The following is a 50,148-nucleotide window of genomic DNA, read 5'->3' on the forward strand; positions in this document are numbered from 1 at the left end:
TCCCGAAACGTGTCCTCAGTGTAGATCGTACAATGTAGCTAGTTTCTATAGGCCGGAGTTTGAAACAGAATCGGGTTACATAAAGGCTTGTCAAAAGTGCGGATGGAATGATGAGCCAGATACTATTATAGACGGCAGTAATGACTGAAAAGTTTTATATGATATTATAGATTGGAAAATATCTCAGTCTTTTTGCTTTACCCCTCAAACGCCGGGCGCGGGCCATCCGGCCCGCTTGGCTTCGCCGCATAAGCGGCGGCGCGCGTTCGCGCTTGCGGGTGTCGCTGACGCGCCCCGGACTTTCGCCAGAGTTTGCGGTTGGCAACATGACGCTTGGTGCCAGTTGGCAGGGTCGGACTGGAACGGGGCACCGAAGGTGACTCCCGCAAGGCCGACCGGCCGCCCGAGCTTATGCGAGGAAGCCAAGGCGGGCGGATGCCCGCCGCCCGGCGTTTGAGGGGCCCAAACAAAAAATCCGGCGCCATTCACCGCCCTCTCACGGGCCGCAAGGCCCGCGCTCAAGCCGCGGAGCCAAAACAAACCACTCATTTTATTTTCCTACACCCCGCCCACCATGCTCATCCTCACGGATGACCAAAACCGCAAAAACCCCGCCCGAACCCGAATATATCCCCGTCGCGCGCCGTGGGCCGCATTGGGACCCGCAGAAAATGGCCGATTTCTTGCGCATGCTTGCCGCCACCCATTCCGTGTCCGAAGCGGCGCGGTCGGTGGGGATGAGCAGGCAGAGCGCCTATCGCCTGCGCTCCCGATTAAAGGGCACGCCGTTCGATATCGCGTGGGAAACCGCCTTTCGGCAAGGCTTTGACAATCTGGCCCATGCCGCGCTCGAACGCGCGATGAACGGGGTAGAGGTGCCGCATTACCATAAGGGCGAGCTGATCGGCACCTCGCGCCGCTATGACGAGCGGTTGACCGTGGCGCTGCTCAATATGCGCAACCGCTACGGCGCGCCCGCGCTGGGGCGCTATGGGCCGATGGCCGAATATATGTCCGAACGCTGGGATACGCTGCTGGAACGGGTGGAATATGGCCCGCTCGATTGGGACCAGCCCGAATTCCCGCCCGACCCCGCGCAAGAGGTTCAGAACCTGATCGCCCGCTTCACGGTGGAGGAGCCTGCGCCGCGCGGCAACCGGCGGCGCCCCTGATGTCACCTGTGCCGCCCTGCCGGAAACGACGGGAAACCGGCGCTTTGCGCGGGGGCGGGGCGGGTGACAGCCTGTCACCTTTGTCACCCGTGGCCCTGCAAATGCCGCGCGGCTTCCCGCTGTTGGGCCCTATCCCTCGAACTGCGTTTCCAGCGTGATTTCGCAGTTCAGAACCTTGGAAATCGGGCAACCCGCCTTGGCTTCGGCGGCCAGCGCCTCAAAATCCGGTTGCGCCATGCCGGGGATATGCGCCTTCATGGTCAGCGCGCTTTTCGTCACGGCAAATCCGTCGCCGTCCTTGTCCAGCGTCACTTCGCAGCTGGTGTCCAGCGTACCTTCGGTATGGCCCGCCCGCGCAAGGGCAAAGCTGGTGGCCATGGTAAAGCAGCTGGCATGGGCGGCGGCGATCATTTCCTCGGGGTTGGTGCCGGGGCCGGATTCGAAACGGCTTTTAAAGCCATAGGGCGCGTCGACCGCTCCCGATCTGGTGGCGACATGGCCCACGCCATCCTTGCCAAAGCCTTCATAGCGGGCGGTTGCGCTGTTCACGGTCATTGCTCGGGTCCTTTCGGCATATGCGTCCCTGCGGCCAAAGCGATTCAGGCCGCGATGCGTTCCTGCTTGCGCGGCGCGGGGCGGCGCGGGATAATCCGGCGGTCGCTCCGGTCCCCGTCACCGCCGCGCCATCGCATCGCTCTGTGCAGAGGAATTGCGCCAGATGTCGAAAAATCCCTTGGTAATGAACCCGTTCGCCGCTGCCTCCTTTGCCTTCGAATGCTGGCGTCTGTGGTACGAATCGTCGCAGGTGATCGCCATGCGCTCGCTGCGGATGATGCAGGGCGGCGCACTGGCCCAGCGCGAGGCGGTGCGCATGGTATCGGAAAAATGGGAAACGGCGGCGCTGCTGACGATGCGGGCCTCTACCGGCCACGCGGGCCGCACGCCCGACGCGTTCATGCGCCACGCGGTGCGCAATTACCGCACCCGCGTATCGCACAACCGGCGGCGCCTGATGCGATAGGGGCCGTTACGACTGGCGGGGGCGCGTCAGGAGGGATGGTGATGGCCGTGGCGGTGGGTCAGAATATCCAGCACCCGCAATTCGCCTTTCCCCGATTTCTCGTTCCAGGCACGTTCGTGGAAAAAGAACACGACCGCATTCACGCAAGGCTCGACCAGCGCAATCCCGCCCGCCAGCGCAAAGCTGCCGGTGAATGCAAAGGCAACGGCGAACCCGACCATAAGGTGAAGGCCTAGGAAGCTGAAGGTTTTAACTAGATCGCGGGGCATTGCGGTGTCCTTGATGGGGTAGCGGCCTATTTATTGCGAGTGGATCGCAGTTGCCAACGCGGAAAGCTGCTGAGTGTGATCGCTTCGGGCGATGAAAGCGGCGGAAATCCGCAGAAAAACCGCTGAGGGACGGGGCGGCAGGGGGTCGGAACGGGGCGCGCAACTCGCCGCTTGGTGCGTTCGGCTGGCCGATTTCGCCTCATCAAGACGGAACGGTGCCGAGAATGTGGCCGTTTTATGATCATGATGACGAAACGACCCATAAACGCCTGTGTACAGGCCCGCCCTGCCGCCACGGCGATTGCCGCCGTGCTGGCATTGTCCTCCACCATGCCGCTTGCCGCACAGGAAGTGCCGACCGGTTCGCCGCTGGCCATGCCCGCGCAAACAGCCGCGCCGCAGGACCTGATGCCGCTGCAAACCCAAACTGCGCCCGAGGCGACAGTGCCCCCTGCGCCGCAGACGACGAATGTGTCGCAGCCGATGGTTCAGCAGGTTCCGAAGACGATTGTCGTCCCCGACATCGATGTGCCCAGGGTTGAGCCCGAACCCGAACCCGAACCCGCAGCCAGCGTTGCGTCCGCCACCACCCGACCCGCGCCGGTTCGGGACTCGGCGAGCTCGACGACAGTATCGGCAGCCGATCCCGCCGTACTGCCTGCAGCTATGAAACCGGCAATCATACCTGTTATGAGCGATCCCGCTGCTTCGGCACCTGTCGGACAGACCCGTGTTACGCAGGAAACGACAACCACGAATGCCGACTGGATGTACATTGCCGGTGCCGGTGCCGCCGGTCTGGCGTTAGTCGTTCTGCTGCTTGGCGTGGGAGCGCGTCGCAGGCGCGGTAATCGGGCGATACGCCAGCAGGCCACTGCAGGGCGACGGGAAGCCGCCGTGCGGATCGATCCGGTCGAACCTGCGCCCGCTGAGCCGAAGCCACTCCACCGCAACCTCGATGGAGACGGCAATGTCACCACGCGCGGCGCCGCTGCGCGTCAGCCGATCGCTGCGGCCCCTTCGGCGGCAGCCACCCGCTCGGTCAGCTTTGGCGCCGGTCCGGAGCATATAGTCACGCCGCATTTGCCGCGCGATCCAATGGTCAACCGTTCGGTGCCCGTTTCGGCCAGTGCGGCGCAGGCTGACACGGCAGAAGGCCGCCATGAGTTGATCGATCGCATGGTCGCCGCAGAGCCGGACCGGGCGATCCCGTTCCATTCGTTGAAGGCCCGCCGCCGCCGTGCGCGACTCATCGTGCAGACGCTGGTGCAGCGCATGAAAGACAATCCGAACCTCGATTTCGGGCGGTTCTATCGTAATTTTGGCAGCCGCTACGGTGAACAAACCGCCGCTTTTGCCTGATTTGCCAGCGCCGCAATGCCGATTTGCGGTTAATTTTCCCCTCTGTTGGGGATTACGACCGGCGGCCCCCTTTCCGGGGCCGCCGCTTCGTGCTTGGCCTAGGGGCTCGGAACGCAGGCGGACCGGGGGTCGTTATCCGGACAGGAACCGCCGCGAAAGGAATTCGATGCTTGAACATGTCCCCGAATGGCTGGGTGCCGCCCTGCACAATGTCCGCGCCGGACATAGCAAGCTGGCCGCGCTGAAACTGGGAAGCGAGAGCGTGGTAGGCGCGGGCGGCATGGTGCTGACCTCTGCCGCGTTCGAGAATGGCGAGGAACTGGACCCCAGCTTTACCGCTGATGAGGAAGACGCCGTCGCGCCGCCGCTGGAATGGAACCATATTCCGGCAGGGGCACAGGAACTGATGCTGATTGTCGAGGATCCCGACGCGCCTTCGCCCGAACCGTTCTGCCACTGGCTGGTGTGGGGCCTTGCCCCCCAGCGCGGCAAGCTGATGGAGGGGGAAGTTCCGCCCAAGGTAGGGAAGAATTCCTATCAGAATTCGGAATGGCTGCTGCCCGATCCGCCCACCGGTCACGGCCCGCATGATTATGTGTTCCAGCTGTTCGCGCTGGACACGATGATCGATCTGAAGCCCGGCGCGGGCCGCGGCGCGTTGATGAAGGCGATGGAGGGGCACGTCCTTTCGCTCGCCATCCTGACCGCGACTTATGAACGCGGCGGCACCGACATCGACGATTGGGACGACATCGACCTGGACGACGATGACGATTGACCGGTTTCAAACCAATCCGGCTGCCCGCACAGGGGGCCGAAACTCTCCTATAGAAAGGAAGTAAGTAATGGCTGCCAAGAATAACGCGATCAACAAGCCCGTTCCCGTTTCGGCCGATCTGGAAGAGATCGTCGGCAAGGGTCCGATGGCTCGCGGCGAAGTGACCGCCAAGGTTTGGGAATACATCAAGAAGCACGATCTTCAGGCCGCTGACGACAAGCGCATGATCGAGCCCGACGCCAAGCTGGGCAAGGTGATCGGCACCGAGAAGATCTCGATGTTCAAGATGACCGCGGCGATTTCCAAGCACCTCGGCTGATCGGTTTTTCCGGTATGAACAGGCTGGGCGGTCCGTTGAGGGCCGCCCTGTTTGTTTGAAGGGCCGAGCTTGCCGCTATTTGTGCCGGATATCGATATGCCCCAGCATGCGCACGAAATAGGCCGTCGACCAGCCCAGCATGATCACGCCGGCAATGCTTTCCAGCGCGGCGACATTGCGCCACGCGGTCAGGATCAGCGCATCGTTGAAGCCGACGGTCGAATAGCTGATGGTCGAGAAATATAGCGCCGACGACAGATCGGGCAGCGCCCCGACATAGAGATAGAAAAAAGCGTAAAGCCAGATTTCCATCCCGTGGATGATGAACAGGCTCAGCACGATCACGATTGTCATGCTGATGCCGTGGACGGTAACCGGCGGCAGATGGGTAACGCGGCGCGGGTCTTCGGCAGGGCGGATGAAACGGGTGATCATGGCGAGGCCGAGCCCGTGAATAATCACGCAGGACGCGCCCAGCAGGCTGGCAGCACCCAGTTCGATGGCCAGCTGGTGGAATGGCGCATTCGTCAGTGCTGTCTGCAATTTTCGCCCCGCAACCGGTTTCGACCGGCCATATCATAGGGCGCAAGCAGCACGATTTGAAAGACCTGCGGCTTTCAGCCCTTATGTTCGGGCAGGCCCTTGCGACTGGTTGAGGCGAATTCTTCCAGTTCGGCCTCGCTCATGCTGTCGTACATGCCCTTTGAGGCGCCTTGCAGATCCGATCGTTTCGCATCGCCCCGCTTGGCCGCCAATGCCGCCCCTGCGGCCTTTTGCTGGGCTTTCGATTTTGCAGGCATCAGTCGGCCTTTTCCAGTTCGGAGCCGAGTTTCAGCACCTTGTCCCCGTCCTCCTGTTCGATCAGATAGGCCGGATTGTCGCTGCTGCCGTGGCGGGTGATCGTAGACCCCTTGATCGTGCGTTCGACATCGCCTTCGAAACGCTCGCGGATCTGGCCTTTCCCGGTGCCGTTGCCCCAGCTCCACTGGACGTGCTGGTTCACGCGAAAGCTTTTGTCCCGATCCGCCATCGTTTTTACTCGGCTGCGGGCGCGTTGTCGGCATTCCCGGCTTCGAAGGTGAAGTCTTCGGCCATTTCTGTCGCCGGTTGCTCATCGGTCGTCGCCGGTGCGGTGCGGGTGGCGACTTCCTTTACCTCGCCCGCCTGATCCGATGTCAGCGCGCCGGTCACCCACACGATAGTCATGGCGGCGGCGGCCAGAAACAGGCTGATCAGCAGCACATAGCGGACGATATTCGGGGTCGATCCACCACGCGCCTCGTCGGTGGTCAGGTCGACTTCGTCTCCATGGCGTTGCATCGTCAAATCCTTCCAAGCTCCTGTCGTGCGATCCCTGGACCCGCGTCCGGTGCCGGAAGCAGGCGGTTCATTTCGGGAAACGCAGCCCCGGAGCATAAGGTTCCGGAGGAGGCGGGAGGAATGACGCGCGAGGGCGGCCCTGAATCAGGGGCGCAGCAGCTCGTTGATGCCGGTCTTCGAACGGGTCTGTGCGTCCACGGTCTTGACGATTACCGCGCAATAAAGCGACGGGCCGGGCGTGCCGTCGGGCAGGGGCTTGCCAGGCATCGAACCGGGCACGACCACGGCGAACGGCGGAACGCGCCCCACATGGACTTCGCCGGTGTTGCGATCGATGATCTTGGTCGATGCGCCGATGAATACGCCCATCGAAAGCACCGCACCTTCGCCGATGATGACCCCTTCGGCCACTTCGCTACGCGCGCCGATAAAGGCGCCGTCCTCGATGATGACGGGGCCGGCCTGCAGCGGTTCCAGCACGCCGCCAATGCCCGCACCGCCCGAGATATGGACGTTCTTGCCGATCTGCGCGCAGGAACCGACGGTTGCCCATGTATCGACCATCGTGCCCTCGTCGACGAAGGCGCCGATATTGACGAAGCTGGGCATCAGCACCACGCCCTTGCCGATAAAGCTGCCGCGCCGCGCCACCGCGCCCGGCACCACGCGAAAGCCGTTCCGGGCAAAGCGGTCATCGGTCCAGCCCGCGAATTTCGAAGGCACCTTGTCATAGGCGCTTTCGCCCGCCGAACCATAGGGCACGATTTCATTGTCGTTCAGGCGGAACGACAGCAGCACAGCCTTTTTCAGCCATTGGTTGACCACCCATTCGCCGTCCCGCTTTTCGGCCACGCGTGCCTCGCCCGAATCGAGCAGGGCCAGAGCTTCCTCGACATCCTTGCGCACTTCGGTGCTTTCGGGCGTGACATTGGCGCGATCTTCGAAGGCGGCATCGATGCGGGCGATCAGCTCTGATTGGGTGGTCATGGCGCGCGGTTCTTTCTTGGCACGGATGGTAACTGCCGCCGTGGAGGGGCGGTCGGGAAAGGCGCACCGCCTATCGCCTCAACCCCGTCGGGGCAACTGTTACAGGCGAAATCACTTGTGCCGTGGCGGGGCATGGGGGGCCGGACCATACAATTGCCCCTCGATTTTTCATGGCAATCGGGGCACTTATCGAAAGATGAATGGGGTTTGCGCGGACCGGAATGCGGATCGGTACGCGCCAGTGATGGGGGATTTGGTGATTTCGGGTCGTTCGGACCATCAGCGTTGGACGGGGCCGAAACGGGTCCGCAGGGCACGGTTGATGCTGGGCCTGCCTGTCCTTGCGCTGCTTGCGGCCTGCGGCGGCGGCGGATCGGGGGGAGGGCCGATTTCCACGCCTTCGCCTGTGCCCAGCCCGACGCCGACCCCGACGCCCGTGATCAACTTCAACACGGCGGAATATCGCCAGTCCGACGGGCCCGAATTGCACGATGCCGTTACCGCATGGCAGCAGGGCGCCACGGGCGAGGGCGTGGGTATCGCGATCATCGACACGGGGATCGACAGCGATAATCCGGAATTCGCGGGGCGGATTTCCAGTGCTTCGGCCGATGTGGCGGGCAATCGCGGGATCGAATCGCCCGATGGGCACGGCACGCAGGTCGCGCTGGTCGCGGCGGCGGCACGCGATGGAGCGGGGGTGATGGGAATCGCCTTTGACGCGACGATTATGGCATTCCGCGCCGATCTGCCCGGCACGTGCGAGGGGTTCGACCCGCTGAATCCCACGACCGGTTGCAGCTTCAGCGATTCCGATATTGCACAGGGCGTCAATCTTGCGGTGTCGGCGGGGGCGAAGGTCATCAATATCTCGCTGGGCGGATCGACGCCGACCCGCACGCTCGGCAATGCGCTGGCATCGGCGGCGGCGGCAGGCGTGGTGATCGTGATTTCGGGCGGCAATGACGGCGAAAGCACCGATCCGCTGGTCGATCCGTCGAATCCCGATCCCTTTGCCATCGGCGCGCTGGCCGCGGCGCGGTCGAATGTGATCATCGCCGGATCGGTCGACAGCGCATCGCAGATTTCCGCCTTCAGCAACAAGGCAGGCTCGTCAGCAGCATCGTTCCTGACCGCTCAGGGCGAAGATATCTGCTGCGTCTATGAAGATGGCGAGATCTATACCGAGGTCCAGAATGGATCCGAATATGTCTATGTCGTCAATGGCACCAGCTTTGCCGCGCCGCAGATCGCGGGGGCGGCGGCCTTGCTGGCGCAGGCTTTTCCCAATTTGAGCGGATCGGAAATCGTCAGCCTGCTGCTGAACAGCGCGCGCGATGCGGGGGCGGCGGGGACCGATGCGATCTATGGCCGCGGCGTGCTGGATATCGGTGCGGCGTTCGAACCTGCGGGCACGACGACACTGGCGGGCAGCAGCACGGCGCTTTCGCTGGCCAGCGCGGCGGGTACGACCAGCCCGGCAATGGGCGATGCGGGGGTACAGGGCACTGCCGGAGCGGTGGTGCTCGACGGATACGGGCGTGCCTATGCCGTCGATCTGGGCGCGCGGATGCAACGCGCCGCACCGCGCCGCGACCTTGCCCGCGCGCTGATCGGCAATGCGCAGGGCGCCAGCCTGCAGGCCGGTGCGCTGGGGGCCAGCTTTTCGGTTACCGATCCGCTGAACGGACGCGGCAGCGGCGGCGCGCTGAACCTGCGCAATGACGAGATTGCGGGCGCGCGGCTTCTGGCTGCGCAGGTCACCGCACGGATCGCGCCGGGCACCGAGGTCGCCTTCGGTTTCCGTCAGGGGGCAGGCGGGCTGGAAGCGGGTCTGCGCGGCGCCGAACGGCCTGCCTTTATGGTCGCGCAGGACGCGGGCGCGGATTTCGGTTTCGCCGCCATGCGCGAGGGATCAATGGCAGTGCGCCGCGATATGGGCGGCTGGGGCCTGACACTGTCGGGCGAAACCGGCCTGGTATGGAGCGAGCGGCTGGACGACCCGTTGGCGATCCTGCCCGCGCGGCGTGACCGGATTGCACGCTATGGCTTGGCGGCGGACAGCAGGACGGGCGATGTGACCGCCATGGTCGGCGCTTCGTGGCTGGCCGAGGGTGCGACCGTGCTGGGCGGCAGTTTTCAGCAATCGCTGGTGGGCGCGGGCGGGGCCGACAGCCTGTTCGTCGATGCGATGCTGGGCTGGGACGCGGCGCGCGACTGGCGCTTTGGCGCGGCGATGCGGCAGGGATTTACCCGCCCCGTCACCGGCGGGCTGATGGCGGGCAACAGCCTGCTGCGAAGCATGGGGTGGAGCGTGGATGCCGTGCATTCGGGCCTGTTCGGCAGGGACGACCGGCTGGCGCTGCGCATTTCGCAACCATTGCGCGTCGAATCGGGTGCGCTCGCGCTCGATCTGCCGCTCGCCTATGACTACGAAAGCGAAGAAGCGAGCTGGGGCATATCGCGCCTCTCGCTCTCTCCCAGCGGGCGCGAGATCGCGAGCGAGATTTCGTGGCAGGGCCCGCTATGGGGCGGAAACATGTCGGCCAGCCTGTTCCACCGGCGCGAACCGGGCCACATCGCTGCGGCCGGGGACGATATAGGCGCGGGCCTGCGCTGGAGCCGCGCGTTCTAACGATCAGGTCGGCGAACTGTCGCCCGTCAATTGCCTGACAAAGGAGACGAGGCCCGTCTGGCGTTCCCGGCGCAGCCGTTCGGCGTCCAGAATGCGGCGTACCTGCTCATAGCAGCGGTCGATATCGTCGTTGACGACGACGTAATCGTAATCCGACCAGTGGCTGATCTCGGCACGGGCGCGGTCCATGCGCGCCTCGATCACTGCGGCATCGTCGGTGCCCCGCGCGGTCAGGCGGCGGCGCAATTCGTCGATGCTGGGGGGCAGGATGAACACGGGAACGACATCTTCGCGCGCGCGCTGAGACAATTGCTGCGTGCCTTGCCAGTCGATGTCGAACAGGAAATCGGTGCCGGCCTTCAGCCCTGCCCAGATTTGCGCCTTGGGCGTGCCATAGCTGTTGCCGAACACATGCGCCCATTCAAGGAATTCGTGATCTTCTGCCATGCGGTCGAACGTCGGCTTGTCGACGAAATGATAATCGCGCCCGTCCTGTTCGCCCGGACGGATCGGGCGCGTGGTGGCCGAAACCGACATGGCAAGCCCCGCGTCCGACTGCAGCAGCTTTTTCGCAATCGTCGTCTTTCCCGCACCCGACGGCGAGGAGAGAATGAACATCAGCCCGCGGCGCGCCAAAGGGGTTTCCGGCGCGCCATGGGGGGCGGTATCGGTGCTGTCGTGATCGGCCATGCGCGCTGATGGCCGCGAGGGGGGAGGTGCGTCAAGCGCGTAAAGCGCCCTCTTGCACCGCTGTCACCCGTTGCCGCTGTCGCTCATGCGTTTGTGCAATGCCTTTTGCCCCTCGGCCCGGGCCTTGCGGCTGCGGCTGCGGTCGTACAGCGCCTTGGCCAGCAATCCGCCGCCGATCACCACCGCACCCGGCACCGAACGGGTGGCGACGCGGGCAAGTCCCGCTGCCATCAGCGTTTCGGAGATCGACCGGTTGTCGATCGCCTTGCGCGCATCCTCGCGGCTGTAGCGCTTGCTGAGCATTTTCTTTTCCGCCATCTGCCGCGCAAAGCGCGATACGCCGCGCAAGGCGATGTCGGTCAGGATCAGATTGGTGATCGGATTGGGGCTGAAATCCGGCAGGCCGTTTTCGTCAGTAACGGGCGTGGTGCCCTTTTTCGGTTTCTTGCGGCTTTTGCGGAAAATGCCCATTGCTTGCCCCCGTTCGCTAACAGCGCGCCTGCACTGCCGCATGACAGATGCGGGCGCTGCCTATTTCTTTTTGCCGAAATCCACCGTGACGACATTCGAACCGTCGTCGGGTGCATCCCTGTCGTCAACGCCGACATGGGCAGCCTGTTCCGAATCGTTTTCGGCATCGCCGTGGGGCTCGCCCTCGTCCACCTCTGCCACGGCCTGGAATTGCAGGCCGAATTCGACGGCCGGATCGACGAAAGCGGTAATGGCGGAAAACGGAACAGTCAGCTTGGCCGGAATCTGGTTAAAGCTGAGCCCGACCGAGAAATGATCCTCCGCGACGGTCAGATCCCAGAACTTGTTCTGCAGAACGATCGTCATCTCGTCCGGAAAACGGGCGCGCAGATCGGCGGGGATGTCCACGCCTGCCGCGCCGGTCTTGAACGTGATATAGAAATGATGGCTGCCCGGCGGCATGCCGCCCGCGGCCTCGACCTCGCCCAAAACGCGGCCGACCACGGCGCGCAGGGCTTCCTGCACGATCTCGTCATAAGGGATCAGGCTGTCGGGCGTGGTATCGTTCATGGGCACGAATTGTCAGGCGGTTACGCGCCGGTCAAGCATGAATGGACCAAGCTTGCGGACAATATCGCGGCCGTCGAACAATTGTTGCGGGTATGCACGGTTGCGCTTGATGCGAATTTCCGATGCTTGTCGCGTCGCGCAACCCCTTGCACACGGCGGCGCGGGGCCTATAGCGCAGGATCATGCAGACCAGCCAAGCCTCTCGGACCGGTTCCATCCGGCGCAAGACCCATGAAACCGACATCGATGTCGCCATCGATCTCGACGGAACGGGCCAATATGACATCGCCACCGGCATCGGTTTTCTTGACCATATGGTCGAACAGTTTTCGCGCCATTCGCTGATCGATGTGAAGCTGCATGTCGACGGCGACCTGCATGTCGACCAGCACCATACGGTGGAAGACAGCGCCATCGCGCTGGGCGAGGCGATTCTGCAGGCCCTTGGCGAAAAGCGCGGCATCACCCGCTATGGCCAGGCTTATTCCCCGATGGACGAGACTTTGGCTCGCGTTGCGCTCGATATCTCGGGCCGGCCCTATCTGGTGTGGAAGGCCGGATTCTCGCAGCCGCGGCTGGGCGAGATGGATACCGAATTGTTCGAACACTGGTTCCATTCGATATCGCAGGCGGCGGGTATCACGCTGCATATCGAACTGCTCTATGGCCAGAACAACCATCACATCGTCGAGGCGATCTACAAGGGCTTTGCCCGTGCCATGCGCGCGGCGGTGGAAATCGACCCGCGCAAGGGCGATGCCGTGCCGTCGACAAAGGGCATGCTGGGCGCCGGGACGCTGGAGATTTAGGGTAACATGTTCATTCTCGACATAACCTATACCGCCCCGATCGAGGTAATCGACGGCCTGCTGGCCGACCATATCGCCTGGCTGGAACAGGGGCGCGCCGACGGCATGTTCATGGCATGGGGCCGCAAGGTGCCGCGCGACGGCGGGCTGGTCTATGCCACCGGCACGCGCGAAACGGTCGAGGCGGCGGCGCAGCGCGATCCGTTCGTGGCGAATGGCGCGGCCAGCGTGCGCGTGATCGAATTCGTACCGAGCTATGCGGACGCGGGGCTCGAAGGGCTTTCCCGATGAAAGACGGGCTCGCCCTCATCGATTTCGGTGCGGGCAATCTGCATTCGGTTGAAAACGCGCTGAAAGCGGCAGGCGCGGGGCGGATCATCGTGACCAGCGATCCCGACGATGTGCGCCGCGCCGAACGCGTGGTGTTGCCGGGCGTGGGCGCGTTCGGTTCCTGCGCCAGCGCCTTGCGCGCCATTCCCGGCATGGTCGATGCGATGGAGGAAGCCGTGCTGGACGGCGGGGCGCCGTTTCTGGGCATTTGCGTGGGCATGCAGCTTCTGGCGACGCGCGGGATCGAATTCGGCACGCATAAGGGGCTGGACTGGATACCCGGCGAAGTGCGCGCGATCGAGATTACCGATCCGGCGATCAAGGTGCCGCATATGGGCTGGAACGATGTGCGCCCGATGCCGCATCACGACGGCGCGGGGCTGATCGATCACGGCGAGGCCTATTTCCTGCACTCGTTTCATTATGTCGCCGACAGCGGGCGCGATATTGCCGCGATCACCGATCATGGCGGCGCGATCACCGCCGCCGTCGCGCGCGACAATCTGCTGGGCGTGCAGTTTCACCCCGAAAAGAGCCAGCGCTATGGCATTGCGCTTCTCGAACGTTTTCTGGACTGGAAGCCATGATCGTATTTCCCGCCATCGACCTCAAGGCCGGACAGGTCGTGCGCCTTGCCGAGGGCGATATGGACCGTGCCACCGTCTATGGCGACGATCCCGCCGCGCAGGCCGCGATATTTGCCGAGGCAGGGGCCATGCATCTGCATGTCGTCGATCTGGACGGATCGTTCGCGGGCAGGGCCGAGAATCGCGACGCGGTCGAGGGCATATTGAAAACCTTCCCCGGCCATATCCAGCTGGGCGGGGGCATCCGCACGCGCGAAGCGGTGGAGGGCTGGTTTAACCTTGGCGTTTCGCGCATCGTGATGGGCACCGCGGCGCTGAAAGACCCGCAATTCGTAAAGGACATGGCCAAAGAGTTTCCCGGCGGCATCGTCGTTGCCGTGGACGCGCGCGACGGAATGGTAGCGACCGAGGGCTGGGCGGAATTGTCCGACGTGCCCGTCGTCGATCTGGCCCGCCGGTTCGAGGATGCAGGCGTTGCCAGCCTGCTGTTCACCGATATCGGCCGAGACGGCATGCTGAAAGGCTGCAACATCGACGCCACCGTCGATCTTGCCCGTGCGACCGACATGCCCGTGATCGCCAGCGGCGGGGTAAAGGGGCTGGACGATATCCATATCCTGTCAATGCATGCGAATGACGGGATAGAGGGCGTGATTACGGGCCGCGCGATTTATGACGGGCGGCTCGATCTTGCCGCTGCGCTCGCCATGGCTGCGCGGGCGGAGGGTTGATCGCATGACCGTCCGCATCCGCGTCATCCCCTGCCTCGACGTGGCCGAGGGCCGCGTGGTCAAGGGCGTGAATTTCGTCGATCTGGTCGACGCGGGCGATCCGGTCGAACAGGCGCGTGCCTATGATGCGGCGGGTGCCGACGAACTGTGTTTCCTCGACATTTCCGCTACCCACGAAGGGCGCGGCACTCTGGTCGATATCGTCCGGCATACGGCAGAGGTGTGCTTCATGCCGTTAACTGTGGGTGGCGGGGTGCGTTCGGTGGACGATGCCCGCACGTTGCTGCTGGCAGGCGCGGACAAGGTCGCGGTCAATTCCGCCGCCGTGGCGCGGCCCGAAGTGGTGGCCGACATCGCCGATCGTTTCGGCGCGCAATGCGTGGTCGCCTCGATCGATGCGCGGCGCGTTGCCGGAGAGGACCGCTGGGAAATTTTCACCCATGGTGGGCGCAAGCCGACCGGCATCGATGCGGTCGAGCATGCGGTCAGGCTGGCAGGCCTTGGCGCGGGCGAGTTGCTCGTCACATCGATGGATGGCGACGGGACCAAGGCAGGCTATGATCTTGCGCTTACCCGCGCCATTGCCGATGCGGTTTCGGTGCCTGTCGTCGCCAGCGGGGGTGTCGGCACGCTTGACCATCTTGTCGAAGGCGTCACGAAAGGCCATGCCAGTGCCGTGCTCGCCGCGTCGATCTTTCATTTCGGCACGTATTCGATTGCCGAGGCCCATGCCGCCTTGCGCGCCGCGGGACTGCCCGCCCGAGCATGACGGGCATCGTGACTGATACGGGGGCATAGGCACCATGGGTGAGAGCGCAAGCGCAGGACTGCTGATCGAAGGCTTCGTCCTGCTCGGCGCGGCGCTGGTGTTCGTTCTGCTGTTCCGGCGGCTGGGGCTGGGCGCGACGCTGGGCTATCTGGTCGCGGGCGTGGTCGTCGGCCCGCAAGTGCTGGGCCTTGCCGGAGATGCCGAGGACAAGCTGCATTTCGCCGAGCTTGGCATCACCTTTCTGCTGTTCATCGTCGGCCTCGAACTGGCCCCACAGCGCCTGTGGCGCATGCGGCGCGAGATTTTCGGACTGGGATTTGCGCAGGTCGTGCTGTGCGCCGTGGCGATTGTCGCGCTGATCTGGCTGACCACCGGCTTCACCTTTGCCGCCGTGCTGGCGCTGGGTCTGCCGCTTGCTCTGTCCTCGACCGCGCAGGTCTTGCCGATGCTGCAATCGGCGGGACGCCTGCGGACGCCGTTCGGCGAACGCGCCTTTGCGGTCCTGCTGTTTCAGGACCTGTCGATCATCCCGCTCCTCACCATCGTCGCCGCGCTCAGCCGCAATCCGGCGGATCAGGCGGGGCCGCCCGGATGGCAGCTGGCGCTGATGACGATTGCCGCAGTCGTCGGGCTGATGCTGGTGGGCGCCTATCTTCTGCGCCCGCTCTTGCGGCTGATCGGCAATCTGGGCGAGCGGGAGATGTTCGTGGTCGCCGGCCTGTTCGCGGTGGTCGGTTCGGCGGCGCTGATGGCATGGCTGGGCCTGTCGACCGCGCTGGGCGCATTCGTCGCGGGCGTGATGCTGGCCAGCTCTCCCTTCCGGCACGAGCTTGAGGCAGATGTCGAGCCGTTCCGGTCGATCCTGCTGGGGCTGTTCTTCCTTGCGGTGGGCATGATCCTCGATCTGCAGGCCATTGCCGAACGTCCCGTGTTCGTGATCCTTGGTGCGATCCTGCTCATCGGCGCGAAAACCGGCGTGATCTTTCTGCTGGGGCTGGTTGCCAAAATGCAATGGCGCAGCGCGCTGGCACTGGGTCTGCTGCTCAGCCAGGGGGGCGAGTTCGGCTTTGTGCTGTTCGCTGCCGCCGAACAGGGGCTGCTGATCAGCGGAGAGGCATCGAGCCTGTTCACCGCGATCATCACGATTTCGATGGCGTCCACCCCGTTCCTGATGAAGTTCACGTCCAGCATCCGCAAGCCAGCCAATGGCGATAGCGAGGAGCGCGAGGGCCCCGTCAACGAAGGTGCGAGCGCGCTGGTCGTCGGCTATGGCCGCTTTGGCCAGACGGTCGCGCAGGCCCTGTCGGCGGGCGAGATCGGGCTGACCGTGATCGACCACGATGTCGAACAGATCGACGTGGCACAGGAATTCGGGGCGACCGTCTATTTCGGCGATGGCACGCGCATGGACCTGTTGCGACAGGCCGGCGCGTCCGAGGCGGAGGCGATCCTGTTCTGCATCGACGGCGACCAGATCGACAGCCATTTGCTGCGCGAGGTGCACGAGGCTTTTCCCAAGGCGCTGGTCTATATCCGCGCCTATGACCGCCGTTCGATCTTGAAAATGGACCCCGGCGACAAGGATGTGGTGGTGCGCGAGGTTTACGAATCCGCCATCACCATGGCGCGCGAGGCATTGCGCGGGCTGGGAACCAGCGAGCAGCATATCGACGGCGCGATCGAGGATTATCGCAAGGTGGATGAAGAGCGGCTGAAGCTGCAACGCGAGGCAGGTGACCTGCGCGCGGGGCGCGACCGCATGTTCGTTCCCGATCCGCGCCACTGATGCGCGCCACAACAGCGAATAAGGGCATCATGACCGACACCACCGACATACTCACCCGCCTTGCCGCGACGATCGAGACCCGCAAGGGCGGTAATCCCGACGAAAGCTATGTCGCCAAGCTGTTCGACCGCGGCCCCGATTATGCCGCGCGCAAGCTGGGCGAGGAAGCGGTCGAGACCGTCGTCGCCGCGCTGGCGGGCAGCGACGGGGAACTGGTGGGCGAGGCGGCGGATGTGATCTTCCACCTGTCGGTCCTGCTTGCCGCGCGCGACCTGTCGATCCTTGACGTGCTGGGCGAACTGGCCCGCCGCGAAGGGCTGTCGGGGATCGACGAAAAGAACGCACGCAGCGCAAAGGGAGCGAAGTAATGCAGCCTGTCGACCCCATGCAGCCCTATGATCCCGACAATATCTTCGCCAAAATCCTGCGCGGCGAAATCCCTTCGACCCGCGTGTACGAGGATGAATGGGCGATCGCCTTTCACGATATCGCGCCGGTCGCGCCCGTACATGTGCTGGTGATCCCGCGCGGCGCCTATGTCAGCTGGGACGATTTTTCCGACCGTGCACCGGCCGAGGAAGTGGCCGGTTTCGTCAAGGCGGTGGGCAACGTCGCGCAGCAATTGGGGCTGGTCGAACAGGGCTATCGCCTGATCAACAATATCGGGCCGGACGGCGGGCAGATCGTGCCGCATCTGCATGTCCATTTGCTGGGCGGGCGCGTAATGGGGCCAATGCTGACACCGCAATAGCGCGGTTCGACCCCTGTGTTGCCACCATTCGTGGCATCGCCGCGATCAGTGGTTAACAAGTCCCGCTCCCGCGCTTGTGTGACGAATCGCAGCGCGGCTATGAGCGCAATGTCTATGCGCTCCGACGATGATCCCGATATTTCGCATCATGGCGAGGCGCTTCCCGTTCCGGCGGGAGGATCGATCCTGCGCGGCGCGCATTATTATGCGGTGCGCGTATTCTTCGAAGATACCGATCTGTCGGGCGTGGTCTATCACGCCAACTATCTGCGCTGGTTCGAACGCGCGCGCTCGGACCTGTTGCGCATGCTGGATATCGACCAGCGCCACGCGCATGAAGGGGGTGAGGGCGCCTATGCCGTCAGCGATCTCGCCATCCGCTATGCGGCGCCCGCGCGGCTGGATGACGATGTGCTGATCGAAACCCGCGCCATGCAAATCGGTCGGGCGTCGTGCCGGTTGAAACAGCGTGCATTTCGCGACGTTCAATTGCTGGCCGAAATGGATGTGCGCGTCGGTTTCGTCGCCCCCAATGGCCGTCCGCGCCGGCAGCCCGAAAAATGGCTGGCCGCCTTCGATAATTTCATGAACCGTTCACCTGACGCGGGCAATTCCGCGCCTCAGGGGGTTCTCCCCGATCATTCTCCAGACCTGAAAGACTGATGTCGATGACCGCAACCGCCCTTGTTCTGGCTGCCGCGATTCCCCCTGCCACCGTGGCCGCGCCCACCCATCTCGATCCGCTGCAACTGTTCCTCGATGCCGGTATCGTGGTGAAACTGGTCATGGCGGGCCTGCTGCTTGCATCGGTTTGGGTATGGGCGATCATCGTGTCCTTTTCGATGAAGGTCGGACGGCTGGAGGCGAAGAACCGTCATTTCGAAAAGAGCTTCTGGCGCAGCGACAATCCCGATGCGCTGATTGCCAACCGCGAAGGCAATCTCCCCTCGCGCTCGGTGGCAGAGGCGGGGCTGGCCGAATGGCGCGCCTCGACCGAAAGGGGCGTCCGCGACCGCGAGGGTACGCGCGCCCGTCTGACGCAGGCGATGGATGCGGCGGTCACGACCGAAAGCGACAAGCTTGCCGCGCAGCTCAATTTCCTTGCCACCGTGGGGTCGGTCGCACCCTTCGTGGGGCTGTTCGGCACGGTCTGGGGCATCATGGAAAGCTTTTTCCAGATCGGTGCGCAGTCCAATACCTCGCTCGCCGTGGTCGCGCCCGGTATTTCCGAGGCCTTGTTCGCAACCGCCATCGGCCTGTTCGCGGCCATCCCTGCGGTGATCGCCTATAACCGTTTCTCGCACCGCGTCGGCACGTATGAAACGCGCCTCTACCGCTTTGCCGACAAGCTGCACGCCTCGCTCAGCCGCGAACTGGAGGCGATGTAAATGGGCGCAAGGCTCGCATCATCAGGCGGCGGCGGGCGCGGCAGGCGCGGACGCCATGGCCGTGCGCCCATGGCCGAGATCAATGTCACGCCGATGGTCGACGTGATGCTGGTGCTGCTGATCATCTTTATGGTCGCGGCCCCGCTGCTGGTCGCGGGCGTGCCGGTCGATCTGCCCGACAGCCAGGCCGACGCCCTGAATAACGAGGACCGGCAGATCAGCGTCTCTCTCGACGAACAGGGCCTCATCTATATCGACGAGGATCGCGTGCCCGCGGGCGATTTTGCCGACAGGCTGGCCGCCATTTCGCCGCCCGATGCGGTGAACGCGCCGCCGGTCGTGCTGCGTGCCGACCGTTCGCTGGATTATGGCCGGGTGGTGGCAGTGATGGGGGCCTTGAATGCCGCCGGATTCCGCCAGATATCGCTGGTCACACACGGTTCATCTGAAAGCCCATAGCCGATGGCGAATATGCGTTCCGCCTTTGCCCTTTACGATGCGCCCGAATCGCCCGCTTTCGGGCAGGAGGAGCGCGTTGGGCTGGGCATTGCCATCGTGGCTCATGCCATTCTGTTCGCAGGGCTGGCATGGTGGGATTCCTCGCCCGAGCCGGTGGACCTGCCCGAACGAATTTCGGTAACCGTTTCGGACGAAATCGCGCTGGAATCGATCTCGCCCAATCCGATGGCCGATCCGGCCCCCTCGGTCGCGCCCGAGATCGGAGAGATCCGGCCCGCTGCCGAATCGGTTCCCGAACCCGTGCCGGTCACTGCCGCGCCGGTTGAAACACCGCGTCCCGCACCGACCCCGCGTCCGAACCCGACGCCAGCGCCCCAGCCCAAAGCGCGCCAGCCCGAACCGAAACCCACGCCGCCGCAGCCCAAACAGCAACCGCGCGAGAAACAGCAGGCGCAGGGCAGCCGGATCGGTTCGGACTTCCTGTCGGGCACCGGCGGCAGCGGTTCCGACCGCGAGCAACCGGCGGAACGAGCAGGACCGGCAACCGCCGCCTCGCTCTCCTCGGCCATTGCGCGCGCGTTGAAACCGCACTGGACCGCGCCGCAAGGGGCAGATGCCGAAAAGCTCGTCACCGTGCTCGCATGGCGCATGAACCGCGATGGCAGCCTTGCGGGCCGCCCCGAAGTCGTGTCGCAGTCGGGCATTACCGAAGCCAACCGGGCGCAGGCCGACCGCCACGCCGAACTCGCCATCAGGGCGGTGCAGCTGGCTGCGCCGTTCGACCTTCCGTCTGAATATTACGATAGCTGGAAACGCGTGGATGCGTTCCGTTTCGACCGGAGACTCTAAGGATGCTCAAAGCTCACCGGCCTCATATTTTCGCCCTGTTCGCGGCTGCCATCGCCGCAACGTCCATGCCTGCTGCCGCACAGGAATCGGGAGGGCTGACCGGCTCCGTCTCCGACGAAAGCGAATGGCAGGATCTGGGCATCGCCATCCCCGCCTTTCCAACCGACCGCGACCAGCCGACCCCTGCCGCCCCGCAAACCACGTCGAAGCTGGGCGTGGAACTGGCGCGGGTGATCACGGCCGATTTGCAGAACAACGGCCTGTTCAAGCCGGTCGGCCCCGACCGCCTGCCCAAGATCGCCTTTAGCGAGGCGACCAATCCGCAATTCGACCGCTGGCGTCCGCTGGGCACCGACATGCTGGTGCACGGCTATGTGACCGCCGCTGCCAATAACCAGCTGACGGTGGGCTGCTATCTCTATGACGTGCAGCTGGGCAGCGAACTGGTGCGCGAAGGCTATGTCGTGGCGCCTGCCGACTGGCGCCGCGCCGCGCATAAATGCGCCGATATGATCTATTCGCGCCTGTCGGGCGAGGAACCGTTTTTCGACAGCCGCATCGCCTATATCGCGGAGACCGGCCCCAAGGGAAACCGGCGCAAGCGTCTGGCCATCATGGATTCGGATGGCGCGAATCATCGTTTCATCACCAGCGGATCGTCGAGCGCGCTGACCCCGCGCTATTCGCCCGATTATTCCAAGATCGCCTATCTGTCCTATTCCGACGGCAATCCGCGCATCTATGTCTATGATATCCAGAGCGGGCGTCAGACACTGGTTACGCAGGCCAGCGGCCCGACCTTTGCGCCGCGCTGGTCACCCGATGGCCGCTATATTCTCTATTCCATGGCGATTGCCGGCAATACCGACATTTACCGTGTTTCGGCCAGCGGCGGCGGCACGCCCGTCAAGCTGACCGACAGCCCCGGCATCGACATCGGCGGGTCCTATTCGCCCGATGGCAAGCGGATCGTGTTTGAATCCGACCGTTCGGGCAGCCAGCAAATCTATGTGATGGATGCCGACGGATCGAACCAGCGCCGGATCAGCTTTTTCGGCGGCCGCGCGGCGACGCCGGAATGGAGCCCGCGCGGCGACCAGATCGCCTTTACCCATATCGCCGGCGATCTGCGGGTCGCGGTAATGAGCCCGTCGGGCGGCGGCATGCGCCATCTGACCAATGCGTGGCAGGACGAGGCCCCGACGTGGAGCCCCAATGGCCGCATCATCCAGTTCTTCCGCACGACGAAGAACACTGGCCAAACTTCGCTGTGGCAGGTCGACCTGACCGGTCGCCACCTGCGCAAGCTGGATACGCCCGAAGACGCTTCCGACCCCGCATGGGGACCGGTTCTGCCCTAACTGCGTTATCCCTTTAATGCCGCGCGTCCGATGGGTCCGGACGTACGGAATCGATTGACCCGACCGCCTGATGCGAGGCATTCCGTTATGGGCCCGCAATATAAGAATAAGGAGCTTTGAAATGTCGCTCTTGAACCGCCAGTCTGCCGTTCTCCTCATCGCTGCCAGCACGCTTGCGCTTGGCGCGTGTAAGTCGACGCCCGACGAACTGCCGCCCGAACCGACCCCGATGCCGACGCCCGCTCCCGCGCCCGCACCCAGCGGTCCGGTGCCCGGCAGCCAGGAAGATTTCGTCGCCTCGGTCTCGTCGGATCGCATCTTCTTCGACACCGACCGTTACAATGTCGACAGCGCCGACATGGCCACGCTGCAAAGCCAGGCCCAGTGGCTGGCCCGCTATCCCAACGTGCGTGTCACGATCGAGGGGCATGCCGACGAACGCGGCACCCGCGAATACAACCTCGCGCTGGGTGAACGCCGCGCCAATGCCGCGAAAAACTATCTCGTCGGACTTGGCATCCAGGCTGGCCGCATCAATGTGGTGAGCTATGGCAAGGAACGTCCGGTCGCCCTTGGCTCTGACGAGCAGAGCTGGGCGCAGAACCGCCGTGCGGTGACCGTCACGGTTCAGTAAATCCTCGGGTGGGCGGTCCGTCGATGCTTTTCGGCGGATCGCCCCTCGACCCCCGGCGATCCAGCCTGTAACGGTTTTTCCATGGCACGTTCGGGTCGATCGATGGACTGGGGTTTTCCCCGCTGGCGCGGCTATGAAGCCGGACGCGAGGCACAGACGGTACGCCTGTGCGACCGCCACGGATGCGAGGAGCCGGGCAATTGCCCCGCACCCAAATCTCCCAACAGCCCCGACCGCTGGTATTTCTGCGAAAAGCACGCCGCCGAATATAATCGCGGTTGGGACTATTTCGCGGGTCTCGATGCCGAGGAAGCCGCCGCCCGTGCCGCGGGAGAGCGTTCGGAGAATGCCGGATATCAGCAGGCTTCGCACTACGGCTGGGGCGGATCGGGAGACGGTTCGCGCAGTCGGGACGAGATCAACGCGCTCGACGCGCTGGATCTGGAATATGACGTCGACTTCGCCACCATCAAGAAAGCATGGCGGGCCAAGGCGAAGGAAGTGCACCCCGATGTGAAACCGGGTGATGACGCGGCTGCCAAGGAATTTCACAAGCTGCAACTGGCCTATGAAGTGCTGCGCGCTGCCGAAGAGCGCCGCAGCTGGCATGGCCATCCCGAAGGATAGATCGCGCCAATAGCGGCGCGAACGCCACGCCCCCGCGCACCCAGTCCAGTGTGAAACGCAAAAGGCGCAAGCGGTATACCGCTTGCGCCTTTGCTATCGCCGTATTGACGCGACCGTTTATTTTGGGGCCAGCACCATCAGCATCTGGCGGCCTTCCATGCGCGGATAGGCTTCGACCTTGGCGATCTCTTCCACGTCTTCCTGCACGCGCTTGAGCAGGTTCATGCCCAGCTCCTGGTGCGAAAGCTCGCGCCCGCGGAACCGCAGGGTCAGCTTCACCTTGTCGCCGTTTTCGATGAACTTGTTCACATTACGCATTTTCACGTCGTAATCGTGGTCATCGATATTGGGACGCATCTTGATCTCTTTGAGTTCCTGCGTCTTTTGCGTCTTGCGGGCGGCATTGGCCTTTTTCTGGGCTTCGTACCGGTATTTGCCGACGTCGAGGAACTTGCAGACCGGCGGGTCGGCATTGGGCGAAACCTCGACCAGATCGAGCCCGACTTCGGCCGCGCGTTCGATCGCCTCACGCGTGTACATCACCCCGAGATTCTCGCCTTCGTCATCGATGACGCGAACCTTGTCGACCTGAATGAAATTATTATATCGCGGCCCGCTCTTGACCGGCGGTTGCAAACTGCGACGGGGTGGACGTGCTATGGGGCCTTCTCCTTCGGTTGCCTCGAACCATTCACTCAAACACACGGCTGACGCGGGCCATAAAGGCAGTGATCGGTCAGTCGCAAAAATCGCCGCCCGCCATTGGCTGGATGCCGATGGTCAGGGCAGGCCGAAACCTTTAGCGGGCGCTCTTATCCCTAAACGGGCCCAAGTTAAAGAGAGAACAGGACGCCGGAACGACGCCTTTTGCGCAAGGTGTGGACGATAAATAGGGGTTTGCCCCCGCGAATCCAACCCCGCGCCGGTTTCAGGCGGCCTTTCCGCCGGTTTTCGTGCTTGCAGGCCAAAGCGGGAATCGCAGCAATTTGCCTGCCGCCGGAACCGCCGCCTCGATCGTGCGGGCGGGTTGCAGCGCCGCGACGATGGCGGGATCGTCCGCGTTCATGCCGCCCGTCAGCGCGCCGCATGCGGGCAGCACCATGCGTCCGCCTCGATTGCCCGACCCATGGGCCACAACGGCGCATGGCCGCACGATTCGCCGTCCGCGCAGCGACAATTGCAGGCGGGGATGGAAATGGCCCGACAGTTCGGGCCGCATCTCGTCGGCACGGGCGATATGGCGCAGCACGATGCCCGCGATCTCCATCTCGGTCACTTGCGTACCGCCGGGCGCTGCGGCCTCGCCGTGTTTCTCGTCGTGATTGCCGGTGATCCACACCCAGTCCAGCGCGCGGGTCAGCGCGTCGAGCATGCCGCGCGCATGCGGCTCCATCCGCTCCGGTCCGGCGGCATCGTGGAAATTATCGCCCAGCGTGAACACCCGCCGCGCACCGGTCGCCCGCACTGCCTGCGCCACACGTTCCAATGTCTCGCGGCTGTCATAGGGGGGCAGCATCTGGCCGGTTTGCGCATAAAAGCTGGCCTTTTCCAGATGCAGGTCGGCCACGATCAGTGCATTCTCCCGCTCCCAATATAGCGCGCGGCCGATGCCTGCATCGGCGACCATGCGCCATGCCTGACCGGCAAATTCGAAAGGGGCGAACGAAACGGGAACCATGCGCTTGCTATTGCCGCCGTGCGCCGCATTTGGCAAGCGGCGCTGCATGACCGACTGGACCAAACAGACAGAGCAGGCCCGCGACTGGTTCGAAACCCTGCGCGATCGCATTTGCGCCGCCTTCGAGGCGATCGAGCGCGAGGCGGGCAGCGATGCCGCGTTCGAATATACGCCATGGCAGCGCGAGGAAGCGGGGAACGACAATCCCGGCGGCGGGACGCGCGGATTGATGAAGGGCAGGATCTTTGAAAAAGTTGGGGTGAACGTCTCTACCGTGCATGGCAGTTTTGCGCCGCAATTTGCGGGCACGATCAACGGTGCCAGCCCCGAACATCCGAATTTCACGGCCACCGGCATCAGCCTTGTGGCGCACATGGCCAATCCGCATGTGCCAGCGGTCCATATGAATACACGTTTCCTGACAACGCAGAAATCATGGTTCGGGGGCGGGGCGGATCTGAACCCGCCGATCCCTTATGAACAGGATACCGCCGAATTCCATGCCGCGATGAAGGCGGCCTGCGATGCGCATGGCGGTGAGTATTACGACCGGTTCAGCAAATGGGCGGACGAGTATTTCTATATCCCCCATCGCGGCGTGCATCGCGGGGTTGGCGGTATATTCTATGACCATCTGGAATGCGCCGATGCGGCCGGATTCGACGCCAGTTTCGCCTTTACCCGCGCGGTGGGAGAGGCGTTTCTGGATATTTTCCCGCGCATCGTCCGCCGCCGCATGGGGCAGGAATGGAACGCGGCAGAGCGGCAGCAAATGCTGGAATGGCGCGGCCGCTATGCCGAATTCAATCTGGTCCACGATCGGGGCACCTTGTTCGGTTTGAAGACCGGCGGGAATATCGACGCCATCTTGATGAGCCTGCCGCCAGAGGCTGCATGGAGTTGATTGCATGCGATAATCCGAAACCGGTTTAAGTTGAAATTAAGCCGGTTCGGGCGAATAGTGCGATCGACGGAACGGGCCGCCATACAATCGCGGGCCCGCAACAGGGATCGCAGAATGATGGGACCGAATTCGCAATCGCGCCGCGCGGCATCGCGCAGCAAGGCTATGACCGGTGCCGGCAATGCGCTGGGCGCGCTGGCCATGGTACTGGCGTTGACAGGCTGCGGCGGCGGTGGCGGCGGATCGGGTTCGGGCCCGACGGTCGTCTCGCCTTCTCCTACGCCCACCCCGACGCCCACGCCCACGAACAGCACCTGTTCGCTGTCGAACCGGCAGGCGTGGGTAAAGGCCGCGCTGGACGAATGGTATCTGTTTCCCGATCTGCTTGCGACGAATGTGAACGCCTCGACCTATACAGACCTGCAATCCTATATCGACGCGCTGGTTGCGCCCGCCCGGGCAGAGTCCAAGGACCGTTTTTTCACCTATGTCACCTCGATCGAGGAGGAAGAGGCCTATTACGCCAGCGGTTCGACCGCAGGGATCGGTGCGCTTCTGGCACTGGACGGCGCCGGACGCCTGTGGGTGCGCGAGGCCTATGAAAATGCGCCCGCTTTTGCCGCGGGCATGGATCGCGGGACCGAGATTACGGCCATCGGGACAAGCACATCGAATCTGGTGACCGTCACGTCGATGGATTACGACCAGCTGGTCGATGCGCTGGGTCCGTCGGATGTCGGCGTGGCGCGTGTCATGCAGTTTACCACGGCAGAGGGGCAGACATTCACGCGGACGGTCACCAAGGACGATTACGATATCGAGCCGCTCTCGCCGCGCTATGGCGCGAAAGTGCTCGACACGCCGTCGGGCAAGGTCGGCTATGTCCATTTGCGGACCTTTATCGAGCCGGCTCAGGGCGCGCTGCGTACCGCCTTTGCCGGTTTCAAGGCGCAGGGCGTGACCAATGTCATCGTCGATGTGCGCTATAATGGCGGCGGGCTGGTCAGCACGGCGCAAGTGCTGGGCGGGCTGCTGAATGCAGGCAACATCGGCAAGGTTTTCTCGACTCTGGAATTGCGCGCCAGCAAGGCATCGCAGAACGACACCTATTATTTCGAGGACGAAAGCGGTGCGATCAGCGCGGCGAAAGTCGCCTTTATCGGCACATCCTCCAGCGCTTCGGCGTCGGAGCTGATCATGAATGCGCAGATACCCTATTCGGGTGGCAATGCGGCGCTCATCGGGTCGAATACCTATGGCAAGCCGGTAGGGCAGTTCGCCTTTGACCGCGACGAGTGTGATGACCGTTTGCGCGCGGTCACCTTCCGCACCGCCAATGCCGACGGCGATGCCGATTATTTCACCGGCATGGCCAGTGTGATGGACAAAACCTGCCGGGCCAGCGACGATCTTGGCAACCAGCTGGGATCGGTGGACGAAGCATCGATCGCCACTGCAACGGGCTGGATCGGGGGTAACAGCTGCACCGCCATTACTGCGGGCGGTCAGGGGACGCTGTCGGTGGGCGGACGTACGCCCATGCCCGCGCGACCCAACATCGCACAGATCGAGATGCCCGGCCTGTTCTGACCCCAATGCCTGTTCTGACCGCGATAATGCTCTGAACGCGTGAATTCGGCGCTTTTCGCAACTCAGCAGAGTTGCAAGCCGCGCAAGAAGCGCCCAAATTCGCCGTTAAGATGCTGCGCCAGTACGAACTTGTCGAACGTGTAAAAGCCTATGATCCCGACGCGGACGAGGCGATGCTGAACCGTGCCTATGTCTATACCGTGCAGAAGCACGGCACGCAGAAGCGGGCCAGCGGCGACCCCTATTTCAGCCATCCGGTCGAAGTGGCGGGTTTGATGACCGACCTGAAGCTCGATCAGGAAACGATCATCACCGCGCTGCTGCACGATACGGTGGAAGACACGCTCGCCACGATCGAGGATGTGGAGCGTAATTTCGGAGCCGAAGTCGCGCGGCTGGTCGATGGCGTGACCAAGCTGTCGAAGATCGAGCAGATGCCCGAGAACGAGCGCGCGGCCGAAAACCTGCGCAAATTCCTTTTGGCGATGAGCGAGGATTTGCGCGTCCTGCTCGTCAAGCTGGCCGACCGGCTGCACAATATGCGCACGCTGCACTTCATATCGAAGCCGGAAAAGCGCCAGCGCATCGCGCGCGAGACGATGGATATCTATGCCCCGCTGGCCGAGCGTGTGGGCATGTACGAATATATGCGCGAGATGCAGCTGCTGGCCTTCGAACAGCTGGAACCGCAGGCCTATGCCACCATCACCGGCAGGCTGGCGCAGATCCGGTCGGAAGAAGGCGGGCAGGTCGACGAAATCGCGCTGCGCATCAAACAGGTGCTGGCCGAAGGCGGGCTGAACGTCGAGGTTTCGGGGCGCGAAAAACATCCCTTTTCGATCTGGAAGAAGATGGCCGAACGCCATGTCAGTTTCGAACAGATCACCGATATCATGGCGTTCCGCGTGCTGACCGATAGCGAGGAGGATTGCTATCGCGCGCTGGGCCTGCTTCACCGCAACTGGTCGAGCCTGCCCGGGCGGTTCAAGGATTATATCTCCACCCCCAAGGCGAACGGCTATCGCTCGCTTCACACCGCGATGATCTATCGCAATTCGATGAGGATGGAGGTGCAGATCCGCACGCAGGAAATGCACCGCACCAATGAATTCGGCCTTGCCGCGCATTGGGCATACAAACAGGGCGGGGCGACGCCCGACGGACAGGTCGGCTGGCTGCGCGATCTGATCGAGGTGATGGAGCAGGCGCAGGACGCCGAGGAACTGCTCGAAAACGCGAAGCTGGCGATTTATCAGGATCGCATCTTCGCCTTTACACCCAAGGGCGCGTTGTATCAGCTGCCAAAGGGGGCAACGCCAGTCGATTTCGCCTTTGCCGTGCATACCGATCTGGGCGCGCAGGCGGTGGGTGCCAAGATCAACGGGCGGCACATGCCGCTGCGCACGCCGCTGGCGAACGGCGACGTGGTCGAGATTATCAAGGGCAGCGACAGCGAACCACAATTGTCGTGGCTCAGCTTCGTGACGACCGCCAAGGCGCGCGCCGCGATCCGCCGTTCGGTCCGCATGAAAGAGCGCGAGGAAACGGTCGAAACGGGCCGCGACCTGTACGAATCGATCGTCGCGCGCATGCCCGGCAAGGTCGGCAAAAAGGCACTGACGGGCGCGCTCAAGCGGCTGGAGCTGTCTGACGAGGACGCGCTGATGCTGGCCATCGGCGAAGCGCGTCTGGGCGAGCGTGAAGTGATGGAGGCGCTGGTCCCCGGCAGCGCGGCCGAATTGCCCGACAACAGTTTCTGGCAGGCGCCCCTGCGTGCCGTCCGCATTCGCGGGCTGAAACGCGGGTCCGATTTCGTGCTTGGCGAATGCTGCCATCCGGTGCCGGGCGACCGCATCGTCGGCCTGTCCGACGGCAAGACGGTCAAGGTCCATACCATCGATTGCCTGACCCTTGCCAGGGAAGCGGGGGACGAGGAGTGGATGGACCTGTCATGGGACGCCAATACCGATGGCGCGACCGGACGATTGCAAGTCATCCTGTATAACCGTCCCGGCACGCTGGCCGAAATGACCGGCATTTTTGCGGCCAACCACGTCAATATCTCGCATCTGGCGCTTTTGTCTCGCGACGAGCGTTTCGGCCATTACGAGGTGGACATCGAAGTGCGCGATCTGGCCCATCTTACGCGCAATATCAGCGCGCTGCGGGCCAGCGATGCGGTCGCGCAGGCTAATCGCGTTTAGCAGCGGCGAGTTCAGACCCTATTCGGACACCCGCCGCACCGGTAAGGGCACGGCGCAGACATCGGTGTCGCCCGCGCTGATCGTGTAAAATTCATTCGTGCCGGTCGCGAACACCTTGGCCATACGGGCAAAGCTTTCACCTTCGGTCGACAAATATTCAAAGCGCGGCGCATCTTCTAATTCGCTTGCCAGCCTGACCGAAACGACCAGCGTGCGCGTGTTCTTGTCCTTATAGGTGTTCATCCGCCCGTGCCCGCGCGGCAGGGCGGCGAAATGATCCATCCCTTCGATCACGCGCCCGACCAGAGCAAGATTGCGATCAAGTCTGCGCGGCGCATGGCCGATGATGGCATAAAGCTCGCTGCCGGTGCCTGTATCGGGCGATTCGTTGCGCCCCACGCCGACCATTCCATAGCAGTGGATCGGCCAGATGCTGCTGTCGTCCCACGCCACGGGCCAGCCTTCGCGGAAACCGGCGGCAGGCGCGAAATTGTCGCAAATGGCGGCGCTGTCGAATCCGTCATCGGCGCAAGGGTCCGCAACGGTCGCGGTTAAGCCGGTGTGATGGACGTAATCACTCTCGGGCGACAAGACGATTTCATCGGGCAGCGGTCGGGGCGTTTCGCCGGCATCGGGGTCGCTAGCCGGATCGCCCCATTGCACGACGAAATTATCGACCAACCGGTAAACCCACAGCCCGTCGTACCAGCGCGTTTTGGTCAGCAAGCGCAGATTATCAACCCAGCCTTGCGCGAATGGCGCGCTCATTAGACGAATTACGATCTGCCGTTCTTCGCCCGTTTCTGTAGGGGCGAGCGTGATGATCATCAGATCCTCTGGCGCGATTTCCGTCCATTCTGCCGCGGGGGCGCTGTCCGCGATCTGTTTGGGCGTTGGTTCGGATTGGGGGGCTGGCGGGGGCTGGCGACCATCCTGCGCGAAGGCGGGGGCGGCACAAAGGGCGGCGGCGGCAAGCGCGAGGGGCAGTTTCATACCGCCGATGATGGCACCCGCGCGCCGCTTGCGGAAGGGGCTTGGCCGGGCGGTGATTCGCCCGATGGGGTTAGTCAGCCTGTCTGAAATTGCCATTCAGCGGTTCAGTTCGGCGTTGACGAAAATTTTTTCTACTTAGTCCAACCGGCAATTTTTACCGGCGCACAAGGTTAATGCATGCGGACCAATGCCGTGCCACGGCCTGATTCGCGATGAAGGGGAATGGTGGGCGGTGAGGGGCTCGAACCCCCGACCCTCTCGGTGTAAACGAGATGCTCTACCAGCTGAGCTAACCGCCCTTGGCGTTTCCGTAACGCCCGTACTTCCTAGCCTTTTCACGCTTCCGATGCAAGGATTATCACCTTGCCTTTCGTCGTGGTGGCCCGCGAATGGCCCGCAGACCACTTGGCCGCTTCCGCCTCTACAGACCGGAACAGCTTCGTCAATGCCTTTCGTGCTTTCGGGCAATGATGCGGATCGTAATGCAGGTAATGGCGGCTCGTCGTGCGGGCCACGCCGCGATGCGAGGGCAAGTGTCCGGCGATGCTAGACAGTTCGGCCCCTGGCACGCCTTCCTGATCCATGAATGTCGCGACCGTATGGCGGATCGTGTAGGGGGTCACCTCCTCCGGCAACCCAAGCGCCCCGCGCATCGTGTGCCACCAGCGTTTGCGGCTCTTGACCGCTTCATGCGGGTTATCCTGCCAATCCTTCAGAATGGTTTTCAGCGGCGCTATGACGGGCACCACGGCGTTTTGCTTGTCTGTCCGCGCTTCCCCTGTCGGGTGAAGGTCCAGCACATCGTCATGCCATTGTGTTTCGGGATCGAACGCCAGCGCAGGACCGGGCCGCGATGCTGTGGCAATCATCAGAGCCAGCCAGCGGTATGCTGCCTTGTCGTCTTTCGCGTAACCAATCATTGCGCCTAACTGCCTTGCGGTCAGTACAACGTCTCTGGCATCCGATCTTAGCTTGCGGTCCACCGATGCGATCTTGGGCGCGACGATCCGGCCCTCTGCCTCTGCATGGTGTAGCGCAGCGCGCATATCCTCGATGTTCCGCTGCACGCTTTCACCGGTCACGCCCTGCGATATGTGATTGAATGTCTTGCCGTTCCATTCGACGCTGTATCGATGCGGCCCCATGCGCCAGCGGCGGAATCTGGCAACAGTGCTTTTAGTAAGGTCTGACACCGCCACGCCGGTTCCAAGGTCGTCCTGCTGGAAAAACCCGATCCATGCGCGGAAACTGCTTTTCACGGTGTCGATCCTCTTAACGTCCGGCCCATGCTCGCGCAGGTAGTGGAACAGGTGGGGGATTAACTCGCTTGCGGTCTGGTCCCTGCTTCTAGTGCGTTCCGCTGCCTCGTAGGCGCGAAGGACCGGTTCCGCTTCCTCTACAGTCCTTCGCTTAGTTGACCGATAGACAATGGACCGCGACTTTTCGGCATAGGTCGCGATTTGCCAAATGTCGGGGGATTTCCCGTCCCGCCGTTTGTCGAGCCAGTAGTCTCCGACGACGAGCGGGCTGTCATGGCGGGGCATAGTTCTTGGGCTTCTCGCTTGACCAAAAGTTCAAGCACGCCGTATCCGGCAAGCTCGCGTAGCTGGTCAAGCGTGAAGGTTGCGCCAGTCTCGTTCCGCAGGGCGCGCCGGTATTTCTTGGCAATCGCCTCGGCTGTCATTGTGCATCCCCTATACCATGGGCCAAGCCCTTGAGCCTGTGTTTCATGGCGGTGTAAGGTGCGGGATCGTATTGAACGGCGGAAAGATGGCGTTCCACTTCTGCCAATGTGTTCGCCCGCGCATCCCGCAAAGCCCCTTCCAGAGCCTCAATGCGGTCAGTTTCGTCGCGGGGCCGAATTACGATTTCGTGCGTCTTGGAACAGCCTTCGCAAAGGCAATAAGCGCTATAACCATAAATGCCCTCAACGCCATAAAGCCAAGCGCCGGTAGATCGTTCATGGAACCCGTCAAGATCGGCGTCATAGAAGGTCTTTCTTTCGCCGCACTGGTCGCAAATGTGATAATCTGCGAATGCCATCATTCATTCTCCAATCAGGCTGCTAGAGCCATTGCCTCGTTAATTACGTCTTGCGGTGCGGTCCCTGCCATGAACCGGCCCACAAGCGGCGGAATGGCGGTCTGCACGAATGTCTCGAATGCGGTCTGGTCCATCTTGGCGAAGCTGATGCTGCCGGGGATGAAATGCGTTTCCCCGCGACTGTCTGTGACTGCCTCGCCAACCCCTGCCGCCAGCTTTGCAAAATGTAGTGCGGCCTTCGTGCTGATGTGCGGGTTGCTGTTATCGCTGATCAGCTTGAGCATGGCCCAGAACAGTTTGTGATACTGTCCGTTGCGCACCTTCTTTGCGTCTAACGAGACAATCTCGCCAAGCTTGGTCCGTGCGGCCAGATCCTGCGCCATGTCATTGAACGGCGCGAAGCCTTCCAATGTGCGGCGGAATAGGGGGCGGTCAGTCACGCTTCCCGTTCCTTCTTTACCCTGCGTATGTCCGCTGCCTCTGGTGACTTGATGGCCAGCATATCCAGAAGCGCCCATACGGTTTGCTTTTGGTCGGCTGCGTAACGCCGCCAGAACGTTTCCTCGCCATGCTGGTGCTGGTCGTAGCGGTGGCACTGGTGGCACAATGGCACGGCGAGAAAGTCGTCTGGAATTTGCCCCATGCCTGCCCCGCTGCGCATCCTGACATGGGCCGCTTCGATGTTATCCATCGACCCGCAATTGCAGCAGGCAAACTCCCTGATCCACCGGAGGTGCTTGGGAGAGTGCCAGCGGCTTTCGCGCTTGACCTTCTTGGGTTTGCGTTGGGGCAGGATGGCGTTCATCGGTCAGCCCTCAAAACGGAATGTCGTCATCGAGGTCGTCATAACCTCCTGACGATCCACCAGTGCCGCCCGACGAGCCGCCGCCCTGATTGCCGCCACCTTGCGCGCCATCGAGCATTTGGAGCGTGGCGGATGGCCCTTGCAAGACGCATTCTGTTGAATACCGATCCTGCCCATTTTGGTCTTGCCATTTTCTGGTGCGCCACTTGCCCTGCACAAAGACCTTACTCCCCTTGCGGAGATAGCGTTCGATCACTCCAACCAGACCGTCACCGAATACGGCGATAGTTATCCATTCGGTTTTTTCCTGCCGGTTCCCGTCGCGGTCTTTGTATTTCTCGGTTACCGCGATGCGCATGTTGGCAATCTTGGTGCCCGATTGGGTGGATCGAATTTCAGGGTCAGCCCCCAAGTTTCCGATGAATTGACATTGATTAAGCGACATGTCGTTCCTTTCAGCCAGCGGCCATGATGTCTTTGCGGACACGTTCAATCACGTGCTCCATTCCCTCGAAGGTCTGGTCTTTGGCGCGACCGCCGGTCCACCAGTCGGGCAGTGCCTTCCGCATCTGTTCGATAAGCGAAGCGTTCTCTTTGAGAATGCTTTCGAGGCTTCCGATGTCGTCCACGGCCTCGATGTCTCGCCAAACATCCCGTGCGAGCGTTTTCAGTTCGGTCTTGTTCTTTGCCGGGCCCTGCGGGAATGGGGCGTCTTTCGCAGCGTCATAGGTGTTTCGCGGTGCTGATGAGCTGCCATCATCGTCCTCGCCTTCCGTGGTCAGGTTGAGTAGCAAGGTCGCCGCATACCGCTTACCATAGGATAGGGTGGACCCGACACTTTGAACCGCGTTCTTAGCGCCGCTGGTGTCAGTCGGCAGGGGGAGGGTGGCCTCGTCCTTGAAGCCCAAACGATGGCGCAGGATGGCCGTAACCGCCACCTGCTTCTCAACCGTAGTAGGCTTGAATGATAGGCTGAAGCCATGCTCGGACAGGATCGGCGTTATTGCCTTGTTGATGTCCTCCCATTCGGCAAACTCCGAAATGGTCTGGCCCTTATGAACGATTGCGCCGCCCTTAGTGATAGCGGGAAGATCCGGCTGCATGGCGGAGAACGCCTCGCTGAAAGCAATCTCCGCATCGCGCGCCTGCACCCGCTCCTGCATGGCGATCAGGCGTTCCATCTTGTCGATGTCCACGCTTGGATCGCGGGCCGCACGGCTTATTACGTCAAGCAGTCCGCCGCTGTAATCGGTGACTTCGTTCGATGATGTTTTGGTAACAGCGTTCATTAGAAAAACCTCCGCAATAGCGATTGAAGCCGTGACGGGCGGGACACGCAGTGGCCCGATCCCGAAGGGACGAAAGCGCGGCCCCGCAGGGGATTGCCCAAACTGTGGTAAGGCCGTCCTTGGGCATCTTTGAGCGGCCATCCCTGCCTTGCCTTACCCATTGGTTTTGTCCTTAGATGCGCGGATGGGTTGTTCCATCCAATCTTCAATGTCATCTTCGGGGCAGTATTCGACTGTTCCGCTGCCAGCACATTTCGGGCATGGCTCGCCGTAATCATCAGGGCTAAGATCATCCCACCGAACATGGCGGCTGCGGGCGCTGGGAGTTGACCCAAGAACTTCACCCAATCCGTTGCATCGCGGACATTCAACATCAACGATCATGGCTTACTCCCCATGTCTGTGCCGCAGTTGAAGCAATGGTGCGGCCCTTCCTCCATGCTGGTGTCAATCTGGTGGCGACCAGTCGGCGAGTGCGGGCACTCTGCTGCTACTGCTTGCTCTACCGTGTCGGGGGATTGGGAGAGGGCTGTGCAGGCGCGGAGAGCCCTGCGCGCATATTGCTGCGCGCGGTCCAGTTCGGTCGAATAGACATCTGCCGCGGTTTCATGTGTCCAAGGCTCTACCGCCCTCACCTTAATGGATGCGATCGCTTCCAACGCCTCACGCATGGCATTGCTTGCAGGCTCGCTCTTGGTATGGGTGAGAGCAGAGATGATGCGGTCGCGTAGGCGCAGCGGGAGCGTGACGACTTGCCCCATATTCTCGCCTGTCACGGTGTCGATGACGTTCTGCACGGTGAGCGCCGCCAGTTCCTCCGCCAGCCCATCGGGCACGGGGCTGTTGGCTGTGCGGGTGTTGTCCTCGCTCATGCTTCTGCATCCTTCAGTGGGGTGATTGCGTAACCGCGCAGGGTTTCGATGATGCGCTCGTTCAGGCGCAGCATGGCGCTTTCCCTTGTTTCGGTATGCGACCGCATGCCGAGTGAGTGGGATGGTGCAATATCCCGCGCATGTTGGTCGAACGCAGTCTTGAGTTCTGCTAGCACATCCGGTTCGGGATCGGGCAGGATGAGGCCGCGCAATCCTTCCTCTGCTTTATAAGCAAGGTCCGCCGTGGGTTCGTCGAAAACGAAACTGGCCAACGCCTGTTCGATGAACGCTTGGCCGTACTTCGCAGCCTCGCTTACTTGGTCGAGGTGGCGGGCGAAGGCGTGTTCAATCGCGTGCTCATAATCCAATCTCAACGCAGTCATCGCATCGCGCGTCAGTTCCTTGCGCCGCTCAATCGCTGCTTTTGATGGTGTATCGTTCATAATAATATCCAAGCTAAAGCCGTCTCTATCGTCGCTGCTATCGCTATCCATGGAAGGATAAGCATGGAGCGGTCATCGGGGTGGATGCGGGTCATGCGAACAGTCCCTTGATCCATCGACGGACCTTGTGACGGGTGCGGCCTGACAGTTCCTGCCACTGGCGGTGGATGCAGTAGGGCGCGATAACGGCCAGTGCCGCCACGATGAGCCATTCGATCATGGGGCCATAATCCCAAGCACGGCCAACCCTATCAGCCCGACAACAAGCATCAGACCGGCAGGCCATTGATCGCGGAGTGCTTCACGAAGGGTCATGCGAACCTCCAGGCCAAATCCACCAGTCCCAGACCGGCTACTGCAATAAGGGTGCTGACAAGATCGAAGCGGAGGGCAGTCATTGTGCTGCCTCGATCCGTGCAATCTCTTCGCGGTAAGCCTCACGACCTACGCGGGGGTCAGCGTGGGGGATGCGAACGTAACGATCCCATGCCGCTTGCTTGGCCGCAGCAATGATCGCGCGGGACATCTTGCCGGTGAGGGTCATGCTTCACCTCGCGATTTGGTGATTGCTGCGTCTCTTAGACTGCGCGCACGATTCCATGCTTCGTCGGCAAGTTTTTCGCTTTGCCTAATCCAGCCGGAGCCAGACGGGTCATCGTGCCAGCCCTCTTCTATTGCCCGCTCTAAATGCTCTACCGCGTCATCCGTAGCCTGTTGCGCGGTCGCCCATGCTTCCAGCGCCTCAAGCAGACATGGTGCGGCTGCTATCAGGCGGGCCGCATCTGCCCCTTGGTCAAAGGTTCGGCCAGACAAGCCGCCGCAAGGGACGCTTGCCAACTTCGCGCCGCGACCATCGAACACGGAATGTTCATCGCCAGCGGAAACCCGCCAGCCGGTAAGATGCCCGCTCATGCCGCTTTCTCCCGATTGATCGGACGAGGCGTTGCTGCAAGCATCCCTGCGACAGCCTTGCCAGCGGTCGGCGCAAGCTGGTGGCGGGACGCCTCGGGAGTGTGCCCGTTAGCAGCCCAGAACGCGCCATGCGAGTTATTGCGTTCGTGGAAGCCGATACCGGCGTAGGTCAGCCCATGCCGCTTCGCGATGGAACGCAGGGCAGCAGCAGCCTTTTCAATGACCGCAATGTCCTCGTCGTCCTGACCAAGGTGCCACTCGTCTATCTCTGCCCACAGTTCCTTTTCAGTCGCTGCGGTAAGGACAGGGTGCGAACCGACCCAGCCATCTTCCGGCCCTTCATACGAAGCGTCGTAATCAGGATGCGTGGCGGTCCAGTCAGCACCGCGATACGGGATCGGCTTCATGTCGAAGTCTATCGTCCAGCCTTTATAGGTCTTGTTCATTTCAAGCCTCCGTTCGGGCATTCCCAGTCGCATTCTTCGCTGCCAGCTTTCAGGCATTGTCCATTCGGCATGAGGCCGCAGTCGAAGTTGTTTCGGCACTGCTCCCATGTTTCGCCGCAGCAGTCGCAAAGGCCGCTGTCGTCGTCAGGTCCGCAGTGGTAATCGGCCACCGCCTCTGGGTCGGGGAAACCGCACTGGCGGCACTCGTCAGGGATCAGGTCATCGGTGTCCCGCGCAACCATGTTGCCGCAGGATGGGCACCAAAATGCGCCATCGTTCATGTCCCAGTTCACAGCCCGCTCTCCCGAAACATGCGTTCTTCGCGAGCGGCATCTGCCCGCTGCTCAAGCGCGTCTTGGTGGCGTTCTTCGGCATCGTTCAGGCAAGCGCCTACGATCTCGCCATCCTCCCAGAGCATGTCGATCAGCCAGTCCGCAGGATGCCAAACCTTGTCGGTTCGAGCTTGGATGCTTTCGATATCGACCGAGGCGGCTTCACCCGGCTCCCAATGGGTTGCAGGCGATTCAGCGGTGACGGTATAGGAAACGAGAAGTTCGATCTCGTATTCCTCGCCATGCAGAGCGTGCAGGTTCATGTTGGCAGGCACTTTGACGCTGCCGTGGATCTTGCGGGGGAGGCTCATCGTGCGCCTCCAAACACCCGCGCCATGTCGGCATCGGACCACACTTCGCCACCAGTCGGGCGATCAAGTTCATGGGGAACGCGGTTTTCGAAAGCGTCCTGCTGTTCGATCAGAACATCGCAATCGTCATAGTCGCCGCACTCGCGGGCATACTCGACAGCGTTAAGCCATTCGCGGTCGTCAAGGCGTTCTGCCTCGTCAGCGATACGGGCAAGGTGAAAGTCTGCCATCCAGCTATCGCCACGGGCGGCGCAAGCCTTCGACTGCTCGACACGATCAGCCCATGTCAGGGCAGAACCGATCTGCGGGAAGCGGTGGACGTTCATGCCGACACCTGTTCGGCAAAGCGGTTCACGAGGCGCTCGACAGCCTCACGCACACCAGGCCCGTTCATGACGACCTCAATATCAAGGTCGCCCTCTTCTGGGTCGGTGATTGTCAGGCTCACTTCGCCGGACATCAGAACTTCGCACTCGAACGCGAAACCGCGCTGGATAATCAGCCGCGCCTTTGCCGCAGTATCATCGGACACCTCAATAGTGACCGGGCGGCGATGACCGTTCGGTGCAACAAACTGCGTAAAGGGAATAATCGGAGCATCCGTGATGCTTTCGATCTTGTCAGGGGTTGCCATCGGTAATCTCCAATCAGCATTAGCGTGCTGTTGGAGATGTGTTAGTAGGAGATATCCGACAAGTCAAACATAAAATCGGATAAATCCGACATTCCTATTCATCCCATGTCGGATCAGGCCAAAAATCGGGCGCATCGTCCGCATCTTGGCCGATCATTTTCGGCAATTCTGGAACCTCCCCATCGAACGAAGTGCGAATCAATGCGCCGAAGTCCGTCGCCGTTTGGAATATTGATGTCACCTGATGGCCGCGCCGAATGAGCGCGCCTATGCGCACGCAGCGCTCGGCGGTCAGGTAGCCTAACTGGACGCCACGGCAGCTATAGACCGCGACGGCGCGTGGATCGGCGGGATTTGCGGGTTCTAGCCTTAATTCGACTGGCTCGCCGATACGGCATATCGCCAGTTCGAAGCGGCGGGACGGTCCGCGCTTGTTCGGATAGTCTGCGCCAACTACGGCAAGGGTTAGGGCAGGGAGGGACAACTATCCCGCCTGTTTAATCGGAGGGGGTTCGCTCGTCTCTATCAAGCAGCAGATCAATCTTGCCAGAGACATGAGCCTGATCAACGCGAAGGCCAGTCACTTGATCACTGATCATGGCATAGGCTGTCGCCCCAGCGCCCAAAATCAGAACGGCAGCGCCAATCAAACCATATAGGAGATGGCGTACGTCCTGATGGAGCTGTGTAAGCTGCCCATCAACATTGCCTTTCCAGTCATCGTTCATGCCACCAGATGTGCCCCCACCGCCGCCAGATTTCAAGCGCTCAAGTTCTTCCTGCTGGCTTGCGAAGCGCTTCTGTAGCAATGTTGCACTAACGTTTTCCTCATGCACTTTAGTCACCGGTAAGCTCCTTAAAGCGCTTCCAAAGCTCGTTCGTATGCTTTTCTAGATCCGCTAGTTGATGATCGATAGCTTCCTTGTCGTTTAGACGCAGAGCCAGCATTGCACCTTGTAATGAGCGCAAAGCTAGAGCCGCATCGGCAGCCACAAAAGCAACGTCAGCCTTGGTTGCTGGCTTGCTAGACCAGTGTTCGTCTATTTCCAATTAAAGTCCCCTCGCTACCCAGATGGCCCGCCCCTCTATGCGTAAATCACTGGCATCAACGGTCTGATTGGGCACCGCTGGATTGTCGGAGATGACATCGACGCGACCCGGCCCAACCGTCCTAAGTCGCTTGATTCCCGCCGCGCCGTATAGGTCAATCCAGTAAATACCATCCTGCTTCGCAAGTTGTTTGTCGGTGGTATCAATCAGGATGGCATCGCCCCAGTTGAGGGTGGGGTACATGCTTTCGCCAATTCCAGTGACAAGCTTCAGACGGTTTGACGGGGAACGAGTGATGGCCTGTATGAACGCCAGATCGAAGCTAACGGGTTCTGCCTCGACATATTCGTCAATCAGCGTTCCCGGTCCCATCGAAAGCGACAGGTCCAGCTTCTGGATTTGAACAATGTCGTCTGGCACTGGTGGGGTGGGGCTGGCCTCCGCCATATCCTTCTGAGGCAGGGTGTAAAGATCGGCTTCGTTCCGGCCGATATGGCGCAGAAGCTTCCTCAAGGTGTCTGATCGAGGGCTAATATCGGAGGCTTTCAGATTAGTGAAAAAGCCTCGGTTTACGCCTGCCTGTGTCGCCCATTCGGTCTCTGCCAAGCCAACAGGCTTAATCTGCATCAGCGCTTCGTAAAGAGCGCGCCCCCTCAATCCGTCTGCTTCTGACATGGGCATCAATTCCCACGACTGACGACCGGCCAAAAGCATGAAGTTTCCTACTTGCACTGTCGGATAAATCCGACTAAGTAGGATTTCATGCAACAGAAACTCACCAGTGATGCCGAAATGCTGAGAAGCATCGAGGCTTTCTGCCGAAAGCACAAGTTGGGCGTCACGACCTTCGGGCGGTTGGCGATCAGCGATGCAAACTTGGTCGCTAATCTTCGTGCGGGCCGGAGCCTCACTCTCAAGACGGCTAACTCAATTGCCGACTTCATGACGACATATCGCCCGCAGGACGCGGCAGCATGAAACGGGTCTATTTCATCAAGCCGGTTGGCATGGATGGTCCGGTCAAAATTGGTTGCAGCCAGTCTCCAACCAGTCGCCGAGATGCGCTCTCTACATGGTCGCCTTTTGAACTTGAGATTGTAGCTGAAATTGAGGGCGGATTTGACACTGAACAGTGTTTTCACGCCATGTTCGAAGAACAACATCAACGGCGCGAATGGTTTTCGTGGAGCGAGCAACTTCAGGATGTAATCGATAGCATCAACGCAGGCACCTTCGATTTTAACGATTTGCCCGGACCCAAGCGCATCACTGGAAACGCCGGAAAAACCCGCAGGAAGCGTACAGTCGCTGAATGCTACAGGGCCAGCGCCATGCGGCGGATGCACAACTCGCCGTCTGATTGGGGTAAGTTCTATTATCCCGCCCTGCGTCGGATTTTGCCTGAGCGTTGGAGAGACGATCATTGGTTCGCCAATCGCAACGGAATTGAAAAGCTCATCCTGAATGGCGGCGGCAAGCCTTCCCGAACCGATTGGGACAGGAGGGCCGCAGCATGAACGCCAGCAAATACGACTGGCTCCGCGCCCTGATCGCCCTTCGCAAAGCTGGGTATCACGCATGACACCGCCATCAATTCCCGACACCGGGCGCGATGGCGTCTGCATCACGGTCTCTTGGGGCCATCTCGATCTGATGGAGCGATGCGCCGTTACCGGCCTCGCTGTCCATTTTTGCTCGCACTGTGACGACCACGCCAGCGGCAAGAACGCCGATGCTCTTGGCCTCGCTGGCGGGTCTGATCTGTCCTTTCATGAAAACCTGAATAGCCGGGAGGGTCTACACGATCATGGCTAGAGATTGCGAAATATCGCAGGCTGTCAAATGCGCGCAGGAAACGATTTTCCGCGTGGCCTGCAAAACCCGTTCGTTGAAGGCCATCAGCCTCGATAGCGGCATCCCTTACAGCACCTTGCGCACCTATGCCGGTGAGAATGGCGCGACTGCCGAAATGCCGGTCAGTGCCGTCCGCAAGCTGACAGACATCATCCCCGATGAACTGCTGTCCCTGCTGCTGAACGATGGGCGGCAGATCGTGAAGGCCCCTGAAGGCATCGACTTCGATGAACTGGCCGATCACATGCGGGATTGGCTGCGCGAAAAGGACCACGCGCATCACGCTGATAGCCCCGGTGGGCGTGAGATTGCGCCTTGCGAAAAGGAAAAGCTGAGCGCCCGCTTGGCGGTGGTGAGGGCGGCATAATGGGCAAGCGTTCTGACTTCGAGCGCATCCCGCCCGACTTCTACCCCACGCCGGAATCTGCCGTGCAGCCTCTGTTGCCCCATCTGGGTTTCGAGACGCGGTTCTGCGAGCCATGTGCAGGCGACGGGCGGTTGATCGACCATCTGACCAAATGGGGCCACCATTGCGCGGCAGCGTGGGACATCGAACCGCAGAGGGCAGACATAAGCTGCGTTGATGCAACCGATCGCCTGATCGGGAACATCGACTGTTTCATCACGAATCCGCCGTGGTCGCGCCCAATCCTGCATGAACTGATCGTCAAGCTTTCGACGCAGCACCCAACTTGGCTGCTGTTCGATGCTGACTGGATGCACACGAAGCAGAGTGCCTCGTTCACTCCTTGGCTGCGGAAAATCGTGAGCGTCGGGCGGGTTAAGTGGATCGAGGAATCGCCGCACACCGGCAAGGATAACTGCTGCTGGTATCTGTTCGATGCCAATGCGGTTGCGCCCGCTCAATTCATTGGGAGGGCAGCATGATCCGCAAGCTACGCCGAGCATGGGACCGCTATCGTTTTGAGCGCCAGTTTCCCCGCGTAAAGGCCCGCCGCCTCCACCGGAAGGCAGAGCGCAAGATGCAGGGGAGGGCGTGATGCGTAACCCATGCCTCGCATGTGACCGTCCCGTAGGTAAGGACAACAAGTCCGGCTATTGCCAAGCCTGCTATCCCGAATTTGCGCGCACAAGCACTGTGCGGACGCGCACGGTCAAGGCCTTGCCGGAGCGGATGCCTGAAATGGGCCTGCTCAAGAAAGACGAAGCCTATCGCAAGCAGATGGAGCAGGCGAACGCAATGTTCGTTGCGCGCCTGTCATGGGCGCTGGCTGCATGAAGCCGACCGCTGCCAAGGGGCCGTTTCCCTATCGCCTTCACCGCACCATGGCCGAGGTCATGCGTGATGAACGCCAAGAGCAATTCCGCGCAAGCCGCAACCGCCGTGAGCGGCATGCACTAGACCAGAGGTTCGGATGAACATCGCACAATCTCTCCGCAAGATACAGGCCGAACTGGAACGCATGGCGCGCGAAGATGATGCCACGCCTTACAACGTGGGCATTGCTGCCCGCCAGATCGGCGCACAGGCCGAGGCCATGGAAAAGGGGCTGGCGGAATGAATGTCCTGCGCCGAACGCCGATCGAACGGGACAGGGTGCGCCTGATGTCCAATGACGACATTGCGCGCCTTGTGATTAATCGCAATCCTTGCGCCCGCTGTGGCACCCGTATGGACTACCACGACACGCTGGGCTGCAAGCGGTTCGTTGCGGAGGTGGTGGCGTGATCCGCGTAGACCTGCCTTACCCGCACAAAACCCTGTGGCCCAATGGTCCGCAGCGCAATTACCATGCGAAGGCTCGCCACAAGAAAAGCCACCGCAATTGGGCGTGGGGCGCAGCCAAGGCCGAGAAAGGCACCGTAGAGGGCGATCCAGTCCCCGTGCGCCTGATCGTCCATGCAAAGCCCACAGGCCCATTGCCTGACCGCGACAACTGCGTTGCTGCCCTGAAAGCATATCAGGACGGTATCGCAGCGGCCATCGGGATTGACGACAAGCACTTTGCGGAGCCGACCGTTGAGTTCGCTATGCCTCGCGATGGCCGCTTTGTGATCGAGGTGGGCGCATGAAGCCGACAGCAGCCCCCTTCTGTTCCAGCAGGGTGGACAAAACCTACCTGCAAGATGGTGCCATTACCGATTCCGATGCTGTAAATGGTCTGCCGCAAGGAGAAAGCGGCGTGAAAATAATCCATTTCAATCAGCAGGCGGCTAATCGCGCATTCCGCGAACACAAGGCGCTGGTGCAGCTTGAGGCGGGCAACCCCTCGCTGCGCGACAACCCCGACTTTCAATTCCTACGCGAGGCCGCATTCGCGCGGTTTGCGCGAGCCTTTGAGGTGGCGTGATGAACTACAGCGCGCATATCACCGCCGATCCGCTGGCGACCACGGAAACCGAATACGATCTGCTGGGCATTCTTATGCGGCAGAACGAGCTGGTCGAAACCGTGGCCGATCTGATCGAACCGCAAGACTTTAGCGAACCGCTGTTCGGGCGCATCTACGGCTATATTGCCGCCGAGGTAATGCAGGGCAAGGCGGCAAACCCCGTCACCCTGCGCGGCTATCTGGACGGCGACAGTGAGTTCCAGAGCCTTGGCGGGGTTCAATACCTTGGCGAAATGACCGGCAACATATCGCTAATGTCGGCATATGATGCAGCCAAGCATCTTGCAGACGTATCGCGCCGCCGTCACATGCGCAACGAACTGCGTGTCGCTTCGGATGCCTGCGCCGATGTGGCGATTCCCATATCGGAAATCATCGGGCAGGCCGACAACGCAATCAGCACGAAGGCCGCTGACAGCATCCATCAGCCAACGGGAGCCGAGTGCTTCGAGGAACTGGTGCAAAGCTTCGATGAGCCGCAGCTTGGCGTGATCTGCCAGCAGATACCGTCGCTGGATGAATTGCACGGCCCGATGAAGCCCAAGCAGCTTATCATCATGGCTGGCCGTCCCGGCATGGGTAAGACCGCCGTTGCACTGTCCTATGCCATCGGCGCTGCCGAGGGTGGGCATGGCGTTCTGTTCGTGTCGCTCGAAATGTCGAGCCGCGAACTTGCCGCCCGCATGGCCGCAGACATGTGTTTCCAGAATGGCGACGGCGTTCCCTATGCCGCGATCCGCGACGGCAAGCCGAACGACTTCCAGCGCCGCAAGGTGGTGGAGGCTGGCACCTACATGGCGAAGCTTCCCCTGAACGTGGTGGATGCCGGTCACCTGACCGTGGGGCGGTTGAACATGCTTGTGCGCCGTCACGCCCGCAGGATGGCCGCACAGGGCTTTTCGCTCGATCTGGTGGTCGTGGACTACCTGCAATTGCTTTCGCCCAACACGAAAGGCCGCAGCGCCTATGAGGCCGTGTCCGAGGTATCCCGTGAACTGAAGGCAATCGCCAAGGACAATGATGTTGCGATCCTTGCTTTGGCGCAGCTTTCTCGGTCGGTCGAAAAGCGGGACGACAAGCGCCCGCAGCTTTCGGACCTACGCGATAGCGGGCAGATTGAACAGGACGCGGACAGCGTGATCTTCCTGCTGCGCCAGGAATACTATCTGCGCCAAGAGGAACCCGAACCCGGCACCGCCGAGCGCGTTGGCTGGGAAACCGCCATGCAGACGGTGCAGGGGCAGATTGAGTTCATCACTGCCAAGCGCCGCGATGGCGTAACGGGTAACGCTTTCGGTCAATTCCACGGCGCTTATCAGGCGGTGCGGTGACATGACGATGACCGCCGCCGCCATCCGACTGCTTGCCGAAAAGGGCCTTTCGGCCTTGGAGATTGCCGAGGTCGCAGAGGCCATGCAGCCCGCTCGTTCGGCCAATGCGGAGCGGCAGGCACGTTATCGTGAACGCAAAAAGGTCAAGGCTGAGAAGCGTAACGTAACGCGTAACGTAACGCGTAACGTAACGCCCCCCAATGATATATATTCTAACCCCCCTGTTTCCCCTTCACCTAGCGGTGAAGCCCCCCATGATTTTGCTGAAAAGCTGGTCGAGGTCTGGAACGAGGGAGCGAAGGCTGGATTGCGAGAGGCACGGAAGCTGACCGGCCAGCGATTGACGATGCTGCGAACGCGCCGGAAAGCATTTTCGGAGGCCGAACTGGTCGAGGCGGTGCAAAACCTTGCCCGCAGCCCGTTCCACTGCGGCAAGAACGACCGCGAATGGACGGCGCACATCGGCTGGCTGCTCAAATCCGACGAAAACGTGGCGAAGGCGCTGGAACTGAAACCGGCGAAGGCTGCGAATGACCACGGCAGCGGCATGGTTGCCAGCATCCTCGCCAAGCGGAATCGCAGCCCATGACCGACCTTTTCACCCGCCCACCCCTGAAGGTCGGAGAGGGGAACGGCCTGTTCCTTTTCGACATCCAGACGCTTCCGAAAGAGGCGGTTCGGGCAAAGAAGCAGGCCGGTGAATACGGCAACATATCCGACAAGTTCGCCCGCATGTGGTGGGAATATCAGAGGGGGAAGTGATGATGACGTTTTTGTCTCTAGATCACCGCATTTTTGGGAACGGGCATGGAATGGCCACGCCCTATTTGGACGGTCGGTTTTATTGGCTGAGCGGGGAACTTTACCAGTTCCATGAATGGTTGGGTGCGCAGCTTTTTAGCTACCAGTGGCGACACCCAAAGCCGGGAGAGCGCCGCAAGATTTGCGGGCAAGAGTTCAGGCCATTCAACAGCGAGAGGCGCTGGGGAAGGGTGCGCGTCTCTTGGGCGTGGACAAGGCTTCCGGACGATTTGAATGAGGCCAACGCCGCCTTGCGGGAATTGGGGCGGGTGATCGGCACAAGCGCGGGGCCTTTCCAGTGGCCACCCAATAATTCAGGCAATTGAGGGGGAAGTGAGCATGGGTAAACTGGTAATCATCGAAAGTCCATTCGCTGGCGAGATCGAGGCAAACGTCGAATACGCGCGCAGGGCGATGTCTGACAGCCTCAAGAGGGGCGAATATCCGATTGCCTCGCATCTGCTTTACACGCAGCCCGGCATTCTGCGCGATGAAATCCCCGAAGAGCGCGAACTTGGCATCATGGCTGGGCTGGCGTGGCGTCGGGTTGCCGATCGCGCGGTGTTCTATGTCGATCGGGGATGGAGCGGGGGAATGCGCGCAGCCCGTGATCTCTACAACAACGAGGGGTTCCCGTTCGAGATCCGTGAGATTGATTGATGGCGGACAGCATCCTTCATTTTCAGGACGGGCGAATGGCAGCGATGCGCGGCGATAAGCGAGACGCAAGGCGGCATAAGGACTGGCTGGAAGGTTACGATCAGGTCTGGCGGGCAAAGACTGCCAGCTACGTGGACGCGGGGGTTAACTAATGGGACGAAACACAAAGCGCAAAGTCGACAACCGCACGCCTTTTCAGCGTATGCTGGACAATGAGCGGGTGGCGAACGATCAAAGCTATCTCGATGTGCTAACCCCCGAACAGGCGGCAAAGGGCATCTACGAAGCGCAGAACAAGGGCAGGCGGTATTTCCGCACCAGCCACCTTGACCGCCTCCACAAGAACGGCAAGCTGACCTACGAGCAGCGAGAGGCGGGCGAATGGTATCGCACCCAATACGCCAAGTGCCGCTATGACAGCGTGAAGATCGCCAACTATGGCGAGGCGATTGCGGGTATGGCCAACTTCGACGCAGAGGAACGCAAGCAGGACAGCCGCGATCTGTTCCACGAAGCAAGGGGAGAGATACCCCGCGACATCGTGGGTTTCATGGATCGTCTGCTGCTGCATGATCGCTGGCCACAGTCACGCCACCAGAGCGCCCGTAACCGTGCCGTGTCCGATCTGCGCAGGGGCTTGGATGCGCTGGTCTATCATTTGAGGCTGGGCTGATGGAGGCGCGGGCGACAGTTGGCGCGATGCTTCGCAGGCCATTTCGCAGGCTCATCATGTATCACGGGCTGGAATACATAGAGGATAAGGGCTGGCTCGATAGCCTATTCGTCATTCGTGGTGATGCGGCTTCGCTGTTGAGATTCCAAAAGCACTGGCGTTCACTTGACAATTGAGCACTTTTCAATTACGCAAATTGCCAAGATTGGAATTGCGCCTAGAGCGCGTTTGACATTCGGGGAAGTTGCAACCGCGTTATCGCGTCCCTGATCCAAAAAGCCCGCCAAGCTGGGCTTCAACGATACTGATCGTGCTGGGAGTGCCCTTCGGGGCATCGTCGGCAAGCGCCTCACTTATGGGGGGCCTGTTGCGGCGAATTGAATCGGAAACGAGTCAGGCTGATGAGGTTCAGCTTGAGTTACCCTTGCCTATTGCTACGATGAAATCGCAGGACTGAACCGTTCTTTAGCGGTCGGTGTAGGCCCTGCTTCTCTAGGGCGATCCTTTGGGATCGCCCTTACCTTATCACCCCCATCGAATGGCGAGTGGCGGGATTTATCACACCCACATGATTGGGAAAGACTAACCCGCAAGTTAACGGCCCATCCTTCGGGAAGCCGGGAAGGCAGGGAATATGGCAAAGAGTGGCAAGAAGCATATTGTAGCCCGTATCAGGCAATTGAGGGAGGAAGGTCTTTCCAAGCACGATGCTGGGCTTATCGCATACCGCGAGGCGGGGCATGGCAAGAGTAAGGCCAGGGGTGCGGGCGGGACCGGCAAGCAGGGCGGCCGGGGGGTCGGCTTTTCCCAAGTTGCGCCATGACTGATAAAATGGCTGGTGAAGATACACCGCAAGAAACACCGCGCAATCCGAACCTGAAGCCGCCATGGAAACCCGGCCAGTCCGGCAACCCTGCCGGTCGGCCTAAGGGCGCTAGGTCCAAACTGTCGGAAGACTTTTGCCAAGCCCTTCTCGACGACTTCAAGGATAACGGTGCGGCGGCGATTGTTTCGATGCGAACTGAGCGCCCGAACGAATATGCCAAGATGATCGCTGGCATTCTTACACAGGACGTGGACGTTAACCTGAACGTCTTTGCTGGGCTGGATGTCGCAATCAAGCGATAGGCTGACAATCGAGTTAGCGCCGGTCTTTGAGCCGTTACTAGAGCCGAGCCGATACAAAGGCGCATGGGGTGGGCGCGGCTCAGGTAAATCCCAAGCCTTTGCGGATCTGATTATCATCCGCGCATTGCAGTCCCCCGGTCTGCGGGTGCTTTGCTGCCGTGAAATTCAGAAGAGCCTCAAGGAATCGGCCAAGCGGCTGATTGAAGGTAAGATCGAACAATACGGCTTGGGCAGTCTGTTCGAGGTTCAAAGCGCGGAGATAAAGACACCGGGCGGCGGGTCAATCGTATTTGCCGGTTTGCAGGACCACACAAGCGAAAGCATCAAGTCCTATGAGGGATTTGACATTGCATGGGTGGAAGAGGCACAGACGGTATCGCATCGTTCACTGAACCTGTTGCGCCCGACGATCCGCAAGCCCGGTTCTGAGATATGGCTGAGCTGGAACCCGCGCTTCGATACCGACGCAGTTGACGAAATGCTAAGGGGCGAAGAGACGCCGAGCGGTTCGATTGTCGTTCGGGCCAACTGGAACGATAACCCTTGGTTCCCTGCTGAATTGGAGCAAGAGCGGCTAGACTGCATTCGCCAGCAGCCTGAGCAATACGACCACATCTGGGAAGGTGGCTATGCCATCGTCGCAGAGGGCGCTTACTACGCAAGGCACATTGCCGAAGCGAAAGAGCAGGGGCGCATTACCATACTGGCCCTAGATCCATTGCTGCCGATAAAGGCGTATTGGGATATTGGCGTAAGCGATGCCACGGCCATTTGGATTGTTCAGCAGAAGGGCGCACAAATCAGGTTTATCGACCACTATGAGGCCGAGAATCAGGATTTGGCCACGCATCTGAACTGGATCAGGCGAAGTGGTTACGAGGATGCGGTGCAGATACTCCCGCATGATGGAAAGAGGCGTGACCCGGCATCTGCCACCAAGTTTGAGGATCACATTCGCGGCGCTGGGTTCGATGTTCGCACGATCCCCAATCAGGGCAAGGGCGCAGCGTTCGAGCGCGTTGAGGCATCCCGCAATTTGTTCGGGCAAATGTGGTTCGATGAAGAGAAGTGCCGCCACGGCCTGAAGTGCTTGGGCTGGTATCACGAGAAGAAGAATGATGGCGGGTATGGTGTTGGCGTCGACCACGATTGGTCGAGCCACAGCGCCGATGCGTTTGGACTGGTGGCTGTCGATTACAAGCCGCCCCGCGCATCGGTGAAACTCGATCTAAGCAAGCTGGGGACGCGAGTATGAACGAACCGACGACCCCGGCAGAACTGGCGGCGATCCTCAAACGTGAATACGACGCGGCAGAGGATTATTACTGCCAGATCGAGCCGCTACAGGAACTGGCCTTCCGCTTCTACGAAGCGCAGCCGTTCGGGCACGAGGTAGATGGCCGGTCGCAGATCGTGCTGCCCGATGTGCAGGAGACGGTCGATTACATGACGCAGAGCGTTCTGCGCACGTTCGTGTCCGGTGACCGCACTATCGAGTTTGAGGCATCGGACGAAGCGAACGAGCAAGCCGCAGACGATGCAACGGCGGCGATCGACTACAACTTTATGCGCAGGCAGGACGGTTACGGCGTTCTGAATGACGTTGCGATGGATGGCAATCTGCGCAAGCTTGGCATCTTCAAGGCTGTCTGCGAAGAAGTTGAAAAGGTTTCGCGCAGGTGGGAGGAAATGCCTGCCCTGATGCTGGGCGAATTGCCCGAAGGCATCGAGATTGAAAACCTGCGTGAGTTTGAAGCCGCCGACGAGATGGGGCAACCCGTCCCCATGGTGCGGGCGCTGATCAAGACGCAGCAGGTCGACAAGCAATACAAGATCGTCGCTGTTCCGACGCAAGAGTTCCGCTACACTCCCGGCGCACGCCACGAAGACGATGCGGACTATGTGGCGCATGTTCGCCCTGTGACGCGTTCGGAACTGGTGGAGATGGGCTTTGACCAAGAGCAGGTTTACGGCCTGCCAGGTCACAGCGAGGATTTTGCGGACGAGAACGAAAGCAACAAGCTGGACTTCGGAAACAAGGAGGAAAGCACTCCGGCGTTGCAGACTGTTCTGCTGTGCGAAGAATATGCCCGCATCGATGTAGACGGTGATGGCATTGCAGAGCGCGTGAAGGCGTTCAGGGTCGAGAATGACATCCTGATCGAC

General features: G+C 61.3%; 77 protein-coding genes and 1 tRNA gene (1 of these 78 cut by a window edge). 43 read left to right on the top strand and 35 right to left on the bottom strand.

The features are described 5' to 3' along the window. The first annotated feature begins 590 nt into the window (after positions 1–590). Positions 591–1,172 carry a hypothetical protein gene (locus LOZ77_RS17375; RefSeq protein ID WP_230280187.1) on the top strand — a complete coding sequence of 194 codons (582 nt, stop codon included), beginning with the start codon at positions 591–593 and terminating at the stop codon, positions 1,170–1,172. 129 nt (positions 1,173–1,301) lie between these two features. Here LOZ77_RS17375 and LOZ77_RS17380 read toward each other — a convergent pair whose 3' ends face one another. Beyond that, positions 1,302–1,727, bottom strand: a complete 426-nt coding sequence (locus tag LOZ77_RS17380; RefSeq protein ID WP_230280188.1) for an OsmC family protein — start codon at positions 1,725–1,727, stop codon at positions 1,302–1,304. Positions 1,728–1,890: 163 nt separating this feature from the next. On the opposite strand from LOZ77_RS17380, the gene LOZ77_RS17385 reads away from it, so the two are divergent. After that, positions 1,891–2,193 carry a hypothetical protein gene (locus LOZ77_RS17385; protein WP_230280189.1) on the top strand — a complete coding sequence of 101 codons (303 nt, stop codon included), beginning with the start codon at positions 1,891–1,893 and terminating at the stop codon, positions 2,191–2,193. 26 nt (positions 2,194–2,219) lie between these two features. Here LOZ77_RS17385 and LOZ77_RS17390 read toward each other — a convergent pair whose 3' ends face one another. Beyond that, positions 2,220–2,462, bottom strand: coding sequence for a DUF2061 domain-containing protein (locus LOZ77_RS17390; protein WP_230280190.1), 243 nt, complete (start codon positions 2,460–2,462; stop codon positions 2,220–2,222). 243 nt (positions 2,463–2,705) lie between these two features. Between LOZ77_RS17390 and LOZ77_RS17395 the strand changes: the two genes are divergently transcribed. The 3 genes from LOZ77_RS17395 to LOZ77_RS17405 all read left to right on the top strand — a co-directional run bounded on the left by LOZ77_RS17395 (position 2,706) and on the right by LOZ77_RS17405 (position 4,921). Continuing rightward, the gene (locus tag LOZ77_RS17395; protein WP_230280191.1) at positions 2,706–3,824 is read left to right on the top strand and encodes a hypothetical protein; all 1,119 of its coding nucleotides are present in this window, start codon (positions 2,706–2,708) and stop codon (positions 3,822–3,824) included. Positions 3,825–3,990: 166 nt separating this feature from the next. After that, a complete protein-coding gene (locus tag LOZ77_RS17400; protein ID WP_230280192.1) occupies positions 3,991–4,602 on the top strand; it encodes a YbhB/YbcL family Raf kinase inhibitor-like protein in 612 nt (203 codons plus the stop codon). A gap of 67 nt (positions 4,603–4,669) precedes the next feature. Next, a complete protein-coding gene (locus LOZ77_RS17405) occupies positions 4,670–4,921 on the top strand; it encodes an SWIB/MDM2 domain-containing protein (protein ID WP_230280193.1) in 252 nt (83 codons plus the stop codon). Positions 4,922–4,996: 75 nt separating this feature from the next. Here LOZ77_RS17405 and LOZ77_RS17410 read toward each other — a convergent pair whose 3' ends face one another. The 5 genes from LOZ77_RS17410 to dapD all read right to left on the bottom strand — a co-directional run bounded on the left by LOZ77_RS17410 (position 4,997) and on the right by dapD (position 7,228). After that, on the bottom strand, positions 4,997–5,464 hold the full coding sequence (locus LOZ77_RS17410; RefSeq protein ID WP_230280194.1) for an ion channel: 468 nt from the start codon (positions 5,462–5,464) through the stop codon (positions 4,997–4,999). Positions 5,465–5,538: 74 nt separating this feature from the next. Next, on the bottom strand, positions 5,539–5,721 hold the full coding sequence (locus LOZ77_RS17415; protein WP_230280195.1) for a DUF3008 family protein: 183 nt from the start codon (positions 5,719–5,721) through the stop codon (positions 5,539–5,541). Next, positions 5,721–5,951, bottom strand: a complete 231-nt coding sequence (locus tag LOZ77_RS17420) for a DUF2945 domain-containing protein (protein ID WP_230280196.1) — start codon at positions 5,949–5,951, stop codon at positions 5,721–5,723. The genes LOZ77_RS17415 and LOZ77_RS17420 overlap by 1 nt, the downstream gene beginning before the upstream one ends. Positions 5,952–5,956: 5 nt before the next feature. Next, positions 5,957–6,241, bottom strand: a complete 285-nt coding sequence (locus LOZ77_RS17425) for a hypothetical protein (RefSeq protein WP_230281961.1) — start codon at positions 6,239–6,241, stop codon at positions 5,957–5,959. A gap of 144 nt (positions 6,242–6,385) precedes the next feature. Then, the gene (gene dapD / locus LOZ77_RS17430; RefSeq protein ID WP_230280197.1) at positions 6,386–7,228 is read right to left on the bottom strand and encodes a 2,3,4,5-tetrahydropyridine-2,6-dicarboxylate N-succinyltransferase; all 843 of its coding nucleotides are present in this window, start codon (positions 7,226–7,228) and stop codon (positions 6,386–6,388) included. 244 nt (positions 7,229–7,472) lie between these two features. On the opposite strand from dapD, the gene LOZ77_RS17435 reads away from it, so the two are divergent. After that, a complete protein-coding gene (locus LOZ77_RS17435) occupies positions 7,473–9,863 on the top strand; it encodes a S8 family peptidase (protein WP_230280198.1) in 2,391 nt (796 codons plus the stop codon). A 3-nt stretch (positions 9,864–9,866) separates the two neighbouring features. Here LOZ77_RS17435 and gmk read toward each other — a convergent pair whose 3' ends face one another. From gmk to LOZ77_RS17450, 3 genes are all read right to left on the bottom strand, one after another. Further along, positions 9,867–10,553 carry a guanylate kinase gene (gmk, locus tag LOZ77_RS17440; RefSeq protein WP_230280199.1) on the bottom strand — a complete coding sequence of 229 codons (687 nt, stop codon included), beginning with the start codon at positions 10,551–10,553 and terminating at the stop codon, positions 9,867–9,869. A gap of 63 nt (positions 10,554–10,616) precedes the next feature. Continuing rightward, the gene (locus tag LOZ77_RS17445) at positions 10,617–11,024 is read right to left on the bottom strand and encodes a hypothetical protein (RefSeq protein WP_230280200.1); all 408 of its coding nucleotides are present in this window, start codon (positions 11,022–11,024) and stop codon (positions 10,617–10,619) included. 60 nt (positions 11,025–11,084) lie between these two features. Continuing rightward, positions 11,085–11,594, bottom strand: coding sequence for an SspB family protein (locus LOZ77_RS17450; protein WP_230280201.1), 510 nt, complete (start codon positions 11,592–11,594; stop codon positions 11,085–11,087). A gap of 182 nt (positions 11,595–11,776) precedes the next feature. On the opposite strand from LOZ77_RS17450, the gene hisB reads away from it, so the two are divergent. From hisB to LOZ77_RS17525, 15 genes are all read left to right on the top strand, one after another. After that, a complete protein-coding gene (gene hisB / locus LOZ77_RS17455) occupies positions 11,777–12,403 on the top strand; it encodes an imidazoleglycerol-phosphate dehydratase HisB (RefSeq protein WP_230280202.1) in 627 nt (208 codons plus the stop codon). A 6-nt stretch (positions 12,404–12,409) separates the two neighbouring features. After that, positions 12,410–12,694 carry a YciI family protein gene (locus LOZ77_RS17460; protein WP_230280203.1) on the top strand — a complete coding sequence of 95 codons (285 nt, stop codon included), beginning with the start codon at positions 12,410–12,412 and terminating at the stop codon, positions 12,692–12,694. Continuing rightward, positions 12,691–13,320, top strand: a complete 630-nt coding sequence (gene hisH, locus LOZ77_RS17465) for an imidazole glycerol phosphate synthase subunit HisH (RefSeq protein WP_230280204.1) — start codon at positions 12,691–12,693, stop codon at positions 13,318–13,320. Before LOZ77_RS17460 ends, hisH begins: the two co-directional genes overlap by 4 nt. After that, positions 13,317–14,051: a 1-(5-phosphoribosyl)-5-[(5-phosphoribosylamino)methylideneamino]imidazole-4-carboxamide isomerase gene (gene hisA, locus LOZ77_RS17470; RefSeq protein WP_230280205.1), complete on the top strand. Its 735-nt coding sequence runs from the start codon at positions 13,317–13,319 to the stop codon at positions 14,049–14,051. The genes hisH and hisA overlap by 4 nt, the downstream gene beginning before the upstream one ends. A 4-nt stretch (positions 14,052–14,055) precedes the next feature. Further along, positions 14,056–14,820 (top strand): imidazole glycerol phosphate synthase subunit HisF, encoded by a 765-nt coding sequence (gene hisF / locus LOZ77_RS17475; protein WP_230280206.1) that lies wholly within the window; start codon positions 14,056–14,058, stop codon positions 14,818–14,820. A gap of 34 nt (positions 14,821–14,854) precedes the next feature. Further along, positions 14,855–16,606, top strand: coding sequence for a cation:proton antiporter (locus LOZ77_RS17480; protein WP_230280207.1), 1,752 nt, complete (start codon positions 14,855–14,857; stop codon positions 16,604–16,606). A 29-nt stretch (positions 16,607–16,635) separates the two neighbouring features. Continuing rightward, entirely contained in the window at positions 16,636–16,974 is a 339-nt protein-coding gene (locus tag LOZ77_RS17485) for a phosphoribosyl-ATP diphosphatase (RefSeq protein ID WP_230280208.1), read from the top strand. Beyond that, complete coding sequence (locus LOZ77_RS17490) at positions 16,974–17,357, top strand: histidine triad nucleotide-binding protein (RefSeq protein WP_230280209.1); 384 nt, start codon at positions 16,974–16,976, stop codon at positions 17,355–17,357. Before LOZ77_RS17485 ends, LOZ77_RS17490 begins: the two co-directional genes overlap by 1 nt. 108 nt (positions 17,358–17,465) lie before the next feature. Next, a complete protein-coding gene (locus tag LOZ77_RS17495) occupies positions 17,466–18,020 on the top strand; it encodes a YbgC/FadM family acyl-CoA thioesterase (protein WP_230280210.1) in 555 nt (184 codons plus the stop codon). 5 nt (positions 18,021–18,025) lie between these two features. Next, positions 18,026–18,745 carry a protein TolQ gene (tolQ, locus tag LOZ77_RS17500; RefSeq protein ID WP_230280211.1) on the top strand — a complete coding sequence of 240 codons (720 nt, stop codon included), beginning with the start codon at positions 18,026–18,028 and terminating at the stop codon, positions 18,743–18,745. Next, a complete protein-coding gene (locus LOZ77_RS17505) occupies positions 18,746–19,204 on the top strand; it encodes an ExbD/TolR family protein (protein WP_230280212.1) in 459 nt (152 codons plus the stop codon). A gap of 3 nt (positions 19,205–19,207) precedes the next feature. After that, a complete protein-coding gene (locus LOZ77_RS17510; protein ID WP_230280213.1) occupies positions 19,208–20,053 on the top strand; it encodes a hypothetical protein in 846 nt (281 codons plus the stop codon). 2 nt (positions 20,054–20,055) lie between these two features. Continuing rightward, a complete protein-coding gene (tolB, locus tag LOZ77_RS17515; protein WP_370638034.1) occupies positions 20,056–21,414 on the top strand; it encodes a Tol-Pal system beta propeller repeat protein TolB in 1,359 nt (452 codons plus the stop codon). Positions 21,415–21,535: 121 nt separating this feature from the next. Next, on the top strand, positions 21,536–22,048 hold the full coding sequence (gene pal / locus LOZ77_RS17520; RefSeq protein WP_230280214.1) for a peptidoglycan-associated lipoprotein Pal: 513 nt from the start codon (positions 21,536–21,538) through the stop codon (positions 22,046–22,048). Positions 22,049–22,129: 81 nt separating this feature from the next. Beyond that, entirely contained in the window at positions 22,130–22,675 is a 546-nt protein-coding gene (locus tag LOZ77_RS17525; protein WP_230280215.1) for a J domain-containing protein, read from the top strand. A gap of 117 nt (positions 22,676–22,792) precedes the next feature. Here the strand turns inward: LOZ77_RS17525 and infC are convergent, their stop codons facing one another. Both infC and pdeM read right to left on the bottom strand, forming a co-directional pair. Continuing rightward, positions 22,793–23,311 carry a translation initiation factor IF-3 gene (gene infC / locus LOZ77_RS17530; protein ID WP_230281927.1) on the bottom strand — a complete coding sequence of 173 codons (519 nt, stop codon included), beginning with the start codon at positions 23,309–23,311 and terminating at the stop codon, positions 22,793–22,795. 292 nt (positions 23,312–23,603) lie between these two features. After that, positions 23,604–24,353 carry a ligase-associated DNA damage response endonuclease PdeM gene (gene pdeM, locus LOZ77_RS17535; RefSeq protein WP_370638035.1) on the bottom strand — a complete coding sequence of 250 codons (750 nt, stop codon included), beginning with the start codon at positions 24,351–24,353 and terminating at the stop codon, positions 23,604–23,606. Positions 24,354–24,399: 46 nt separating this feature from the next. Between pdeM and hemF the strand changes: the two genes are divergently transcribed. From hemF to LOZ77_RS17550, 3 genes are all read left to right on the top strand, one after another. Then, a complete protein-coding gene (gene hemF, locus LOZ77_RS17540) occupies positions 24,400–25,257 on the top strand; it encodes an oxygen-dependent coproporphyrinogen oxidase (protein ID WP_230280216.1) in 858 nt (285 codons plus the stop codon). A 114-nt stretch (positions 25,258–25,371) separates the two neighbouring features. Beyond that, entirely contained in the window at positions 25,372–26,847 is a 1,476-nt protein-coding gene (locus LOZ77_RS17545; protein ID WP_230280217.1) for a S41 family peptidase, read from the top strand. A gap of 110 nt (positions 26,848–26,957) precedes the next feature. Next, positions 26,958–29,051: a bifunctional (p)ppGpp synthetase/guanosine-3',5'-bis(diphosphate) 3'-pyrophosphohydrolase gene (locus LOZ77_RS17550; protein ID WP_230280218.1), complete on the top strand. Its 2,094-nt coding sequence runs from the start codon at positions 26,958–26,960 to the stop codon at positions 29,049–29,051. 18 nt (positions 29,052–29,069) lie between these two features. Here LOZ77_RS17550 and LOZ77_RS17555 read toward each other — a convergent pair whose 3' ends face one another. The 22 genes from LOZ77_RS17555 to LOZ77_RS17655 form a co-directional block, all read right to left on the bottom strand. Further along, the gene (locus LOZ77_RS17555) at positions 29,070–30,044 is read right to left on the bottom strand and encodes a peptidylprolyl isomerase (RefSeq protein ID WP_230280219.1); all 975 of its coding nucleotides are present in this window, start codon (positions 30,042–30,044) and stop codon (positions 29,070–29,072) included. A gap of 223 nt (positions 30,045–30,267) precedes the next feature. Beyond that, positions 30,268–30,343 (bottom strand) — tRNA-Val (locus tag LOZ77_RS17560). Between the two features lie 36 nt (positions 30,344–30,379). Continuing rightward, on the bottom strand, positions 30,380–31,588 hold the full coding sequence (locus tag LOZ77_RS17565) for an integrase (protein ID WP_230280220.1): 1,209 nt from the start codon (positions 31,586–31,588) through the stop codon (positions 30,380–30,382). Positions 31,589–31,724: 136 nt separating this feature from the next. Further along, positions 31,725–32,090 (bottom strand): hypothetical protein, encoded by a 366-nt coding sequence (locus LOZ77_RS17570; RefSeq protein ID WP_230280221.1) that lies wholly within the window; start codon positions 32,088–32,090, stop codon positions 31,725–31,727. Positions 32,091–32,101: 11 nt separating this feature from the next. Further along, on the bottom strand, positions 32,102–32,527 hold the full coding sequence (locus LOZ77_RS17575) for a DUF1367 family protein (RefSeq protein ID WP_230280222.1): 426 nt from the start codon (positions 32,525–32,527) through the stop codon (positions 32,102–32,104). After that, positions 32,524–32,892 (bottom strand): DUF1364 domain-containing protein, encoded by a 369-nt coding sequence (locus LOZ77_RS17580; protein WP_230280223.1) that lies wholly within the window; start codon positions 32,890–32,892, stop codon positions 32,524–32,526. Before LOZ77_RS17580 ends, LOZ77_RS17575 begins: the two co-directional genes overlap by 4 nt. Before the next feature lie 10 nt (positions 32,893–32,902). Then, on the bottom strand, positions 32,903–33,337 hold the full coding sequence (gene ssb / locus LOZ77_RS17585) for a single-stranded DNA-binding protein (RefSeq protein ID WP_230280224.1): 435 nt from the start codon (positions 33,335–33,337) through the stop codon (positions 32,903–32,905). 10 nt (positions 33,338–33,347) lie between these two features. Next, the gene (locus LOZ77_RS17590) at positions 33,348–34,181 is read right to left on the bottom strand and encodes an ERF family protein (RefSeq protein WP_230280225.1); all 834 of its coding nucleotides are present in this window, start codon (positions 34,179–34,181) and stop codon (positions 33,348–33,350) included. Positions 34,182–34,561: 380 nt separating this feature from the next. Beyond that, the gene (locus LOZ77_RS17595) at positions 34,562–35,053 is read right to left on the bottom strand and encodes a hypothetical protein (RefSeq protein ID WP_230280226.1); all 492 of its coding nucleotides are present in this window, start codon (positions 35,051–35,053) and stop codon (positions 34,562–34,564) included. Further along, a complete protein-coding gene (locus LOZ77_RS17600) occupies positions 35,050–35,547 on the bottom strand; it encodes a hypothetical protein (protein ID WP_230280227.1) in 498 nt (165 codons plus the stop codon). The genes LOZ77_RS17595 and LOZ77_RS17600 overlap by 4 nt, the downstream gene beginning before the upstream one ends. 40 nt (positions 35,548–35,587) lie before the next feature. Continuing rightward, positions 35,588–35,716 (bottom strand): hypothetical protein, encoded by a 129-nt coding sequence (locus LOZ77_RS17875; RefSeq protein WP_255671147.1) that lies wholly within the window; start codon positions 35,714–35,716, stop codon positions 35,588–35,590. A 174-nt stretch (positions 35,717–35,890) separates the two neighbouring features. Next, complete coding sequence (locus LOZ77_RS17605) at positions 35,891–36,040, bottom strand: hypothetical protein (protein ID WP_230280228.1); 150 nt, start codon at positions 36,038–36,040, stop codon at positions 35,891–35,893. Then, positions 36,037–36,408 (bottom strand): hypothetical protein, encoded by a 372-nt coding sequence (locus tag LOZ77_RS17610; protein ID WP_230280229.1) that lies wholly within the window; start codon positions 36,406–36,408, stop codon positions 36,037–36,039. The genes LOZ77_RS17605 and LOZ77_RS17610 overlap by 4 nt, the downstream gene beginning before the upstream one ends. Next, positions 36,405–36,854 (bottom strand): hypothetical protein, encoded by a 450-nt coding sequence (locus LOZ77_RS17615; RefSeq protein ID WP_230280230.1) that lies wholly within the window; start codon positions 36,852–36,854, stop codon positions 36,405–36,407. Before LOZ77_RS17615 ends, LOZ77_RS17610 begins: the two co-directional genes overlap by 4 nt. Beyond that, positions 36,851–37,147, bottom strand: coding sequence for a hypothetical protein (locus LOZ77_RS17620; protein WP_230280231.1), 297 nt, complete (start codon positions 37,145–37,147; stop codon positions 36,851–36,853). The genes LOZ77_RS17615 and LOZ77_RS17620 overlap by 4 nt, the downstream gene beginning before the upstream one ends. After that, positions 37,144–37,497, bottom strand: coding sequence for a hypothetical protein (locus tag LOZ77_RS17625; protein ID WP_230280232.1), 354 nt, complete (start codon positions 37,495–37,497; stop codon positions 37,144–37,146). Before LOZ77_RS17625 ends, LOZ77_RS17620 begins: the two co-directional genes overlap by 4 nt. Beyond that, positions 37,494–37,823 carry a hypothetical protein gene (locus LOZ77_RS17630; protein WP_230280233.1) on the bottom strand — a complete coding sequence of 110 codons (330 nt, stop codon included), beginning with the start codon at positions 37,821–37,823 and terminating at the stop codon, positions 37,494–37,496. Before LOZ77_RS17630 ends, LOZ77_RS17625 begins: the two co-directional genes overlap by 4 nt. Continuing rightward, positions 37,820–38,131 carry a hypothetical protein gene (locus LOZ77_RS17635; RefSeq protein ID WP_230280234.1) on the bottom strand — a complete coding sequence of 104 codons (312 nt, stop codon included), beginning with the start codon at positions 38,129–38,131 and terminating at the stop codon, positions 37,820–37,822. Before LOZ77_RS17635 ends, LOZ77_RS17630 begins: the two co-directional genes overlap by 4 nt. 94 nt (positions 38,132–38,225) lie before the next feature. Next, the gene (locus tag LOZ77_RS17640; RefSeq protein WP_230280235.1) at positions 38,226–38,615 is read right to left on the bottom strand and encodes an HIRAN domain-containing protein; all 390 of its coding nucleotides are present in this window, start codon (positions 38,613–38,615) and stop codon (positions 38,226–38,228) included. Between the two features lie 13 nt (positions 38,616–38,628). Further along, on the bottom strand, positions 38,629–38,976 hold the full coding sequence (locus tag LOZ77_RS17645; RefSeq protein ID WP_230280236.1) for a hypothetical protein: 348 nt from the start codon (positions 38,974–38,976) through the stop codon (positions 38,629–38,631). After that, entirely contained in the window at positions 38,969–39,181 is a 213-nt protein-coding gene (locus tag LOZ77_RS17650) for a hypothetical protein (RefSeq protein WP_230280237.1), read from the bottom strand. The genes LOZ77_RS17645 and LOZ77_RS17650 overlap by 8 nt, the downstream gene beginning before the upstream one ends. Next, positions 39,182–39,895, bottom strand: coding sequence for a S24 family peptidase (locus tag LOZ77_RS17655; RefSeq protein WP_230280238.1), 714 nt, complete (start codon positions 39,893–39,895; stop codon positions 39,182–39,184). A 48-nt stretch (positions 39,896–39,943) separates the two neighbouring features. On the opposite strand from LOZ77_RS17655, the gene LOZ77_RS17660 reads away from it, so the two are divergent. Further along, positions 39,944–40,159: a hypothetical protein gene (locus LOZ77_RS17660; RefSeq protein WP_230280239.1), complete on the top strand. Its 216-nt coding sequence runs from the start codon at positions 39,944–39,946 to the stop codon at positions 40,157–40,159. Continuing rightward, positions 40,156–40,698: a GIY-YIG nuclease family protein gene (locus LOZ77_RS17665; RefSeq protein ID WP_230280240.1), complete on the top strand. Its 543-nt coding sequence runs from the start codon at positions 40,156–40,158 to the stop codon at positions 40,696–40,698. Before LOZ77_RS17660 ends, LOZ77_RS17665 begins: the two co-directional genes overlap by 4 nt. A gap of 73 nt (positions 40,699–40,771) precedes the next feature. On the opposite strand, the gene LOZ77_RS17670 is transcribed toward LOZ77_RS17665, so the two are convergent. Continuing rightward, the gene (locus LOZ77_RS17670) at positions 40,772–40,954 is read right to left on the bottom strand and encodes a hypothetical protein (RefSeq protein ID WP_230280241.1); all 183 of its coding nucleotides are present in this window, start codon (positions 40,952–40,954) and stop codon (positions 40,772–40,774) included. A 34-nt stretch (positions 40,955–40,988) separates the two neighbouring features. Here LOZ77_RS17670 and LOZ77_RS17675 point away from each other — a divergent pair, with 34 nt between their 5' ends. From LOZ77_RS17675 to LOZ77_RS17755, 17 genes are all read left to right on the top strand, one after another. Further along, on the top strand, positions 40,989–41,402 hold the full coding sequence (locus tag LOZ77_RS17675; protein WP_230280242.1) for a hypothetical protein: 414 nt from the start codon (positions 40,989–40,991) through the stop codon (positions 41,400–41,402). Further along, entirely contained in the window at positions 41,402–41,923 is a 522-nt protein-coding gene (locus LOZ77_RS17680) for a hypothetical protein (RefSeq protein WP_230280243.1), read from the top strand. Before LOZ77_RS17675 ends, LOZ77_RS17680 begins: the two co-directional genes overlap by 1 nt. Before the next feature lie 211 nt (positions 41,924–42,134). Then, positions 42,135–42,275: a hypothetical protein gene (locus LOZ77_RS17685; RefSeq protein WP_230280244.1), complete on the top strand. Its 141-nt coding sequence runs from the start codon at positions 42,135–42,137 to the stop codon at positions 42,273–42,275. Further along, complete coding sequence (locus LOZ77_RS17690; RefSeq protein ID WP_230280245.1) at positions 42,272–42,415, top strand: hypothetical protein; 144 nt, start codon at positions 42,272–42,274, stop codon at positions 42,413–42,415. Before LOZ77_RS17685 ends, LOZ77_RS17690 begins: the two co-directional genes overlap by 4 nt. After that, positions 42,412–42,558, top strand: coding sequence for a hypothetical protein (locus tag LOZ77_RS17695; RefSeq protein ID WP_230280246.1), 147 nt, complete (start codon positions 42,412–42,414; stop codon positions 42,556–42,558). The genes LOZ77_RS17690 and LOZ77_RS17695 overlap by 4 nt, the downstream gene beginning before the upstream one ends. Next, positions 42,555–42,725 (top strand): hypothetical protein, encoded by a 171-nt coding sequence (locus LOZ77_RS17700; protein ID WP_230280247.1) that lies wholly within the window; start codon positions 42,555–42,557, stop codon positions 42,723–42,725. The genes LOZ77_RS17695 and LOZ77_RS17700 overlap by 4 nt, the downstream gene beginning before the upstream one ends. Then, positions 42,722–43,069, top strand: a complete 348-nt coding sequence (locus LOZ77_RS17705) for a hypothetical protein (RefSeq protein ID WP_230280248.1) — start codon at positions 42,722–42,724, stop codon at positions 43,067–43,069. The genes LOZ77_RS17700 and LOZ77_RS17705 overlap by 4 nt, the downstream gene beginning before the upstream one ends. Continuing rightward, positions 43,066–43,347 (top strand): hypothetical protein, encoded by a 282-nt coding sequence (locus tag LOZ77_RS17710; RefSeq protein ID WP_230280249.1) that lies wholly within the window; start codon positions 43,066–43,068, stop codon positions 43,345–43,347. Before LOZ77_RS17705 ends, LOZ77_RS17710 begins: the two co-directional genes overlap by 4 nt. Beyond that, a complete protein-coding gene (locus LOZ77_RS17715) occupies positions 43,347–44,720 on the top strand; it encodes a DnaB-like helicase C-terminal domain-containing protein (RefSeq protein WP_230280250.1) in 1,374 nt (457 codons plus the stop codon). The genes LOZ77_RS17710 and LOZ77_RS17715 overlap by 1 nt, the downstream gene beginning before the upstream one ends. A 1-nt stretch (position 44,721) precedes the next feature. After that, the gene (locus LOZ77_RS17720) at positions 44,722–45,309 is read left to right on the top strand and encodes a hypothetical protein (RefSeq protein ID WP_230280251.1); all 588 of its coding nucleotides are present in this window, start codon (positions 44,722–44,724) and stop codon (positions 45,307–45,309) included. After that, entirely contained in the window at positions 45,306–45,482 is a 177-nt protein-coding gene (locus tag LOZ77_RS17725) for a hypothetical protein (RefSeq protein WP_230280252.1), read from the top strand. Before LOZ77_RS17720 ends, LOZ77_RS17725 begins: the two co-directional genes overlap by 4 nt. Next, on the top strand, positions 45,482–45,847 hold the full coding sequence (locus LOZ77_RS17730; protein WP_230280253.1) for a hypothetical protein: 366 nt from the start codon (positions 45,482–45,484) through the stop codon (positions 45,845–45,847). The genes LOZ77_RS17725 and LOZ77_RS17730 overlap by 1 nt, the downstream gene beginning before the upstream one ends. A gap of 13 nt (positions 45,848–45,860) precedes the next feature. Next, entirely contained in the window at positions 45,861–46,181 is a 321-nt protein-coding gene (locus LOZ77_RS17735; RefSeq protein ID WP_230280254.1) for a hypothetical protein, read from the top strand. Between the two features lie 151 nt (positions 46,182–46,332). Next, the gene (locus tag LOZ77_RS17740) at positions 46,333–46,854 is read left to right on the top strand and encodes a hypothetical protein (RefSeq protein ID WP_230280255.1); all 522 of its coding nucleotides are present in this window, start codon (positions 46,333–46,335) and stop codon (positions 46,852–46,854) included. An 819-nt stretch (positions 46,855–47,673) separates the two neighbouring features. Further along, positions 47,674–47,982, top strand: coding sequence for a DUF5681 domain-containing protein (locus LOZ77_RS17745; RefSeq protein WP_230280256.1), 309 nt, complete (start codon positions 47,674–47,676; stop codon positions 47,980–47,982). Next, entirely contained in the window at positions 47,963–49,237 is a 1,275-nt protein-coding gene (locus tag LOZ77_RS17750) for a PBSX family phage terminase large subunit (protein ID WP_230280257.1), read from the top strand. The genes LOZ77_RS17745 and LOZ77_RS17750 overlap by 20 nt, the downstream gene beginning before the upstream one ends. After that, positions 49,234–50,148, top strand: partial view of a hypothetical protein gene (locus LOZ77_RS17755; protein WP_230280258.1) — the 5' end (the start) only. The gene runs 1,182 nt beyond the window's last position; the window shows 915 of its 2,097 coding nt (coding positions 1–915); the start codon lies at positions 49,234–49,236; the stop codon falls past the right edge of the window. The genes LOZ77_RS17750 and LOZ77_RS17755 overlap by 4 nt, the downstream gene beginning before the upstream one ends.

The sequence above is a fragment of the Croceicoccus sp. Ery15 genome, from assembly GCF_020985305.1.
GTDB lineage: Bacteria > Pseudomonadota > Alphaproteobacteria > Sphingomonadales > Sphingomonadaceae > Croceicoccus.

Excerpts from the sequence above, each read along its gene's own strand:
- LOZ77_RS17610 (WP_230280229.1), bottom strand. The coding sequence starts at position 36,408 with ATGAGCGGGCATCTTACCGGCTGGCGGGTTTCCGCTGGCGATGAACAT.
- LOZ77_RS17545 (WP_230280217.1), top strand. The coding sequence starts at position 25,372 with ATGATGGGACCGAATTCGCAATCGCGCCGCGCGGCATCGCGCAGCAAG.
- LOZ77_RS17450 (WP_230280201.1), bottom strand. The coding sequence starts at position 11,594 with ATGAACGATACCACGCCCGACAGCCTGATCCCTTATGACGAGATCGTG.
- tolQ (WP_230280211.1), top strand. The coding sequence starts at position 18,026 with ATGACCGCAACCGCCCTTGTTCTGGCTGCCGCGATTCCCCCTGCCACC.
- LOZ77_RS17600 (WP_230280227.1), bottom strand. The coding sequence starts at position 35,547 with ATGGATAGCGATAGCAGCGACGATAGAGACGGCTTTAGCTTGGATATT.
- LOZ77_RS17730 (WP_230280253.1), top strand. The coding sequence starts at position 45,482 with ATGATGACGTTTTTGTCTCTAGATCACCGCATTTTTGGGAACGGGCAT.
- LOZ77_RS17490 (WP_230280209.1), top strand. The coding sequence starts at position 16,974 with ATGCAGCCTGTCGACCCCATGCAGCCCTATGATCCCGACAATATCTTC.
- LOZ77_RS17725 (WP_230280252.1), top strand. The coding sequence starts at position 45,306 with ATGACCGACCTTTTCACCCGCCCACCCCTGAAGGTCGGAGAGGGGAAC.
- LOZ77_RS17485 (WP_230280208.1), top strand. The coding sequence starts at position 16,636 with ATGACCGACACCACCGACATACTCACCCGCCTTGCCGCGACGATCGAG.
- LOZ77_RS17460 (WP_230280203.1), top strand. The coding sequence starts at position 12,410 with ATGTTCATTCTCGACATAACCTATACCGCCCCGATCGAGGTAATCGAC.
- hisA (WP_230280205.1), top strand. The coding sequence starts at position 13,317 with ATGATCGTATTTCCCGCCATCGACCTCAAGGCCGGACAGGTCGTGCGC.
- LOZ77_RS17735 (WP_230280254.1), top strand. The coding sequence starts at position 45,861 with ATGGGTAAACTGGTAATCATCGAAAGTCCATTCGCTGGCGAGATCGAG.
- hisB (WP_230280202.1), top strand. The coding sequence starts at position 11,777 with ATGCAGACCAGCCAAGCCTCTCGGACCGGTTCCATCCGGCGCAAGACC.
- gmk (WP_230280199.1), bottom strand. The coding sequence starts at position 10,553 with ATGGCCGATCACGACAGCACCGATACCGCCCCCCATGGCGCGCCGGAA.
- LOZ77_RS17510 (WP_230280213.1), top strand. The coding sequence starts at position 19,208 with ATGGCGAATATGCGTTCCGCCTTTGCCCTTTACGATGCGCCCGAATCG.
- LOZ77_RS17420 (WP_230280196.1), bottom strand. The coding sequence starts at position 5,951 with ATGGCGGATCGGGACAAAAGCTTTCGCGTGAACCAGCACGTCCAGTGG.
- LOZ77_RS17395 (WP_230280191.1), top strand. The coding sequence starts at position 2,706 with ATGATGACGAAACGACCCATAAACGCCTGTGTACAGGCCCGCCCTGCC.
- LOZ77_RS17590 (WP_230280225.1), bottom strand. The coding sequence starts at position 34,181 with ATGAACGCTGTTACCAAAACATCATCGAACGAAGTCACCGATTACAGC.
- LOZ77_RS17670 (WP_230280241.1), bottom strand. The coding sequence starts at position 40,954 with ATGAAAGGACAGATCAGACCCGCCAGCGAGGCCAAGAGCATCGGCGTT.
- LOZ77_RS17415 (WP_230280195.1), bottom strand. The coding sequence starts at position 5,721 with ATGCCTGCAAAATCGAAAGCCCAGCAAAAGGCCGCAGGGGCGGCATTG.
- LOZ77_RS17405 (WP_230280193.1), top strand. The coding sequence starts at position 4,670 with ATGGCTGCCAAGAATAACGCGATCAACAAGCCCGTTCCCGTTTCGGCC.
- LOZ77_RS17675 (WP_230280242.1), top strand. The coding sequence starts at position 40,989 with ATGGCTAGAGATTGCGAAATATCGCAGGCTGTCAAATGCGCGCAGGAA.
- tolB (WP_370638034.1), top strand. The coding sequence starts at position 20,056 with ATGCTCAAAGCTCACCGGCCTCATATTTTCGCCCTGTTCGCGGCTGCC.
- LOZ77_RS17550 (WP_230280218.1), top strand. The coding sequence starts at position 26,958 with ATGCTGCGCCAGTACGAACTTGTCGAACGTGTAAAAGCCTATGATCCC.
- LOZ77_RS17665 (WP_230280240.1), top strand. The coding sequence starts at position 40,156 with ATGAAACGGGTCTATTTCATCAAGCCGGTTGGCATGGATGGTCCGGTC.
- LOZ77_RS17635 (WP_230280234.1), bottom strand. The coding sequence starts at position 38,131 with ATGGCAACCCCTGACAAGATCGAAAGCATCACGGATGCTCCGATTATT.
- LOZ77_RS17690 (WP_230280245.1), top strand. The coding sequence starts at position 42,272 with ATGAAGCCGACCGCTGCCAAGGGGCCGTTTCCCTATCGCCTTCACCGC.
- LOZ77_RS17580 (WP_230280223.1), bottom strand. The coding sequence starts at position 32,892 with ATGAACGCCATCCTGCCCCAACGCAAACCCAAGAAGGTCAAGCGCGAA.
- hemF (WP_230280216.1), top strand. The coding sequence starts at position 24,400 with ATGACCGACTGGACCAAACAGACAGAGCAGGCCCGCGACTGGTTCGAA.
- LOZ77_RS17740 (WP_230280255.1), top strand. The coding sequence starts at position 46,333 with ATGGGACGAAACACAAAGCGCAAAGTCGACAACCGCACGCCTTTTCAG.
- LOZ77_RS17700 (WP_230280247.1), top strand. The coding sequence starts at position 42,555 with ATGAATGTCCTGCGCCGAACGCCGATCGAACGGGACAGGGTGCGCCTG.
- LOZ77_RS17375 (WP_230280187.1), top strand. The coding sequence starts at position 591 with ATGACCAAAACCGCAAAAACCCCGCCCGAACCCGAATATATCCCCGTC.
- hisF (WP_230280206.1), top strand. The coding sequence starts at position 14,056 with ATGACCGTCCGCATCCGCGTCATCCCCTGCCTCGACGTGGCCGAGGGC.
- LOZ77_RS17400 (WP_230280192.1), top strand. The coding sequence starts at position 3,991 with ATGCTTGAACATGTCCCCGAATGGCTGGGTGCCGCCCTGCACAATGTC.
- LOZ77_RS17605 (WP_230280228.1), bottom strand. The coding sequence starts at position 36,040 with ATGACCCTCACCGGCAAGATGTCCCGCGCGATCATTGCTGCGGCCAAG.
- pal (WP_230280214.1), top strand. The coding sequence starts at position 21,536 with ATGTCGCTCTTGAACCGCCAGTCTGCCGTTCTCCTCATCGCTGCCAGC.
- LOZ77_RS17495 (WP_230280210.1), top strand. The coding sequence starts at position 17,466 with ATGTCTATGCGCTCCGACGATGATCCCGATATTTCGCATCATGGCGAG.
- LOZ77_RS17680 (WP_230280243.1), top strand. The coding sequence starts at position 41,402 with ATGGGCAAGCGTTCTGACTTCGAGCGCATCCCGCCCGACTTCTACCCC.
- LOZ77_RS17745 (WP_230280256.1), top strand. The coding sequence starts at position 47,674 with ATGACTGATAAAATGGCTGGTGAAGATACACCGCAAGAAACACCGCGC.
- LOZ77_RS17380 (WP_230280188.1), bottom strand. The coding sequence starts at position 1,727 with ATGACCGTGAACAGCGCAACCGCCCGCTATGAAGGCTTTGGCAAGGAT.
- LOZ77_RS17565 (WP_230280220.1), bottom strand. The coding sequence starts at position 31,588 with ATGCCCCGCCATGACAGCCCGCTCGTCGTCGGAGACTACTGGCTCGAC.
- LOZ77_RS17435 (WP_230280198.1), top strand. The coding sequence starts at position 7,473 with ATGGGGGATTTGGTGATTTCGGGTCGTTCGGACCATCAGCGTTGGACG.
- LOZ77_RS17715 (WP_230280250.1), top strand. The coding sequence starts at position 43,347 with ATGAACTACAGCGCGCATATCACCGCCGATCCGCTGGCGACCACGGAA.
- hisH (WP_230280204.1), top strand. The coding sequence starts at position 12,691 with ATGAAAGACGGGCTCGCCCTCATCGATTTCGGTGCGGGCAATCTGCAT.
- LOZ77_RS17615 (WP_230280230.1), bottom strand. The coding sequence starts at position 36,854 with ATGAACAAGACCTATAAAGGCTGGACGATAGACTTCGACATGAAGCCG.
- LOZ77_RS17695 (WP_230280246.1), top strand. The coding sequence starts at position 42,412 with ATGAACATCGCACAATCTCTCCGCAAGATACAGGCCGAACTGGAACGC.
- LOZ77_RS17720 (WP_230280251.1), top strand. The coding sequence starts at position 44,722 with ATGACGATGACCGCCGCCGCCATCCGACTGCTTGCCGAAAAGGGCCTT.
- LOZ77_RS17875 (WP_255671147.1), bottom strand. The coding sequence starts at position 35,716 with ATGATCGAATGGCTCATCGTGGCGGCACTGGCCGTTATCGCGCCCTAC.
- LOZ77_RS17505 (WP_230280212.1), top strand. The coding sequence starts at position 18,746 with ATGGGCGCAAGGCTCGCATCATCAGGCGGCGGCGGGCGCGGCAGGCGC.
- LOZ77_RS17525 (WP_230280215.1), top strand. The coding sequence starts at position 22,130 with ATGGCACGTTCGGGTCGATCGATGGACTGGGGTTTTCCCCGCTGGCGC.
- LOZ77_RS17630 (WP_230280233.1), bottom strand. The coding sequence starts at position 37,823 with ATGAACGTCCACCGCTTCCCGCAGATCGGTTCTGCCCTGACATGGGCT.
- LOZ77_RS17385 (WP_230280189.1), top strand. The coding sequence starts at position 1,891 with ATGTCGAAAAATCCCTTGGTAATGAACCCGTTCGCCGCTGCCTCCTTT.
- pdeM (WP_370638035.1), bottom strand. The coding sequence starts at position 24,353 with ATGGTTCCCGTTTCGTTCGCCCCTTTCGAATTTGCCGGTCAGGCATGG.
- LOZ77_RS17390 (WP_230280190.1), bottom strand. The coding sequence starts at position 2,462 with ATGCCCCGCGATCTAGTTAAAACCTTCAGCTTCCTAGGCCTTCACCTT.
- LOZ77_RS17480 (WP_230280207.1), top strand. The coding sequence starts at position 14,855 with ATGGGTGAGAGCGCAAGCGCAGGACTGCTGATCGAAGGCTTCGTCCTG.
- LOZ77_RS17595 (WP_230280226.1), bottom strand. The coding sequence starts at position 35,053 with ATGAGCGAGGACAACACCCGCACAGCCAACAGCCCCGTGCCCGATGGG.
- LOZ77_RS17570 (WP_230280221.1), bottom strand. The coding sequence starts at position 32,090 with ATGATGGCATTCGCAGATTATCACATTTGCGACCAGTGCGGCGAAAGA.
- LOZ77_RS17660 (WP_230280239.1), top strand. The coding sequence starts at position 39,944 with ATGCAACAGAAACTCACCAGTGATGCCGAAATGCTGAGAAGCATCGAG.
- ssb (WP_230280224.1), bottom strand. The coding sequence starts at position 33,337 with ATGTCGCTTAATCAATGTCAATTCATCGGAAACTTGGGGGCTGACCCT.
- LOZ77_RS17425 (WP_230281961.1), bottom strand. The coding sequence starts at position 6,241 with ATGCAACGCCATGGAGACGAAGTCGACCTGACCACCGACGAGGCGCGT.
- LOZ77_RS17750 (WP_230280257.1), top strand. The coding sequence starts at position 47,963 with ATGTCGCAATCAAGCGATAGGCTGACAATCGAGTTAGCGCCGGTCTTT.
- LOZ77_RS17445 (WP_230280200.1), bottom strand. The coding sequence starts at position 11,024 with ATGGGCATTTTCCGCAAAAGCCGCAAGAAACCGAAAAAGGGCACCACG.
- LOZ77_RS17555 (WP_230280219.1), bottom strand. The coding sequence starts at position 30,044 with ATGAAACTGCCCCTCGCGCTTGCCGCCGCCGCCCTTTGTGCCGCCCCC.
- LOZ77_RS17655 (WP_230280238.1), bottom strand. The coding sequence starts at position 39,895 with ATGCTTTTGGCCGGTCGTCAGTCGTGGGAATTGATGCCCATGTCAGAA.
- LOZ77_RS17710 (WP_230280249.1), top strand. The coding sequence starts at position 43,066 with ATGAAGCCGACAGCAGCCCCCTTCTGTTCCAGCAGGGTGGACAAAACC.
- LOZ77_RS17625 (WP_230280232.1), bottom strand. The coding sequence starts at position 37,497 with ATGAGCCTCCCCCGCAAGATCCACGGCAGCGTCAAAGTGCCTGCCAAC.
- dapD (WP_230280197.1), bottom strand. The coding sequence starts at position 7,228 with ATGACCACCCAATCAGAGCTGATCGCCCGCATCGATGCCGCCTTCGAA.